Source organism: Yersinia thracica, from assembly GCF_902170565.1.
GTDB classification, from domain to species: domain Bacteria; phylum Pseudomonadota; class Gammaproteobacteria; order Enterobacterales; family Enterobacteriaceae; genus Yersinia; species Yersinia thracica.
Map to the genome: position 1 here is coordinate 1 of NZ_CABHXX010000098.1, position 57,671 is coordinate 57,671.

Sequence of the window (57,671 nt, forward strand, 5' to 3'; positions counted from 1 at the left end):
ATAATAACCCTTGTGAATTTAGCTTAATACCTGAAAGACATTTCATTTTAAATAACATTTATTTTACAACTCATTATTTATACTTATAGTCTCACGTTAATTTATTATTTGTTTATTAGAATTTCATCTTGGGAAAACATCACTCTGACACCAGTAAAAGCATTCTGCCTTTAGTGCCAAATATTCCTCATTTGAGTGAATGTATTAAATAAGTAACCCCGCATTGCTGATGCCAGTACAATGTCCGCATCTTGAAGTCCCCCACAGGAGCTACACCGTGCACCATTACCCAGCCAGCTATACCCATGATGAAGCCAGCGGCGAATACCATATTCATTATCGCGACTTTCCAGAATCAGGTTCAGTGACTTACTCGGTCGACGACATAGAGTTAGAAGCTCAAGACGGCATTAAAAACGGCATTGCCGCACAGATAGAAGAACAGCGCCCTGTCCCTGCCCCGTCAGCGTTGCAATCGGGTGATATTGCTATTCACGTGCCTATTTTAGTGCGCCTGAAAGCGGAATTGCACAATGCTATGCTCACCACCCAAACCCGCAAAGCCGATATGGCGCGCAAACTGAGCCTAAATGCTGCTCAGATGGATCGCCTGCTGGATGTGTATTACGCCTCAAAGGTTGAAGCTCTGGAACAAGCCCTTTATTTACTGGGCTTTGAAGCGGATGTGGCAGTCAGAAAAATCTAAAAATAACGCTGACGTCCCCGTTATCGCTTAAATTTGAGTCAAGAGAGTAACAAATTGTTATTAGGCGATAATTTAAAAAAACGTTAATAGCTTCACACTTCAATACATTGACTAACATTAATTACTGTTTTTGTACAAAAACGTGATCTGATGCATAAAATTACAGTATTGAAAATCGCTCTCCATTGGGATTACATTAGCGCCATCGACTCGCAGAAGTGGCTGAGTGATTCAGTCTGGCGAGGTAGCTCCAAGGGGGAGTGGTTAAATGAAATATTTCTTTATGGGTATCTCAATTATGTTGGTGGTTTGGGTGGGCACCTTCATGATAATGGTCGAATAATCATCGGCTGAGATATTCACTACCTGATATCGTATAAAGGGCGCATTTGCGCCCTTCAGACTGCTGACAAACCCCGACGACTCGATCTATGGTGGTGAGGACGGGCAGAAGAGTAAAGCGTCCGCGCCAGGGATGGCGCGGCTCGAGCCTACAAGGATGTATTTACGGCGTCTTTACGATCTGCCTGTTTTCACCGCTGCGGGCACTTTGTCAATAACCTCAAGGGCGCATTTGCGCCCTTTATCTTTTTTAACGGCTATACCCGCCATACTTCAAGCCGTATGTGCGTTGGCTGTTTTCCTGCAACTCACATCACTTAGGGAATACATCACTTACCCGGCATCATTCTGCGCAAAGTATCATCCCGGCGGATATAATGATGATAAAGCGCCGCCAACGCATGCGCCCCAATCACAAAGTATCCTAAATTAGCAATTAACTCATGGGTTTGCTTGAGATAAACCCGCGCATCATCATTGGGTGTCACCCACTGTGGCACTTGCCAGCCGAGCAAGAACCAGGTTTTTCCTCCATAGGCCTGCGCCAAAACCCCCAATATTGGCAATGATAAAAACATCAGATACAGACACCAATGTAAAATATGCGCCCCTAATAACTGCCAATCCGGTAATTTGGGCGTGATTGCCGGTGTCACATTTCGATGACGCAGCCAGAGCCGCACCAGCATGAGCAACCAGACAGAAATACCAAAATTGAAATGCAGGTTTTTCACCAAGGTTCTATCTTCATCAGGTACCGAGTCACTGAGTAGCATCGCTGCATAGGTCAAAATGATCATCAATAACGTTAGCCAATGTAAGGTTATCTGGGGTAATGAATAGCGATTTCTCATAGCCGCACGCTCCACTGAAATAACTCAATTAATCATAAGTATGGTGTAAACAGATGAAGAGAACATGAAGAATGGATGGGTAATGGAGTGAAGCAGTATTTTATTCTGACTGAAGGTCTAAACCACCAGCCAGAGTAAGTGTATACAGCGCTAAAAATCGCTAACAGGTTAAACCGTTTCGCCTGAAGTGGATTTCCCCGGTTTCAGCAAACCATCAGCACGGAACATACTTTTAATCCCGCGCACCGCCTGGCGGATCCTGTCCTGATTTTCAATCAGAGCGAAACGGACATGGGTATCACCATAATCTCCGAATCCAATCCCCGGCGAAACACAGACTTTCGCATCAGATAGTAAGCGTTTAGCGAATTCCAGTGATCCTAAATGGGCGTAAGGTTCGGGAATTTTAGCCCAAACATACATTGATGCTTTTGGATTCTCGACCATCCAACCCGCTTCGTGCAGCCCACGAACCAAGGCGTTACGGCGCTGGCGATATTGTTCGGCGATATCATGCACGCACTGTTGATCACCCTCCAGCGCAGCAATGGCGGCTACCTGCAATGGGGTAAAGGTGCCGTAGTCGTGATAGCTCTTAATTCGTGCCAATGCATTGACCAGCTCGGGGTTACCGACCATAAAACCAATGCGCCAACCCGCCATATTGTAGCTTTTAGATAAGGTAAAGAATTCGACCGCAATATCTTTCGCCCCCGGCACTTGCATGATTGATGGCGCTTTCCAGCCATCATACACAATGTCGGCATAGGCCAAATCATGCACCACCAGCACATCATATTGCTTCGCCAACGCCACTACGCGCTCAAAAAAGTCCAGCTCCACACATTGCGCCGTCGGGTTAGACGGGAAACCCAGGATCATCATTTTTGGTTTTGGAATGGTTTCACGAATGGCTCGCTCCAGTTCACCAAAGAAATCAATGCCTTCAGTCAGCGGAACCGAACGGACTTGTGCGCCCGCAATCACCGCACCATAAATATGAATGGGATAGCTGGGATTGGGCACCAACACGGTATCACCGTGATCCAATGTGGCCAGCATCAAATGCGCCAGCCCCTCTTTCGAGCCGATGGTCACAATGGCTTCACTTTCCGGGTCAATATCCACCTGATAACGATCCGCATACCAGCGAGAAATCGCCCTACGCAAGCGAGGTATTCCGCGCGAGGTTGAGTAGCCGTGAGTATCTTCACGCTGTGCGACGCTGCACATTTTCTCAACAATATGCGGCGGCGTCGGGCCATCCGGATTCCCCATACTAAAATCAATAATGTCCTCACCACGGCGACGCGCGGCCATTTTCAACTCAGCAGTGATATTGAAAACATAAGGGGGAAGACGATCAATACGGGCAAAGCGACGTTTGGAAGGGGATTCAGCCATAATTTCCTCGAAGATACGTTAGCGCCCGGACCGTCCGAGCGACGCTGACCATCAAATGGTCTAACATGAAACATATCCTAGTGCTTTATAGCTGTCGATAGGCTGATAACAAATTTCCAACTCATCGGAGTTCAGCGCGATGGCGGACATTCACCGGCTAATAACCCCAATATCCAATCATCACACCACTGCCCATCAAGCTGAAAGTTATCACGCAAGGTGCCTTCCAATTGGAAACCACAGCTCTCCAGTGTTCGCCGCGAAGCATGATTTCCCACGGTGACAGTGGCTTTCATTTTATGGAATTGGCATTGTTGGAAGCCAAATGCCAGCACCGCCATCAGTGACTCTTTCGCAAAACCCTTACCATGATAAGAAGGCAAGATGGCATAGCCCACCTCGGCTTGCTGGAGCGGTAACCATTCCGCCAAAAAGCCCGTCAGCCCCATCGCCTGCCCACTTTCTTTTTCACGGATAACCAAACATAACCAGTGGTTAGAGGTTTTCTCCCACGGCATGACACGTGATTCAAAACGGGCGTGTATTTCGGCCATTTCCAGCGGATCCGCAATATAACGCTGGACGTCCGGGTTTTGATGTAGCTGCAAAAATAGCGGCCAATCTTGTTCATTAAGGCTATCCAGAACCAGCCTTGGCGTCCGCAAAGAAATGGGGGAGTGGCTAAACATCGGGATCACAGGCACTTTTTTTCCTTTAATTTGAAGCTGTTAATCGTAAAAATAACCGTGAAAATTAAAGAGGAAATTTTACCAAAACCTCATCCCTTTATTCTTCTCTATTTTACTTAAATAATGTCACCTCAAGATAACAAAAAATAAACAAATGCTCAGTAAAACGCAAACGCCTTACCGCGACCTCAACCTACAGCTATTGGAGAGTCAACATCATGGCTTCATTACAAATAGACGATATTCCCGCAGCCATCAAAGCGGTGAAGCAACAATTGCGCCAAGCGCTACCCAATTATCGGCAGGTTTTCCACGCCGTGGAAGAGAATATCCGCCAACAAGTGACTGAGATCCGCCGTAGCCTGGCTCAAGGCGAGAATCCGGTCCCTCGCATTCATGCCGATGATATTATCAATGGCAAAGTCACCGACGAACAGAAAGCACAAATCAAAAAACGGGGCTGCTGCGCTATTCTCGGTGTGTTCCCGACAGAGAAAGCCGCAGCATGGAACCGTGAGATCGGCAATTATCTGGATCGTAATAATTTTGTCGAGCGCCTGAAAAATGCCGCGGAAGATAACTACTTTGGCACTCTGGCGGCCAGCAAACCACAAATTTATGGCATTTACTGGTCAACACCGCAAGTCGAAGCCCGCCAAGATCCGCGCATGAATACAGTGCAGATATTCTTAAATAATCTGTGGCAAACCGAAAGCAATGGCAAGCAACACTTTGATGCTAATCAGGTTGTGACCTATGCTGACCGCACCCGTCGCCGCCCGCCAAAATCTTCATCTTTGGGCCTGTCGCCTCATGTGGATGGCGGCTCAATTGAGCGCTGGCTGGATGAAAATTTCCGCCATGTTTATCGCCACGTATTTTCCGGTGAATGGCAGCAATACGATCCCTTTGCGGCTGAAGGCCGCCCGGAAGTGCGAGAGTTCCCGTCACCGGCGGTGTGTTCTATGTTCCGAACATTCCAAGGGTGGACGGCGCTGACACCACAGCGTACCCACGCCGGGACGCTAAATGTGATCCCGATTGCCAATGCCATGGCCTATATCCTGTTACGTGCTTTGCAAGACGATGTGCCCGATGATGACTTGTGTGGTGCGGCACCGGGCCGGGCTTTATCGGCTTCTGAACAGTGGCATCCTCTTTTAATGGAAGCTATTTCCCCTATTCCAGATCTGGAAGCTGGTGACACTGTATTTTGGCACTGTGATGTCATTCATTCAGTGGAAAACGAACATCACGGCGAGTTTGACAGCAATGTGATGTATATCGCCGCCGCTCCGGGATGTGAAAAAAATGCCGCTTACTTGCCGCGCCAGTTAGCCAGCTTTATGGATGGCCGTTCACCGCCAGACTTTGCTGCCGATGATTTCGAAGTTGATTTCACCGGCCGGGCCACAATCGATAATTTGACAGATATCGGCCGACAACAACTGGGGATGACAAAGTAGCCATATTCCGCTTGATACTCTGCCGGAGTTTATTTCTCCGGCAGCCTACCCCAGCTATTCGGCTCGATAGCACGGATAAAGTAGCAGTCGGCCACTATATTCCTTATAGTTAGCCGCTTACCCGCCTCAAGATCTGATATTTAGAACCTAAGATCCCCCGGTTGTTGTCAACAATCAAACGTTGCCAACAGAAAATGTTGCCAAGAGAAAATAGAGTGCACCAGATATTTGAAATGCTACTGGCGGTATTTGATCGCGCCGCACTGATGTTAATTTGCTTGTTCTTCCTGACCCGCACCCGCCTATTTCGTCAGTTACTACAAAAAGAGAAACACACGCCGCTGGAATTAGCCGCCGTCACCGCGATCTTTTCGCTGTTTGCTATTTTCGGCACCTATTCCGGCATTAATGTTGAAGGTTCTCTGGTTAATGTACGGGTCATTGCCGTCATGTCCGGCGGTATTTTATTTGGCCCATGGGTCGGGATTATTACCGGGCTTATCGCGGGCTCTCATCGTTATTTAATTGATATTGATGGTATTAGCTCGGTTCCCTGCTTAATTACCAGCATTATTGCGGGCTTGATGTCGGGTTATATCAACCTGAAAGTCAAAAAAGAGCGCCAATGGAGTATTGGCATTTTGGCCGGTATGATTTGTGAATCGCTGACGATGCTCTTGGTGGTGATATGGGCCAAACCGACGGCACTGGGTATCGATATTGTGTCTAAAATCGCGATTCCGATGATTTTAGGGGCGGTCTGTATTGGGTTAATTGTGCTGCTGGTGCAGAGTGTCGAGGATGAAAAAGAAGTCATTGCTGCGCGACAAGCAAAATTGGCGTTGGATATTGCCAATAAAACTTTGCCCTATTTTCGCAATATCAATGGCGAATCATTGCGCAGTGTCTGTGAAATTATTCGCAATGATATCAAGGCTGATGCAGTCGCCATTACCGACACTCAACATATTTTGGCCTATGTCGGCGTTGGGGTGGAAACCTATAATATTGGTCATGAAATAATCAGTGATATCACCAAAGAAAGTATCCTGCGCGGTAAAATTACTATCCGCAATAATGATGAAGTCCACCGGACTCCCCAAATTCATTCCCTGATTATTATCCCGCTATGGGAAAAAGGTGAAGTCACGGGTTCGCTGAAAATCTATTATTGCCATGCCCACAAAATCACTTACTCACTCAAAGTCATGGCGGTAGGATTATCGCAAATCATTTCAACCCAGATTGAGGTTTCGCGTATTGAACACCTGCGCGAAATGGCCAATAAAGCGGAATTGCGCGCGCTGCAAAGTAAAATTAATCCGCACTTTTTATTTAATGCTTTAAATGCTATTTCCTCGTCAATTCGTATTAATCCAGATACCGCGCGCCAATTGATCATTAATTTGTCTCGCTATTTGCGCTATAACCTTGAATTAAATGATGAACAAATTGATATCCGTAAAGAACTGCATCAAATTCAAGACTATATCGCCATCGAACAGGCGCGTTTTGGCAGCAAATTGACTGTCATTTATGATATTGATGATGATATTGCGCTAAAGATCCCCAGCTTGTTGATCCAGCCGCTGGTGGAGAATGCTATCGTCCATGGTATTCAGCCGTGCCGCGGTAAAGGTGTGGTGGTGATTGCGGTTAAAGACAGTGGCGACCAGATAAAAATTTCAGTGAAAGACACTGGCAATGGAATTAATCAGGAGACCATTGCGCGCGTGACTAATAATGAAATGCCAGGCAATAAAATTGGTTTACTGAATGTCCATCATCGAGTGAAATTACTCTATGGCGAGGGTTTGCAGATACGCCGAATGGAACCGGGCACCGAGATTTCTTTTTATATCAGCAAAAATGGTGGCAAAGTCCATGCAGAACCCAGTATTTCAGCCGGAGTTTAACCCGTGAAAGCAATTATTGTCGAAGATGAGTTTCTGGCTCAGGAAGAATTAAGTTATCTTATCCGCCAACACAGTAATATTACCATCGAAGCCACCTTTGAAGATGGGCTGGACGTGCTTAAATACCTGCAAAACCATCAGGTTGACGCTATCTTCCTCGACATTAATATTCCGTCGTTAGATGGGGTTTTGCTGGCGCAAAATATCAGCAAATTTGCCCATAAACCCTACATTATCTTTATTACGGCTTATAAAGAACATGCGGTAGAGGCCTTTGAAATTGAAGCTTTTGACTATATTTTAAAGCCTTACCATGAATCACGTATTGTCACTATGCTGCAAAAATTGGAAGCCCTGCATAAGCGTGATCACCTAAATAAAGAGCAAAACAACAGCCCCAGTCACCGCCCTGCCGCCCATACCATCAATCTGATGAAAGATGAGCGCATAATCGTCACGGATATCAATGATATTTATTATGCGGCGGCGCAGGAAAAAGTCACTTTGGTTTACACCCGGCGCGCAGAATTCATTATGCCGATGAATATCACCGAGTTTTGCAATCGTCTGCCTGAAGAATACTTTTTCCGCTGTCACCGCTCTTATTGTGTGAATTTAGCCAAAATCCGCGAAATTGTGCCCTGGTTTAATAACACTTATATCCTGCGACTCAGTGATTTGGACTTTGAAGTCCCGGTTAGCCGCAGCAAGATAAAGGAATTTAGGCAACTGATGCGCCTTTAAATGCATTTCATTCCTCTCTGAATGCAGCTCATTCCCCTTTCGATCTATAGCTATTAGCCCGCCCGTATACTGGTTTCATTCGGCGGGCTGATAACACCTCAATACCAGATTTCCGGTGCTCCATCAGCGCGTAATTTTTAGGCTCCGACGCCATTGCTTACCACTATCACGTCAGCAATAGCCATATTCGGGCCGTATGCATTGATGTTTAAGGAGTCCGGCATGAGCAGTAAACCGGTAAATCGTTGGCTAATTGTTGTTGGTACCATCATCGTTCAGATGGGGTTAGGCACTATCTATACTTGGAGCTTATTTAATCAGCCACTGGGAGAGAAATTCAGTTGGTCATTGGGCGCGGTGGCGACCACTTTCTCTATCACCAGTTTCTCTCTGGCTATCGCCACGTTATTTGCGGGCCGCCTGCAAGAGCGTATTGGTATCCGCAAACTGACACTGATTTCCGGCATCATCCTCGGTTTGGGGTTGATTGCCAGCTCTTTTGCCACTTCACTCGGGATGATTTATCTGCTGGCGGGTATTGTGGTGGGCTTTGCTGACGGCACCGCCTACATCACCACTTTGTCGAATCTGATTAAGTGGTTCCCAGAACGTAAAGGTTTGATTTCAGGTATTTCTGTGGGCGCATTTGGCACCGGCAGCCTGTTGTTCAAATACGTGAATGCCAGTTTGATTGCTAACCAAGGTGTGTCACTGGCTTTCTTCTACTGGGGCATTATCGTGATGGTCTTGGTTGGAGCCGGTTCTTTCTTGTTGCGGGAAAAAATTGTCGCGCCACAAGCAGCTGCCAACTTGCAATCTGCCCACACCGGCCGTGATTTCAGTGTTAAAGAGATGCTGGCGGTTAAAGAATCTTACTTCCTGTTTATCATCTTCTTCACCGCCTGTATGAGTGGTTTATATCTGATTGGTATCGTGAAAGATTTAGGCGTGCAACTGGCAGGAATGGATTTAGCCACCGCCGCCAATACGGTGTCAGCCATCGCCATCTTTAATACTGCCGGACGTATTATTTTGGGGGCACTGTCCGATAAAGTGGGCCAATTGCGGGTTATCAGCTTTACCTTGCTGGTCACCACCTTAGCGGTATCTGTGCTGAGTTTTGTCCCACTGACTCACGCCCTGTTCTTCTTGTGTGTCGGTGCTATTGCTTTCTGTTTCGGTGGCAATATCACGGTGTTCCCGGCGATTGTTGGCGACTTTTTCGGTTTGAAAAATCACAGCAAAAACTACGGGATTATTTATCAAGGGTTTGGTTTAGGCGCACTGGCGGGGTCATTTATTGCGGCACGTCTGGGTGGGTATCACTCGACCTTTATCGTCATTGCGGTGATGTCTGTGGTTTCCTTGCTGTTAACCCTGATTATCAAGCCGCCAAAAGGGGCGACAGCCGTGACAGAAAACATCTCAACAGCCCCAGCAGGGGTCACTGCCAACAGTCACGCGTAATCATTCTCCGCCATAGAAAAGCAGAGCCTTGGCTCTGCTCAAACTGCTGACAAAGTCAAATAAAGGGAAAACGTGCCGTTGGGGCCGTAACGGTGTAAACCGTCGGAGCGCCCCTAGGTGCGGTCAACCCTTTACTCACTAAGCTCTAAGTCACTTTATCATTAACCTCAGCAGAGCCTTGGCTCTGTTTTCTGCTTTCATTGCAATCAGGTAATAGATGCAGTTTCAAGAGCGAAGGGTATGCCCTAATTTCTGACGCAAATAAGCCCCCGCCCCCAGCAAACCGGGTTGCTGATGAGTAATCATATAGACCGGAATATCCTGCAAGAAATCTTTGAAACGGCCTTTATCTTCAAAAGCACCGCGAAAACCTGAAGCTTTAAAGAACTCCATAAAGCGCGGCACGATGCCGCCTGCGATATATACACCGCCAAAGGTGCTGAGATTTAAGGCTAGGTTGCCGCCAAAGCGCCCCATAATCACGCAAAATAGGGATAATGCGCGGCGACAGTCAGTGCAACTGTCAGCCAGAGCGCGTTCGGTCACATCTTTCGGGGCCAAATTCTCGGGCTGGCGACCATCAGAAATCACAATGGCGCGGTATAAATTGACCAGCCCCGGCCCGGAAAGCACCCGCTCAGCGGAAACATGGCCCAGTTCCTGACGTAATACCGCCAGAATCCGGTCTTCTTCTTCGCTATTGGGCGCAAAATCTACATGCCCGCCCTCACCCGGCAAGCTTATCCAGCGGCTATCCACATTCACTAAATGCGCCACCCCAAGCCCGGTCCCTGCACCATATACCGCAACCGGTTTGCCCGGCTGTGGCGATGTGCCGCCAAATTGCAGTACATCCTGCGGCGACAACATCGGGATCGCCATTGATACCGCGGTGAAATCATTGATAATTTCTAAGTGCTTTAGTCCCAGATTTTGCTGCATTGCGGCGATAGAAAATGCCCAAGTGTGATTGGTCATTGCTACCCAATCGCCAGTAATCGGGCAGGCAATCGCAATACAGCCGTGCTCTACAGTGACCTTATGTTCTGATAAATATTGCTTAATGACAGCTTCCAGACTGTCGTAATCTAAACCTGAATATGTTTTTGCTTGTGATATTTCGCCCGTCGCCACAGCGCAAAGCGCCAAACGGGCATTAGTGCCGCCAACGTCACCCACCAGGGCATAGCTCGTCATCAGAAACTTCTCCGTTACAGATATTCTTAACTTCAATTATGCTCACTGTAAAATCAGGCTGGGGAAACAACAATCTCAATACTGGAAACCGTTTCGCTTTGGGATAAAGATCACATAAAAACGTTTCAGCAGCGGCTAATTGCCACTGCTGACGGTAAAAAAACGCTGGGTAATGAGTCAAAAATCAGTTTGAACCGCGCCCTTCATCAGAAGCGGGCTTGAGTGCTACGGGCTGACGTGAGCGAATAATTCGCGCCCGCAAACTGTCATAGACCCAGTTGTAAAACATGGTGTAAGGCAGGAAGAACAGGAAGAAACCGATCTCCAGTATAAATGCCTGTAACAGAGAAACCCCCAATACACCGGCCGCAATCGGCAAGCCAATCAAGATAAACCCACTTTCAAAACCCAATGCATGGAATGCCCGCACACGGAGGGTTTTGGCAACACGGCTAACCGGCCAGAAGTGGTCGAATAAGCTGTTGTAAATAATATTCCACAGCATCGCCACTGAAGAGAGCAGCACGGTTAAGGTGCCCATTTGTAATATTGAACGATCCAACAGCCATGCACCAACTGGCGCACAAATCGAGATAGCAATGACCTCAAAACCCACGGCATGGATAATTCGTTCAAATAAAGATTTGCGATGAACTTGCATAAGATACTCACTTAATTAATCAATAACAGATTGTCGAAGGTGATTATCATCGCTTTTTAAGATAGATTAAAAATAGAATCCATCGATAAAATAGATATTTTATGTATTATTCTCCCGAAGCACTGATTGCGTTTGTCGAAGCCGCTGCCCTCGGCTCTTTCTCAGCGGCAGCCCGTAAGCTGCGCAAAAGCCAGTCGACCATCAGCACCGCTATCGCCAATTTAGAGGCGGATTTGGGTTTGACATTGTTTGACCGGCAAGCCCGTCTGCCCGTATTGACTGACCATGGACGCCGTGTGCTCTCCCATGCGCTGGAAATTTTGGCCGCCAGTGAGCGGCTGGATAATCTTTCCATCCGTTTGGCGGGCCAGGTTGAGACCCGGCTGACGTTTGTATTGTCTGATACCTATCAACCTACCCATCATGAAAGTCTGTTGCGCCGTTTTGAACAGCGTTATCCTGATATCGAGTTTGAGTGTTTAATTGCCGAAGATTTCGATGTGATTGATTTGCTGCAAATTAAGCGAGCGCATATCGGCGTGGTGGAAGTTCAGCAGCATTACCCGCCTGATATCGCGGCTAACCGGTTACCCGCACAGACTGAAATGGCAATATTTGTCAAACCCGACCATCCGCTGGCACAGTTACCCCATGTCCACCCTGAACAATTAGCCACCACCCGACAACTTCGCCTGAATACTTATAACCGCACCGAGCGCAATCAGTCGCAAGGATTAATGTGGTCAGCACCGAGTTATTTGATGTTGCTGGAAATGGCAGAGCAAGGCTTCGGTTGGGCTATTTTACCGCGCTGGTTAGTTGAGCAATACAGTCATAAAAAACTGGTCGCCTTATCGACCATTGGCTGGCCCAAAACTATCTCAATTGATGCCGTTTGGTCGAAAAAAAACCCGCCGGGGCCAGCAGGTTATTGGTTGTTGGATCAATTGACCGGTAAGACGAATAACGGCCAATGAGGTCAGACCGCCGTATTACGGGCCTGAAGAGATTTGGCTATGTTGACCAATAATTCAGGCGCATCCATTTGCGGCAATACCACCTCGATAAAAGCCAATTGTTGGCAATTTTCGAGTTTTGCCAGCACCTGTTGCAATTCATCGACCTGAGTCACTCGACGTGTAAAGCTTTGTTTATCCAAAGTCAGCGCCTGCGGCAATTGTGTCCAATCCCATTGGGCAATATCGTTATAGCGCTGCTGCGGTCCATGAATGGCGCGCTCTACCGTATATCCTTGGTTGTTAAGCAGAAAAATAATCGGTGTTAATCCGTCGCGCAACATTGACCCCAACTCTTGGATGGTCAGTTGAGCAGCGCCATCGCCCACCAGCAATATCACCCGCCGCTGTGGCTGTGCCACCTGAGCACCATAGGCCGCTGGCAAACTAAAGCCAATTGATCCCCATAATGATTGAGCTATAAACGTACATCCGGACGGTAACTTTAATGATGCCGCGCCAAAACATGAAGTGCCCTGATCCGTCACCACGATATCGCCAGCCCGTAAAAATGGCTGGATGTGAGACCAAAATATCTGCTGATTCAGCCAACCCTGCGGCACAACTTCCGAGATTGGGTGAGTGATAGAGGGGTGAATGATAACGGGCTGCAGCCATTCATTCTGCAATGATTGGCACAATTTATGTAACGCCTCCACCGCAGTCACCATCGGGATTTGGCTGAAAACTTCTCGCCCGATACGCACCTGTTCCGGCTGAATATCAATACAATTATCTTGAATTATATGCTGGCTGAATCCGGCGGTAATGGTATCGACAAACCATACCCCGACCATCACCAAAACATCAGCATTTTCAATGCACTCTCTGACTTTAATATCACTGACCGCACCGGCATAAGTCCCCAGAAACAGCGGATGTGTCTCATCCAATAGCCCTTTGCCCATCAGTAATGTCGAATGTGGCAGATTCACGTCTGCCAGCCAGCTATTCAATGATTGTCGGGCACCAAATCGGTCGGCCAGAAAATCGGCTAATAGCGCCACCCGGTGCGCTGACTGTAACTTCTCACGGGCCGCAGCAATAAACGCCTGCAAAGATGAGGGGGAGAAAATAGGTTCAGAGAGAGCCAACCCCCTAGGTGAGTTACCACATCAGCCTGTGCCACATCACTGGGGAGTTGGAGATAAACCGGTCGTCTCTGATAGAGCGCAGCCACCAGCAGGCGATCAATTTCGGTCACCGCATTTTCAGCTGTTAAACTGGTTTGTGCGCAGCTAACTTCTTTCGCCATGCGCGAAAAATGGCTAAAATCGCCGTCGCCGAATGAGTGATGTAGTAATTCTCCGGCCTTTTGTGCACGTAGCGCCTGAGTGCCAACAATATGAATAACTGGAAGATATTCAGCATAACTACCAGCAATACTATTGATAGCACTTAATTCACCGACCCCAACGGTCGTGAGTAATGCAGCGGCAGGCATGACACGGGCATATCCATCCGCCGCATAAGCCGCATTAAGCTCATTAGCGCAGCCCATCCATCGAATGACGGGATGGCTAATGACATGGTCCAAAAAGTGAAGAGTAAAATCACCAGGAACACCAAACAGGTGTCGGATACCTACTTGTGCCAACCGATCCAGTAAATAATCTGCGACTTTATAATTGTTTGACATAACAATAATAATCCCAATACTTATAGTGTTAAATAAGTATTAGACAAAACATAAATAAATCTAATGTTTTTTAAATTATTAATTAGTTTGACAAGTGTAACCATTTCCTGACCTTGCCTCTGATCTGCTTCCGATTCTGTTACCCATCGTCGACTCTGTGATCTTGCCAACTTACGCAATCAGTGGAAACGCATACATTAAGGCGTCGTTTACTCTCATCAATAAGGGGCATCATGGTCTACCAAGCAGCTTCCTCCCGCTATCAGGAAATGGAATATCACCGTTGTGGCCGTAGTGGATTAATGCTGCCGGCTATTTCTCTCGGCCTGTGGCATAACTTTGGCGATAGCACTTTGTATGAAAATAGCCGTAATCTGATTCATCGGGCATTTGATCATGGTATTACCCACTTTGATTTAGCCAATAACTATGGCCCGCCCCCTGGGTCAGCCGAGCTGAACTTTGGCCGAATTTTGCAACAAGATTTGCGCCCTTACCGTGATGAACTGATTATCTCGTCCAAAGCCGGCTACACCATGTGGCCCGGCCCTTATGGGGATTGGGGCTCAAAAAAATATCTGGTCGCGAGCATCAATCAAAGCTTGCAGCGCATGGGGTTGGATTATGTTGATATTTTCTATCATCACCGGCCAGACCCTAATACTCCGTTGGAAGAAACTATGGCGGCGCTGGATTTACTGGTGCGCCAAGGCAAAGCATTGTATATCGGCTTGTCCAATTACCCTGCGGCACAAGCGCGCCAAGCCTGTGAAATTCTCGTACAGCTCGGCACCCCCTGCCTGATTCACCAACCTAAATACTCTATGTTTGAGCGCTGGATTGAAGCCGGACTGCAAGATACACTGGATGAATATGGCGTCGGCTCTATTGCTTTCTCGCCACTGGCGGGCGGCTTATTAACTGACCGTTATCTGGCAGGAATTCCATTGGATTCACGGGCTGCCAGTGACAGTAAGTTCCTGAATCCCGAGCAACTTTCAGCAGAAAAACTGGTCAAGGTTCGTCAATTAAATGAACTGGCGCTTGATCGCGGACAGAAACTGTCGCAAATGTCGTTAGCTTGGGTATTACGTGGTGGGCGGGTGACGTCAGCCCTGATTGGGGCCAGTAAAATCAGTCAAATTGATGATGCCGTTGGCATGTTGGCAAATACCGAATTCAGTGACGCAGAAATAAAAGCTATTGAAGATATTTTAGTGTAAACGTTCTCTTTTCAATCACTAAACAGGGGGGGTTATGCCCCCTGTGCCCCTCTTAATTCCCCCCACAGATAAATCCTAAATCCATATTTTACAGTTTTATCCGAATCTCAGCGGCTGACTTTCTGTTTAAGATAACGCCATAGCCTATAAGGCAAGAAAAGGATAAATAATGTTTAAATCGACAATGTTAAAGCTGAGTGTCGTGAGGCCAAGAAGAATAAGGCCCCTGTTGCTGATAACCATATTAGCCTGGTTCCCGCTAATCCCCATGGCGAATGCTGAGAGTATTGAGTTGCTGCCCAGTATTTCTTTACAGATTGGCGAACAGGATCGCAGTGGTAATTATTGGGATGGTTATGACTGGCGCGACCGCCAATGGTGGCAAAACCATCAAGGGCGAGATTTAGGCGAGCGCAATCGTCATGGTCATTACTGGGATGGTCACCGCTGGCAAGATAGAGGTTGGTGGAAAAAAAATTATTATTATCGCGAAGGGCGCTACTGGAAATATGACAAGCATCATGACAACCGTGGCAAAAAACATCACCGTGGCCAAGGGCGAGATCATCACCATCACGACTAACTCTCATGCAGTCCCTCAGACGGGTTTATAGCTTTAATCCGTCTGACTGATAAACTTAAATTAGGCTCGCCAGCAGATAGCCATTTAAGCCAATGACGCACAAGACAACAAACTTACCCAGAATCTGAGTCAATTTGTTATCAACCAACTCCCCCATCAATTCTTTATTGCCGGTGAATACCAATAACGGCACCAGCGCCAATGCGATGCCAAAGCTCAGTAAAACTTGGCTCATCACCAGTATTTTAGTTGCGTCCATGCCGATCATAATGACAATAAAGGACGGCAACATAGTGATCGCGCGGCGTAGCCACATTGGAATATAAAAGTGCACAAACCCCTGCATCACCACTTGCCCAGCCATGGTGCCCACCACTGTCGATGACAGGCCGGCGGCAACCAAACTCAAGCCAAAAACGATGGCGGCAGCATTGCCCAGCAGGGGTTGTAAGGTCAAATAGGCTTCTTCGATTTCAGCAACATGTTGATAACCATTGAAATGGAAAGCCGCAGCAGCGGTTGCCATCATAGCCAAATTCACAAAGCCAGCAATCGTCATGGCAATCGCCACATCAAACTTGGTTGAGGCGTAGCGCTCAGTTTTGGATTCTTTGCTTTCCGTTTGTGTTAATGCTGAATGCAGGTAAATGACGTGCGGCATAATTGTCGCCCCCAAGACCCCGGCGGCTAAAAACACCGCGTTACTGTTAGGTAAGCTCGGAATAATCATCCCGCGCCCCAGGGCCGCCAGCTCGGGCTGAGAGAAAATCAGTTCAACAATATAAGATGCCGCAACGAACAATAGCAGCCCACCAATCACCATTTCGATTGGCTTTTGCCCACGGTTTTGCAGCATAAGAATAAGGAAAGTGGCGATGCCGGTCAGTACCGCGCCTTGTAGCAGTGTGACACCCAGCAGCAATTTGAAGCCGATAGCGGCGCCGATAAACTCGGCTAAATCTGTCGCCATCACGATAATCTCGGCCTGCACCCAGTAAGCCCATACCACTGGGCGTGGGAAACGATCACGGATATGCTCCGCCAGATTTTTACCGGTCGCGATCCCAAGTTTTGCTGACAGCAATTGGACTAACATCGCCATGACATTAGCCCACACCACCACCCACAAAAGGGTATAGCCAAAGGTAGCTCCGGCTTGAATGTTAGTCGCAAAGTTACCGGGGTCGATATAGGCAATGGCGGCAATAAAGGCAGGCCCCATCAGGGAGAGTTTTATCCTCCTTGAGTTACGGCGGGGTGTATCGACAGCACGGCTATTCAACATTCAGTATTACCCTTGGAAATTTACGGCTACTTTCTTCTCACCCATAATATCTAAATGATAATAATTATCAAGCGCATTTAGAGTGATAAAACTTATCTCTTTGATAGCTAATACCGCATAATCTGCCGTGCAGTAAGGAGGCGCTCTTGGTTTCTGAAAAATTGTGTTAAATACTGCATCGCAATTTCCGAGCTCGCTCACTACAATTGTTCAAACTAGCATATTTACACTATCTCTGTAGCATATTATTAACATCCTATTTTTTGTGATCAACCCCACTAATTTGTTTGCGTTTATGAAAGTGAATTTCTATATTTGCGGTCTATATCTCGTTTTTAATGTAGCCGTTACATAAAATGTCCACCAAAACCTAGCCTGCCTCTAATTTGGAGCACATATGTCCCATATTCTACAGTTTGCGTTGGCCTTAGTCGTAGTGGCCATATTGGCTCTCGTGATCTGCAAGGATCGCAAAAGCATCCGCATTCGGTTTGTTGTTCAATTATTGGTTATTGAAGTGTTGCTGGCGTACTTCTTCCTCCATTCAGAAGTTGGATTAGGTTTTGTGAAAGGATTCGCGGGCTTTTTCGACAAATTACTGGGGTTCGCTGCTACCGGTACTGATTTTGTCTTCGGCAACATGGGGGATAAAGGCCTCGCGTTCTTCTTCCTGAGAGTGTTGTGCCCTATCGTCTTTATTTCTGCTCTGATTGGTATTTTGCAGTACATTAAAGTTCTGCCCGTCGTTATTCGTATTATTGGGACTTTATTGTCCAAAGTTAACGGCATGGGTAAGCTGGAATCATTCAACGCAGTCAGTTCACTGATTCTGGGCCAGTCTGAAAACTTCATCGCCTATAAAGATATTTTAGGCAAAATGTCTGAAAAACGCATGTACACCATGGCAGCAACGGCAATGTCGACAGTTTCGATGTCTATAGTCGGTGCTTATATGTCAATGCTGGACGCGAAATTCGTGGTCGCAGCGCTGGTGCTTAACATGTTCAGCACCTTTATCGTGTTGTCGCTAATCAACCCGTATAAAGCTGAGGATGAAGAAGAGTTACAACTGAGCAACTTGCATGAAGGCCAAAGCTTCTTTGAAATGCTGGGTGAATACATCCTGGCCGGTTTCAAAGTTGCCATTATCGTGGCAGCAATGCTGATTGGTTTCATTGCATTGATTGCTGCGATGAATGCTCTGTTTAGCCTGCTGTTTGGTATTAGCTTCCAGGGTATTTTGGGCTATGTCTTCTTCCCGTTTGCTTGGGTTATGGGCATTCCTGCTCATGAAGCCTTGCAAGTCGGCGGTATAATGGCAACCAAACTGGTTTCTAACGAATTTGTAGCCATGATGGACTTGCAGAAAGTTGCATCAGAATTATCACCACGCAGTGTGGGTATTCTGTCCGTATTCCTGGTTTCATTCGCTAACTTCTCTTCCATCGGCATCGTCGCCGGTGCGATTAAAGGCCTGAATGAGCATCAAGGTAATGTAGTTTCTCGTTTTGGCTTGAAGCTGCTGTACGGCTCTACACTGGTCAGTGTACTGTCTGCGTCTATCGCGGGCCTGGTACTCTAAGTATCAGAAAATAATCTCTAAAGAGGCGCTACGGCGCCTTTTTTTATGCCTGTGATTCAAGGGCATGCTATTTGATGCAGTGATATTTATTGGCATGTTAAAAAACTAAAGATATAAGTCGGTAAGAAGAAATGGGGGAAATTGCTATTTGGGAGTTTGGGGGATTTACTAAGGTACTGGATATAATGGTGGGTCGTGCGGGATAACTCGGCCGCTGGCCTCGCCCTTCGGGTCAACGCTTGCGCGTTGCTGTCTCGCTTCGCTCGGCTCGAACCTGAACGCAGGTTACTCGTATCATTCTGATACTCGCCCTTCGGGCCAACGCAAGCGTTGTTCAAAACTGACATGCAGTTTTGTCTCACCCACACGGTGCTGTGCAGTATGGTATTTCTGAGTTTGGGGGAGTAACTGAGATACTGGATATAATGGTGGGTCGTGCGGGATTCGAACCTGCGACCAATTGATTAAAAGTCAACTGCTCTACCAACTGAGCTAACGACCCATTATATAATGCTGAGAGTAAAGAAGTGGTGGGCGATACCAGATTCGAACTGATGACCCCCTCCGTGTAAAGGAGATGCTCTACCAACTGAGCTAATCGCCCCGCCGTGTTGTTGGAGTCGCATTATAGGGATAGTTCGAAGTGAGTCAACGGTTTTTAAAACGAAAACAATCGTTCGCCGCAAATTTAAACAGGATGCGATATTTATCGCCACTCTGAACGTTTCTTTAGCCATATCTATTATTGCATACCGGTAACATCGTTGAGGAATTGTCTCAGGGTGGTAGAATGTCGCCTACTTTTTCGAATTTCGAGCAACAGCCAGCTTTCGCTGGTCGGCGTAGCGTAATAAGGCATCGAACCCAATGAAAATCAAAACCCGTTTTGCACCCAGCCCTACCGGCTATCTTCACGTCGGTGGCGCACGTACCGCGTTGTATTCCTGGTTATTCACTCGCCACTTTGGTGGTGAATTTGTTTTGCGTATTGAAGATACCGATCTTGAGCGCTCAACTCAGGAAGCTATTGACGCCATTATGGACGGTATGAACTGGCTAAATCTGGATTGGGATGAGGGCCCGTATTTCCAAACCAAACGTTTCGATCGCTACAATGCGGTCATTGACCAAATGTTGGAAAACGGCACTGCATATAGATGCTATTGCTCCAGAGAGCGTCTGGATGAATTGCGCGAAGCCCAAATGGCCAATGGTGAAAAACCTCGCTACGATGGCCGCTGCCGCGATAGCCAGTGTACCCATGGTGCTGATGAGCCTTCTGTCGTGCGTTTTCGTAACCCACAGGAAGGCTCCGTTATTTTTAATGATAAAATCCGTGGCCCAATCGAATTCAGTAACCAAGAGCTGGATGATTTAATTATCCGCCGTACAGATGGTTCGCCGACTTATAACTTCTGCGTGGTAGTTGATGACTGGGATATGGAAATCACCCATGTTATCCGTGGTGAAGACCATATCAATAATACCCCGCGCCAGATTAATATCTTGAAAGCACTGGGTGCGCCGGTTCCTGAATATGCCCACGTTTCAATGATTCTGGGTGATGACGGCAAAAAACTGTCTAAGCGCCATGGCGCGGTCGGTGTAATGCAATACCGCGATGACGGCTATCTGCCAGAAGCGCTGTTGAACTATCTGGTCCGCCTGGGCTGGTCTCATGGTGATCAGGAAATTTTCTCTGTTGCCGAGATGACCGAGTTATTTACACTGGATGCGGTCAGCAAATCTGCCAGTGCTTTCAATACTGAAAAACTACAATGGCTGAATCATCACTATATCAATAGCTTGCCGCCAGAACAGGTTGCAGTTCACTTGTCATGGCAGGTTGAGCAGCTGGGTATTGATACTCGCAATGGCCCAGAACTCGTTGAAATTGTTAAACTTCTCGGTGAGCGCTGTAAGACATTGAAAGAAATGGCCGAATCTTGCCGCTACTTCTATGAAGAGTTTGATGAGTTCGATGCAGACGCGGCGAAAAAACATTTGCGCCCTGTGGCTCGTCAGCCGCTGGAAGCAGTTAAAGCCAAACTGGCGGCTATCACCGAATGGACGACTGAAAACGTTCACAATGTCATTCAGGGCACCGCTGATGAGCTGGGTGTAGGTATGGGCAAAGTGGGCATGCCGCTGCGCGTTGCTGTCACTGGCGCAGGCCAATCACCGGGTATGGATGTCACTGTTCATGCCATCGGGCAGGCGCGCTCGCTAGCACGTATTGATAAAGCTCTGGCTTTTATTAGTGAACGTGAAGCGCAGCAATAAAATCGAGTGTATTTATCAGGCGGCTGACTAAAGTCGCCTTTTTTATGCTGTTTGCTCACTGATTTGGCGGCTTTTTCAGCGCTTAACCTGAGAAATTGAATTAGCCGTTGACACTGTTTCAGGGGTTTCATATCATGCGCCCCGTTCACACAATTTATTATGTGCGCGTTGGGGCTATAGCTCAGCTGGGAGAGCGCTTGCATGGCATGCAAGAGGTCGACGGTTCGATCCCGTCTAGCTCCACCAAATTTCTTGTTTGGTAAAGTTTTCAAACTCGATAAGTGGATGGCATATAATTCAATACGAACAACCACATTTGTGGGGCTATAGCTCAGCTGGGAGAGCGCTTGCATGGCATGCAAGAGGTCGACGGTTCGATCCCGTCTAGCTCCACCACTCTTTAAAAGACCGGCCTATGGCCGGTTTTTTGCTTTTTAAACTTTGCTCTCCGTTATTCTCCAATTTATTATTCCGCACTGTTATTCTGTTTTTCTTCAAACCTGTTTTTTCTTCAAACACATTGATTACAGAGGAAATAGCCGATGAACCAATGGCAGCAAGTCATTGAATGGTTACGTGCCGACCCCTATCGGATGCAAGCTTTATCTTTTGCCCGTGAACTTCGGTTAAACCAGTGGTGCCTGGCCGCAGGATTTGTCCGTAATCTGGTGTGGGATAAGCTGCATGGGCACCCTTCCTCGACGCCGCTAAATGATATTGATTTAGTCTATTTCGATGAGCAAAACACCCGCGAGCAATATGATTCACAGCTTGAAAAGCAACTTAATGACTCGACCTCCGCCCGACATCAATCATTCCCGTGGTCAGTCAAAAATCAGGCCAGAATGCACCTGCGCACTGGTCGCCAACCTTATACCAGCACCGAAGATGCCATCAGCTATTGGGTTGAAGTGGAAACGGCCATTGGTGCCAGCCTTAAAGAGAATGGCGATATTGAGCTGGTCACCCCGTTCGGTTTGGATGCTTTGTTTAGTAAAACTATTACGCTGAACAGCAAAAATGGTGAAATCGATACTTACTATCAGCGGGTCAATAGCAAAGGTTGGCAACAACATTGGCCTGAATTGCGCTTAGTGGTTTAGCCACACAGAATTCACATGGGCGTTCAAAAAAACGCCAAGTGATAAGATGGTGTAAAACCGCCCTTAGAAGTTAAAGGTTAATATCCCCTCGTCGATAAGCATTACTCCACTCACGTTATTTCAAGGAATAATGATGTCGAACACAATCTCTACAGCATCAATCTCTGTGAGCAGCAGTAGCTCGTCGGACAACAGTAGCGCGGCGCAGATTAAATCTATTAATCAAGAGATCCAAAAACTGACCGAGAAGTTAAGCACTTTAAAAGATTCTGGTTTGACTGCTGATGAGTTGCAAAAGCAGCAACAGCAAATTCAGAATCAGATTGCCGCACTACAAGCTGAAGTTGCGCGTATTCAAGCCAAAGAGTCGGAGAAAACCAAAGAAGGGGACAACAATACGGTCAGCGCACCGGCCGGTGATGGCGTCAACCGCCCTTCGGCACAGAACCAGATTGACGTTTATATTTAATAAAATTGATATTCAGCTAATAATGACAGGGCGCTGGTAACGCCCTGTTTTAGCAGGAAAAATCAACCGCGCTTGAGGGGTTTGACCAAACTATCCAGCCCTTCAATCTTGATGGCCAGAGTCATCTCCATCAGCATACCCAGCTTGCCTTGTGGAAACTCACCTTTGCGCGCAAACCAAAGCAGGTACTCCTCGGGAAGATCGATCAATACCCGGCCCTGATATTTACCGAAAGGCATACGGGTATTGGCTAACTCAACTAAATTTTCTTTTTCCACATGCCCCTCCGAACGCCCCTTCGTGAGTAAGATTATTCACCGAGCAAGCGGATCATTTCAGCCTCATCGATGACTGTGACCCCCAACTCCTGCGCTTTCACCAATTTTGAACCGGCAGCTTCACCCGCAATCACCAGATCCGTTTTCTTGGAAACACTGCCACTCACTTTTGCCCCTTTTGCAGTCAGACGATCTTTCGCTTCGTCCCGTGAAAGAATGCTCAGCGAGCCAGTCAGCACCACGGTTTTTCCGGCAAATGGGCTGTCGATCTCTTCGGCAATAATTGGTTGAGGCTCCGGCCAACTGATCACTTTTTCCAGCGCTTCGATCACTTTCTGATTGTGTTCTTCACCGAGGAAATTCAGCACATGTTTGGCCACTATTTCACCCACATCCGGCACACTTTTTAATGCTTCAATATCTGCCGCACGTAGATTCGCCAGATTACGGAAGTGAGCCGCTAAGTTAGCCGCTGTCGCCTCCCCCACCTCACGAATGCCCAACGCATACAAAAAGCGGGCAAAAGTGGTTTGTTTCGCTTTTTCTAGCGCCGCTATCAGATTTTGTGCGGACTTCGGCCCCATCCGATCCAGCCCGGTCAGCTTGCCCGCGGTCAGTGTGAATAAATCAGCAGGATTCTTAACATACTGTTTTTCCACCAGTTGCTCGATAATCTTGTCCCCCATACCTTCGACATCCAGCGCCCGGCGCGAAACAAAATGCTTCAAAGCCTCTTTGCGTTGCGCCGCGCAGAATAACCCCCCCGTACAGCGAGCGACCGCTTCGCCCTCAACCCGCTCAATATCAGAGCCGCACACCGGGCAGTGCTCAGGGAAAGTGATCTCTTTAGCATCCTGCGGGCGCTGCTCCATCACTACGCCCACCACCTGCGGAATAACATCTCCGGCACGGCGGACAATCACGGTATCGCCAATGCGTAAACCCAAGCGCTCGATTTCATCGGCATTATGCAGAGTGGCATTGCTGACAATCACGCCCGCCACTTGTACTGGCTCCAGACGGGCGACCGGGGTAATCGCACCGGTGCGCCCCACCTGAAATTCGACTTCACGGACTTGGGTTATCTGTTCTTGTGCCGGGAATTTAAATGCCGTCGCCCAGCGCGGTGCGCGCGCCACAAAACCCAGTTGCTCTTGCAAATCGAGTGAATCAACTTTGATGACCACACCATCAATATCAAAACCTAGACCCGCGCGGTCTTGCTCAACCTGGCGATAGAAAGCAATCACCTGCTCACTGCCGGTGCATAGTTTGACTCGGTCACTGACCGGTAAGCCCCAGTTTTTAAATTGTATCAGGCGCTGAATATGGCTGCGGGGAAGTTCACCGCCCTCCAATAAACCCACGCCATAGCAGAAGAAGGTTAATGGCCGTTTAGCGGTAATACGTGGGTCAAGCTGGCGCAGTGAGCCAGCAGCAGCATTACGCGGGTTAGCAAAAATTTTGCCCCCTTTGCGGCGCGCCTCGTCATTCAGTTGCTCGAAACCGGCCTGTGGCATAAAGACTTCGCCACGAACTTCAACCCGACGCGGGATATTATCCCCTTGTAAACGCAGCGGAATAGCACGGATAGTGCGCACATTGGCGGTGATGTTTTCACCGGTGGTGCCATCACCACGGGTTGCTGCCTGCACCAGTTCACCCTCTTCATACAATAAACTCACCGCTAAACCATCAAGTTTCAATTCACAGCAGAATGTCAGCGGCTCCGCGCTTTTCAGGCGGTCATGCACCCTTTTGTCAAAGGCCAAATAACTTTCTTCATCAAAGACATTATCGAGAGACAGCATCGGGACTTCATGTTTAACCTGCTCGAATGCATCAAGAGGTGCTGACCCCACCCGTTGAGTCGGTGAGTCATTGGTAATCAGTTCGGGATGTTGTGCTTCCAAATCGCGCAATTGCTGCATCAGGCGGTCGTATTCAGCATCAGGGATCTCTGGCGCATCCAGCACATGGTATTGATGCTCGTGATGGCGCAATGAGGTTCTTAGTTGATTAATTTGCTGAATTATCGATTCCATGGCTCACCATCAAAGATAAAAAACCCCCGGCATGCGGGGGTTAGGGTTAATTCGATTCATTGCGAGGCAACGTTATCAGGCGGTTGCGTTTGCATCCAACACTTCGCGGATGCGGGCCTTGTACGTTTCCAGTTTTTGCGGAGTCATCATGCGGCGCTCATCATCCAACACCACTCCGCCGACATCATCGGCGATACGTTGGGCTGATTGCAGCATCAACTTAAAGTTTTGATGCGCATCGCCATAAGACGGCACCATCATAAACATTGAGACACCCGGCGTTAAGAAGTCAGACATGGTGTCAGGGTCAAAAGAACCCGGTTTCACCATATTTGCCAAGCTGAATAATACTGGGCCACTGCCGGCTGGGCTAAGATGGCGATGGAAAATCCCCATTTCACCAAACTGGAAACCAGACTGAAGCACACTTTGTAGTAGCACTTCACCACCCAGAGCCCCGCCATGATGGGCCGCAACATGCAGCACCAAAACGGTTTCTTTCAGCTTTTGCGGTTTCACTTCGGGAGCAGGAGCAACAGGCTCTGATTGTGATTCCACCCGAGCGGCATGTGTAGCCACAGGTTGTGGTTCTGCGTGACGCGGTTGTGAGTCATGTTCCTCAACCGAGCCAAACAAAGGATCACGCTGTGATTCATGCGGTGGTTGCTCAGCAGATAGCCCACCCAAAAGAGGGTCATCGTTATCTATTTCCACTGAACCTGTTTGCACTGAAGCAAAAGGTTTCTGGCGAGCTTCCGCCTTAACCTGAGCCGGTTTGGTTTCAGTATGCTGAATCACCGGCAGTTCATCGTCGTCTTCATCAAGATGATTAAACGAAGGCTTCTCTTGTGGATGAGCAGTGCGGACGCGCACTTCTCCCACCCCTTCATCGAGACTCTCGATCGGGGTTTCAACACGTTCTTGTTTCGGACGTTTAACTGGGCGATCGCGAAAAATTGATGAGCGCTCTTTACGGCTGGTCCATAAACCATGCAATAACAACGCTATTATGGCGATCGCGCCAACAACGATTAATATCAGACGCAAATCCTGCATCATTACTATCTCTGTTGTTCCAATACATTGCCACCGCGGCAAACATTCACCCTTTAACTCTATTTCCCAACGTACACAAGTGCAAGTCCGTGCTCAATTTTCTTCAAAGAAAGATGATTATGCTAGATGTTTTGCTTATTTTTCGCACAATATGTGACTATGCAGTGTGAAATCATACCGATATGATACACCGGTCAACAAGCTTATAGAGAACTGAATGGTATGGCGTATACGCAAAAAGCAGTAAAAAAGGTCAGTGGCATCCATTATTTTGCCCAAGGATGGCAGTTAATTTCCCGTCCGGGTATCCGGCGATTCGTAATTTTGCCCTTATTGGTGAATATTCTGCTGATGGGAGGGGCTTTTTGGTGGTTATTCAACCGGATAGGTGATTGGGTTCCCCAGTTAATGAGCTATGTCCCTGAGTGGTTGCAGTGGCTCAGTTATTTATTGTGGCCTGTGATGGTGATTTCAGTGCTACTGGTGTTCAGTTATCTATTTAGTACCCTCGCCAATTTTATTGCGGCCCCCTTTAATGGTTTGCTGGCCGAACAGTTAGAAGCCAGCCTGACTGGTAAGCCGCTGCCGGACTCGGGTATTATGGGTATCATGAAGGATTTGCCACGGATTATGGCGCGTGAATGGCGTAAATTAGCCTATTACTTGCCACGGGCTTTGGTGCTATTGCTGCTGTACTTTATTCCCGGCATTGGCCAAACCCTCGCCCCGGTTCTGTGGTTCCTGTTTAGCGCCTGGATGCTGTCTATACAATATTGTGATTATCCGTTTGATAACCATAAAGTGAGTTTTCAGCATATGCGCAGTGCTTTACGTCAAAATAAGGTCGATAACCTGCAATTTGGCGCTTTGGTAAGTTTATTCACTATGATTCCTTTCCTTAACCTAGTGATTATGCCAGTCGCGGTCTGTGGTGCCACAGCAATGTGGGTTGAGCGCTACCGCGACCAGTTTGTTCAACCATCACGATAATTTTGCAGGGGCGTGCTGGCCGCGCCCCTATTACCGAGAATAAAAGTGATTTACCGAGATTAAAAGTGATTGGGATGAAAACTTATTTCCTAATCACATATCGATATACCAATTCCTTACTTCCATAGCCATACTGTTAGCGTATGCTTTGAACGATTCCTACATTTTCATAGAGTTAAAGGACGGGCTATGAGCAAGATATATGAAGACAACTCTTTAACAATCGGCCATACGCCGCTGGTTCGTCTGAACCGTATCGGTAACGGGCGCATTTTGGCGAAGGTTGAGTCACGCAATCCAAGTTTCAGTGTTAAATGCCGTATCGGTGCCAATATGATTTGGGACGCCGAAAATCGTGGCATTCTGACCAAAGACAAAGAACTGGTAGAACCTACTAGTGGTAATACCGGTATCGCATTGGCATTTGTTGCCGCCGCACGCGGTTATAAATTAACGCTGACCATGCCCGAAACCATGAGCATTGAGCGCCGTAAACTGCTCAAAGCACTGGGCGCTAACTTGGTGCTAACCGAAGGCGCCAAAGGGATGAAAGGGGCCATTGCCAAAGCAGAAGAAATTCAAGCAACCGATCCAGACCGCTATCTTATTTTGCAGCAATTCAGTAATCCTGCGAACCCAGAAATTCACGAAAAAACCACTGGCCCAGAAATCTGGGAAGATACTGATGGCGAAGTTGATGTCTTTATCGCGGGTGTCGGTACCGGTGGTACCCTGACCGGCGTCAGCCGCTACATTAAAAATACCAAAGGTAAGGCGATTATCACGGTGGCGGTTGAACCCACTGATTCTCCGGTAATTACTCAAGCATTGGCGGGTCAGGAAATCAAACCCGGCCCACACAAAATTCAGGGTATCGGCGCTGGCTTCATTCCCGGCAACCTCGACCTGAGTCTGGTTGACCGTGTGGCATTGGTCACCAATGACGAAGCTATCTCTATGGCTCGCCGTTTGATGGACGAAGAAGGCATTTTAGCCGGTATTTCTTCCGGTGCAGCCGTTGCGGCAGCGGTCAAGCTTTCTGAAGAAGATGGCTTTACTGACAAAACAATTGTGGTTATTCTTCCGTCCTCGGGTGAGCGCTATTTAAGCACGGCGTTGTTCGCAGATTTGTTCACTGAACAAGAACTGCAACAGTAGTCAGGTCGTCGCACTAAATGCTAAAAAAGCACCCTCACGGGTGCTTTTTTTGTGGCGCGCTTCAAAGTTTTTACTACATAAAGATTGATTTTACCCTCTGGGTTTAGTATTTAACCGGTCAATTATTTCGATACGCGAAATTAATCGCGTATTGAGCGTTTCTCTGGCTGAATCGATTTATCAATTATGCAACACAACAAAAAATGTCATCACTGAACGCTGATTGAAGACATAACGCAAAGAGAGCATTATTCTTAGAGTTGATAGTGATGATTTTAGACCTGAATTCGGGTTGCATCAGAAACTGTCTTTGTGACTTGTCACTGGTTGAGGCATAGTCATGCGCGAGTTGAATGATGAGTTATGCGCGCACTAATACAGGCTAAAGTTTGGCTTTTACACTAAACTTTAGCTCCACAACATAAATCCAATAAGTTGGGGAAATACAATGTTCCAGCAAGAAGTTACTATTACAGCACCAAACGGTCTGCATACCCGCCCTGCTGCCCAGTTCGTAAAAGAAGCAAAAGGCTTTGCAAGTGAAATTACCGTGCTTTCTAACGGTAAAAGCGCTAGCGCTAAGAGCCTGTTCAAACTACAAACTCTGGGCCTGACCCAAGGGACTGTTGTTACGATCTCGGCTGAAGGCGAAGATGAGAAGAAAGCTGTTGAGCATCTGGTAAAACTGATGGCAGAGCTTGAGTAATCACGCGCGCTTCTTTAGTTAACACCAGTCAAGAGTAAGGTAGGGTTATGATTTCAGGCATTTTAGTATCACCGGGTATCGCTTTTGGTAAAGCACTTTTACTGAAAGAAGATGAGATTGTCATCAACCGGAAAAAGATCTCTGCTGACCAAGTGGAGCAAGAAGTCGAGCGTTTCAAAACTGGGCGGGCTAAAGCTGCTGAACAGTTGGAAGCGATCAAGACCAAAGCTGAAGCCAGTCTCGGCGAAGAGAAAGCGGCCATCTTCGAAGGGCATATCATGCTATTGGAAGACGAAGAGCTTGAGCAGGAAATCATAGCCCTCATCAAAGATGATAAGCAGTCTGCGGATGCCGCGGCTTATTCCGTCATTGAAGGCCAGGCGAAAGCACTGGAAGAACTGGATGACGAATACCTGAAAGAACGTGCGGCTGACGTACGTGATATCGGTAAACGCCTTCTGAAGAACATTCTCGGCCTGACCATTGTTGATTTGAGCGCAATTCCGGATGAAGTGATTCTGGTTGCAGCCGATTTGACCCCGTCAGAAACCGCGCAGCTTAATCTGGATAAAGTGTTAGGGTTCATCACCGATTTAGGTGGCCGCACCTCTCACACCTCGATTATGGCTCGTTCACTGGAGTTACCGGCTATCGTCGGCACCAGTCATGCGACCAAAGAAATCCAGAATGATGATTATTTGATCCTCGATGCGGTCAATAACAAAATCTATTTAAACCCAACTGCTGAAGTGATTGAGCAGCTGAAAGCGGTGAAAACTCAGTACATCACCGAAAGAAATGATCTGGCCAAACTGAAAGACTTACCTGCAATTACCCTTGATGGTCATCAGGTTGAAGTAGTTGCCAACATAGGCACTGTGCGTGATATCGCCGGTGCTGAACGTAATGGCGCTGAAGGTGTAGGTCTGTATCGTACCGAATTCCTGTTCATGGACCGCGACTCTCTGCCAACTGAAGAAGAGCAGTTCCAGGCTTATAAAGCCGTTGCGGAAGCCATGGGCTCTCAGGCAGTTATCGTCCGTACTATGGACATCGGCGGTGATAAAGACCTGCCGTACATGAACTTGCCAAAAGAAGAAAACCCATTCCTGGGCTGGCGTGCCATCCGTATTGCTATGGATCGCAAAGAAATTCTGCATGCACAACTGCGCGCCATCTTGCGTGCATCAGCATTTGGTAAATTGCGTATCATGTTCCCGATGATTATTTCGGTTGAAGAAGTACGCGAACTGAAAGCAGAACTTGAACTGCTGAAAAGCCAATTACGTGAAGAAAATAAGGCCTTTGATGAAACTATCGAGGTCGGTGTTATGGTTGAAACACCAGCGGCGGCGGTCATCGCTCGCCACTTAGCTAAAGAAGTTGACTTCTTTAGTATTGGGACAAACGATCTAACTCAGTATACTCTGGCAGTAGATCGTGGCAATGAGCTGATTTCTCATCTCTATAATCCAATGTCGCCATCGGTATTGGGCCTGATCAAACAGGTAATTGATGCGTCTCACGCTGAAGGTAAGTGGACCGGTATGTGCGGTGAACTTGCTGGCGACGAACGTGCTACACTGTTGCTATTGGGCATGGGGCTGGATGAGTTCAGCATGAGTGCGATTTCGATCCCACGCATCAAGAAAATTATCCGTAATACGAATTTCGAAGATGTGAAGGTGTTGGCGGAGCAAGCACTAGCTCAACCAACAGCGAAGGAATTGATGGATTTGGTTACCACATTCATCGAAGAAAAAACGCTCTGCTAATTCCACGATACTGGACTGCTGCCCAATATAAACTCTAAATAATTCGAGTTGCGGGAAGGCGGCAAGTGAGAGAGTCCCGATGAGCTTACTGTGTTGTAAGTGATTCGGGTGATTGAGCGCAGCCAACGCACATGCAGCTTGAAGTATGACGAGTATAAATACTTAGGAGAAGATCATGGGTTTGTTCGATAAACTGAAATCACTGGTTTCAGATGATAAAAAAGACAGTGGCACTATTGAAATCGTCGCGCCGTTGTCTGGTGAGATCGTCAACATCGAAGATGTTCCTGATGTTGTGTTTGCAGAGAAAATCGTTGGTGATGGGATTGCCATCAAGCCTTCAGGCAATAAAATGGTTGCTCCTGTTGACGGCACCATCGGTAAAATCTTCGAAACTAACCATGCTTTTTCTATCGAATCAGACAGCGGCATTGAGCTGTTCGTCCACTTCGGTATTGATACTGTTGAACTGAAAGGCGAAGGCTTCAAACGCATCGCTGAAGAAGGTCAGCGCGTCAAGAAAGGCGATGTAGTTATTGAGTTCAATCTGGCCCTGCTGGAAGAGAAAGCCAAGTCTACTTTGACGCCGGTGGTTATCTCCAACATGGACGAGATTAAAGAAATGATTAAATTGTCCGGTAGTGTCACCGTGGGTGAGACGCCGATTATTCGTATCAAAAAATAATTTCATACGAATATGGAAAACGGCGCCTTTGTGCGCCGTTTTTGTTTGATAATTTACTCTACCGCACTCCAACGCGGCACCCGTAAGATAATCACCAACCCACCCTGCTCGCCGTTTCTTGCTTCAACCTGCCCACCATGCGCCAAAATCACCTTGCGGGTAATGGCCAGCCCCAAACCATAGCCTTTACCGGAGAGAGCTGATTGGACTCGGACGAAGGGATCAAAAATACTGGAGAGTTTACTTTCTTCAACGCCCGGTCCTTGGTCAGAAACCTGAATCTGGTAACTCTTATCAATCAATGAAAGCACCACTTTGACCTGTTGACCCTGGGCAGAGAATCGCAGCGCATTACGGACAATATTATCCATCGCCCGCCGCATCAGCTCGGCATTTCCCTTGACGGTATAGTCAACTTGCGGTGAGACCTGTAGCAGTATTTCAACCCCCGGTACTTGTGCTTCATAGCGAGCATCATTGACCACCACGGCCACTAACTGGTGCAAATCGAAATACTCGTCATCATCGGCGATATTGTGGTTTTCGGCGCGAGATAACGCCAATAACTCGCCAATCATCTTATCCAGCCGTTCGGATTCATGTTCAATGCGCTGCAATGAATTTGCGACATTTTGGGGGTTCTGACGTGCTAATCCAATCGCCAATTGCAAGCGAGCCAGTGGAGAACGTAATTCATGAGAAACGTCGTGCAATAACTGTTCACGGGCACTAACCAACTCTTTCAGCCGCTCAGCCATTGAATCAAAATCACGCGCCACTTCGGTCAGTTCGTCATGACGACGGCGCATAACAGGCAACAGCCGCACCGACAAATCGCCCTGCGCCACCCGTTCAAAACCGGCCCGCAGTTGGCGCATTGGCCGCGTCAGGTTCCAGGCCAGCAAGGTGCTGAAGAACAAGCCGCCCAGCACTCCCATCCAAATCATAGGGATCGGAATATTCAATATTTCATGGCGGCCCTCACTGGCTCTTCCCTGCTGATTGACTTCCCGCAACCCATCAATGTCGTAACTGATACGATAATTCTGACCATCCGATCCTTTGACCCAAGCTGTAACGTCTCTGCTGTAAAACTCTGGCCCTCGGCCTTTGGCTGGCAACGCCTTATCCGGTGATTCTGTCGTCACTTGGGGGATTTCTGTCGCCGGTAAGACCGAAAAATGATTTTTATCTGTTTCTGACCAGTTCGCCGTCATGGCATTTAGGGCTGGCAGGCCACCACTTTGTAGCACCGAGGCCGCAGAAGCGACCTGTAACTTAGCCATCTGCCGTACCATTTCGCGCTCAAGCGGTTCATGCCGATTGCCGTAAAAGGAAAATACCACCCAGAGCATCTGGGTCATTAAAATAAAAGTCAGCCAAAAACCCAGTAGGATTTTCCAGAATAACCGTCCACGCATACTTAACTTACTCCACCAATAGCAATTATCTGATGCGGTAGCCAATGCTACGAACCGTTTCAATATTTAACCTATTCCCCGGCAATGCCGCGAGTTTCTGTCTGATATTGCTGATATGCACATCGACACTGCGGTCATAGGCTTCCCGCGGCCGGCCTAACCCTTTGTCGGATAACTCATCTTTGGTGACCACCCGCTCTGGTGAGCGCAATAACAATTCCAGTAAATTAAACTCAGAAGCCGTCAAATCAAAGGGCAAGCCCCGCCATTCACTGCTACGGGTCGACGGATTGAGCGTCAAGTCGCTATGCGTAATGACACTGTCATCCGCCGAGGGCGCAGCGGGGTGCTCGTCAAAACGGCGTAATACTGCGCGCAGCCGGGCCACCAATTCACGGGGATAACACGGCTTCGGCATATAATCATCAGCGCCCATTTCCAGGCCGATAACACGGTCAATATTGTCGCCTTTGGCCGTCAGCATAATAATGGGTAAACGGCTTTTTTTACGCACTTGGCGCAAAACATCGATGCCACTCATGTCAGGCAACATAATGTCGAGAATCAAGGCGGTATAGTCCCCAGACAAAGCCGCGGCAATGCCCGCTTTACCGGTGACGACCAATTCGGCATTAAAACCTTCGCCGCTTAGGTATTCCCTCAGCATATTGCCCAGCTCAACATCATCATCGACTAACAAAATTTTCATCTCTTCGCTCTCCAGCCTGATTTCGGCTATTTTCATGCCTATTTGACTCGCGCGCAGCCGGTTTTACTCAATCCTTACATATTATTGAGTTTTGCTTGGGTTTGGGATTTAGTAGAGTTTGGGATTTAGTAGAGTTTGGAATTGAATAGGATTTGAAATTGTTGAAATTAGCTGTCGAGCAGGGCGCGATTCAAACCCGGCTCGAGTCGCCATGATTCATCAAGATAAGTGCCAACCTATAATTACTGAAAAACGCCAGTTGATAAATAGCGGTCTCCGCGATCGCAGATAATCGCCACAATCACCGCGCCTGGGTTTTCGGCTGCTACGCGCAATGCCCCTGCTACCGCGCCACCGGAGCTAACACCGCAGAAAATCCCCTCTTCTGTGGCCAGGCGGCGCATAGTCTGTTCGGCTGAGATCTGCGTGATATCCAATACTTGATCCACTAATTCGGGGCGGAATATCCCCGGCATATATTCCGCTGGCCAACGGCGAATTCCCGGAATACTGCTGCCCTCGGCGGGTTGCAAACCGATAATAGTTATCTCCGGATTTTGACTTTTCAGATATTGGCTAACCCCGGTAATAGTGCCGGTCGTCCCCATGCTGGAGACAAAATGGCTGACTTTCCCGGCGGTTTGTTGCCAAATTTCCGGCCCGGTGCCGGTAAAATGCGCATACGGATTATCAGTATTATTAAACTGATCCAGCACCTTACCCTGCCCCTGTGCTTGCATCGCCAGCGCTTGATCGCGCGCGCCTTCCATACCCTGCTCACGGCTGACCAAAATCAGCTCGGCCCCATAGGCGCGCATGGCGGCCTGCCGCTCTTGGCTCATGTTCTCCGGCATCAGTAATTTCAGCTTGTAGCCCTTGATGGCGGCAATCATCGCCAGCGCAATGCCGGTATTGCCACTGGTGGCTTCAATCAATACATCGCCCGGAGAGATTTCCCCGCGCAATTCCGCTTGCTGGATCATGGCCAGTGCCGCCCTGTCCTTCACCGAACCGGCCGGATTATTGCCCTCCAGTTTGACCCAAATCTGTGCATTCAGCCCTTGGCTCATGCGTTGCAGTTTGACCAGAGGGGTGTTGCCGATGCAGTGTTCGAGGGTCGTCACATTCATTACCTTTGGATTTGGGTACGTGTCTATATTGGCAAATAAAGAAAAGAGTGGCTATTAGGCCACCTCAGACCACTAGCTAAGTTGATAAGCGGGGAAATGTGCCGAATGGGTCGTAACGGCGTAAGCCGTCGGAGCGCCCATCGGTGCAGTCGCCCCGCCAGTCTCGGTGTGACAAAATAGGTTTGTCAGCCACCGTTCTTCGCCATATACAGAAAAACTTATCAGGCGCTTTGGGCTAAAGCAATGGGTTGCAGCAATTGATCGCCAGAATATAAGCGCGCATTTAATCCGCCCACATAATAGCGATTGCCGCGTACCGGGGCGTCAATGTTACCTTCCGGCAAGACCACGCTGATAGGATCCTGATGCCAACCAATAGGTTGCACGGTTAATTGCCAGAAGTGGCCGCGCGGGCTAACTTCAAGCACCTGAACCGGCAGCGGGCAGCGGGCACTTGATTGAATGTTGACTTCCATCTCCCAAGGGCGCAGGAAGAGATCCACACTGCCTTGGTGCATTGGGGCTAAATCCAGCGGCCAATGATGGGCACCAATAAACAGCTGTGATCCGCGAATTTCACCGCTCAGGCGGTTAACTTCACCGAGGAACTCCAACACAAAGCGAGTTGCGGGGTCGCGCCACACTTCATCGGGTGTCCCGACCTGTTCAATATTGCCCTGACTCATCACCACCACCCGATCAGCCACTTCCATGGCTTCTTCTTGATCGTGCGTGACAAAGACGCTGGTAAATTTCAATTCATCATGTAACTGGCGCAACCAGCGGCGTAGCTCTTTGCGCACTTGCGCGTCCAGGGCACCAAACGGCTCGTCCAGCAACAGAATTTGTGGTTCAACCGCCAGCGCGCGCGCCAAAGCCACCCGCTGCTTTTGGCCGCCAGAAAGTTGTGATGGATAGCGGCTAGCCAGATGGCCTAATTGCACCATTTCCAGCAATTGCGACACTTTCTGCTTGATAGCCGCCGCATTAGGCCGCTCACGGCGAGGTAACACCGTCAAACCAAAAGCAATGTTATCGAACACCGTCATGTGGCGGAACAGCGCGTAATGCTGGAACACAAAGCCAACACGGCGGTCACGGGCATGCAGGCGGCTCACATCAGTGCCGTGGAAACTTAAACGCCCGGCGTTCTGATTTTCCAACCCGGCAATGATACGCAATAAAGTGGTTTTTCCCGAACCAGAAGGGCCAAGCAACGCCACCATTTGGCCTGAAGGAATATCAAGTGTGATGTTATTCAGCACTTTGGTGCGGCCAAAATACTTACTGATATTATCAATCTCAATGCTCATGCTTTTGCTCCTGTTCGAGACGAACAACCTGACGCGCTAAGCGCCATTGCAGGCCGCTTTTCAGAAAAAGGGTCACTATTGCCATCAGGGTCAGCAACGCGGCGGCGGTAAAGGCCCCGGCGGTGTTGTAATCCTGATGCAATAATTCAACTTGCAGCGGCAAGGTGTAGGTCTCGCCACGAATAGAACCGGAAACCACCGAAACCGCGCCAAACTCACCAATAGCGCGGGCGTTGGTCAACACCACGCCATACAGCAATGCCCAGCGAATGTTCGGCAGGGTCACACGGCGGAACATTTGCCAGCCAGAGGCCCCCAACAACACGGCGGCCTCATCTTCCTGACTGCCCTGACTCATCATCACCGGCACCAGTTCACGCACCACAAATGGGCAGGTGACGAAGATGGTGACCAGCACCATTCCGGGCCAGGAGAACATCAATTGGATATCGTGAGAATCCAGCCAACCGCCCACCACGCCGTTGGAGCCGTAAAACAGCAGATACATCAGACCGGCAACCACCGGTGAAACGGCAAACGGAATATCAATTAATGTCATCAATAACTGGCGGCCGGGGAAAACAAACCGTGTCACCAGCCAGGCCAGCACCACACCGAAGACCAGATTCACCGGCACGGTAATCAGCGCCACCAACACCGTCAACCAAATGGCGTGCAGCATATCGGGGTCAGATAAGTTCTGCCCGACCACCTCGATCCCTTTAGAGAAAGCGGTGATAAAGATCCACACCATCGGGATCACCAGCAGTAAAACCGAGAACAGTGCGCCGATGGCGATCAGGGTCCATTTGCCCCAGTTGATGGGCGGGCGGGCCACACCATTAAATTCTGTGATATCAGCCATCAATGCCCCCCTATCCGCCGACCAAAGCGACTTTGTAACGTGTTAATCCCGAACAACAGCGCCAGTGAAACCGCCAGAATGACTGACGCAATGGCGCTGGCCGCCGGGTAATCAAACTCTTGCAAACGGATGAAAATCATCAGCGAGGTCACTTCCGTCTTCCAGGCGATGTTACCAGCGATAAAAATCACCGCGCCGAATTCGCCCAAACTGCGGGTAAAGGATAATGCGGTTCCCGCCAGCAAGGCCGGAGCCAGCTCTGGCATCACCACCAGACGGAAACTCTGCCAGCGGCTGGCCCCTAACGTTTCCGCCGCTTCTTCATATTCTGGCCCTAACTCCTCCAATACCGGCTGCACGGTGCGCACCACAAACGGCAAGCTGGTAAAGGCCATGGCGACCGCAATCCCTAACCAGGTAAAGGAAACTTTGATGCCCAAAACATCGTATAACCAGGCACCGTACCAACCGGTGGTGGAAAACAAAGTTGCCAGTGTCAAACCCGCCACCGCTGTGGGTAAGGCGAAGGGTAAATCCATCAAACCATCAAGTAAACTGCGGCCGGGGAATTGATAACGCGTCAAAATCCAGGCCATCAACATGCCAAATACTGCATTGAAAATACTGGCGACACCGGCGGCCAGTAAGGTCACTTTATAAGCGGCGACCACCTGAGGGTTGGTTATCACCTCCCAGTACTGCGCCCAACTCATCTGAGCAACTTGCATCACTAACGCGCTGAGTGGTAATAACAAGATCAGGCAGGTGTAAAGCAGGCTGCTCCCAAGACTGAGGGTAAATCCGGGCAGAACCCGTTTACTGGATGCCGACATCATTACTGATGACCTTCTGCTAACAATTTATCCAGCACGCCGCCAGTGGCGAAGTGGATGTTCATCACCTGTGGCCAGCTACCGAATTGCTCTTCAACACGGAATAATTTGGTATCAGGGAATTGAGATTTAGCCGCTTCCATCGCCGCTTTATCATAAACACGGTAGTTAAAGCTGGTGATCACCTGCTGTGCTGGTGGGCTGTAGAGGTAATTGAGGTAAGCTTTGGCGGCTTTTTCAGTGCCATTTTTCTCGACATTTTTATCCACCCAAGCCACTGGGAATTCCGCCAGAATATCGACCGGCGGGACAATGACTTCATATTTGTCGCTGCCATACTCTTTACGAATATTGTTCACTTCAGATTCGAAACTGATCAGCACATCACCCAAGCCTCGCTCAACAAAAGTGGTGGTTGCCCCGCGACCGCCGGTGTCAAAAACCACCACGTTTTTCAGGAAACGTTTCATCCAATCACGGGTTTGGGCCTCGTCTTTGCCATTGGCTTGTTCAGTTGCCCCCCAGGCAGCCAGATAGGTATAGCGGCCATTACCGGAGGTTTTTGGATTCGGGAATACCAGCTTGACGTCTTCGCGCACCAAATCATCCCAGCTATGGATGTTCTTTGGATTGCCCTTGCGCACCAGGAAAGCCATGGTGGAGTAGAACGGCGAGCTGTTGTTAGGTAAACGCGCTTGCCAGTCAGCCGGGATGAGATTGCCGCGGTCATGCAAGATTTGCACATCAGTGACTTGGTTATAGGTCACCACATCTGCTTTAAGCCCTTGCAAAATTGCCAACGCCTGTTTGGAGGAACCGGCATGAGATTGTTTGATGGTCAGCTTGTCACCAGGATTTTTCTGTTCCCACTGTTTTTCAAAGCCGGGATTTAAGGCGCTGAATAACTCGCGGGACACATCATAAGAGCTATTCAGCAGCTCGGTGGCACTGGCGGTTGCACTGCCGAAGATTAGCGCGCTAAATAAGGCAACTCGGGTCCAGCCATTTTTCTTTATTGAAATCTGTTTCATTTGGCACCTTATTCACTGAGTTCATTCGGCAGCAAGCTTCTTCATTGAGAATGTTGCGCCTTTAAATTATGTCCAGTGTATTTATAACTAGGTGCATACCTATAACGCTTTTATATACCGTTTAGTGATGTTCAAGTATCAAATGCTCTAAGCCAGTCACGATGCTGGTCGCCAGCCACCTACTTTCACTTATGTTTGGTCAATAAAAAGCCCGGCCAACCTGCACCGGGCAATAAAAAGTCATTATTTTACTTCTGTGTCACCACACTGGCATGATTTGGGCCAACAGCACCACTGAATGGCTTGCCGTCAATGGCATCCACCATCCGTAACCCCGCTGGGCGCACCCAGCGCTGTACACGGGATGGCATATCAAAACCAATGAGTAGAATCACGACGAATGTCAGGCTAAATGAGAGTGAACCCAATGCCGTACCGAGACTAAGATGCTGAGCAATTGAAGCCCCCAGAATAGGTGCTAGTGCCCCGCCCAGTGCGCCAACGTTATAGGTAAAGCCCAGCCCCGCAGCACGTTGTTCAGTGTCAAAGTAGCCGCCCAGAAGTTTTGGTAATAACCCGGCAATCCCCTGGCCCAACATCTGTTGCAGGAACAATAAACCGCCGAGGAACAGGATGCTGCTGCCCTGAATGGCAAACAGTGGAATTATCAGTAATTGTGAAATCAGCAAACTGGTGACATAAGCTTTACGCGTCCCCAACCAATCCCCTAGGAAGCCCCCGACACAGCAGCCCACGGCGGCACCAAAACCACTGAAGAACAACACGTTGCCCACGGTGTGCGGGTCATAGCCCAAATCCATTTTCAGATAAGTGGGCAATAATGCCTGAATCGGCCATGAGTAGAGGAAGGCACAGAACACCACCACCATCAGCATCACACCGGTCGGCCAGCGATCGCCACTGGTTTGTACCATAAAGTAGATAAATACTGCTGCACAAAGAATACCAAGGAGCACCACGACAGGGGTGGATACCATGCCGGTGAAACAAGCATAAAGGGCGGCGGCGGCAAAGAGGGTCAGCGCAATATTCAGGTAGCTCAAGTTGCTGCGATACAGAATATCCACCATGTTGCGGTCTTTAGCCTGCTTCGACTGCTGTTGTTTACTTTGCGCTTTTTCCCAATCTTCTGCTTCCGGCAGATTTTTACGCAACCACAAAGCAAAGATAATCGGCAGTAAACCAATATAGAAAAGCATACGCCAGCCGAATGCCGGGACCACATAGCTATAAGCCTGCGCGGCTAATACGGCACCGATAGAGAAGCCAGAAATCAGAAAACCACTGGCTTTGTTACGCATATTCTTCGGCCAGCTCTCCATCACGTAGGTAGAACTGGAGCCATACTCCCCCGCCATCCCGATACCAATAATCAGTCGGGCAATAAACAGCGTGGTGTAACCCGGTGCCAAACCACAGGCCAGGGTACCAAAGGAGAACAGCACAATACTGGTGATCATGGCTAATTTACGGCCATAACGATCACCCATAGCACCCAGCACCAAGCCCCCGAACCAGCGCGAGATAAAGGCCGCTGAAATCAGACTGGTTGCTTGAATCAGCGTCAAACCGAATTCTTGTTTAATATCAGTCAGAACCAGAGTAATAAGAACAAAATCAAAGCCGTCCAGGGCATAACCGATCCAGGCGGCAATAAATGCCTTCCATTGTGCAGAGGTGAGTTGCTTGTACCAGCGCAATGGTTTCTCTCCACGAGGAGGTTTGTCCGTTTGTGGTTGTACTGAAGTGCTCATAGCGTCGCTCTCTCTCCACCACCAGCTAAGTTCACTGGCAGAAACTGTTTTCCTCGCGGCAGATAAACCCTGGCAACTGATTGTTTAAAATCACTTAATCTGTCACTACCCGAAGGTTCTCGCCACATTTATATTTATGTGGTTTTACTCCAAGAAAGTAAATTAAAAGGAGTAAAACTCCATTTGAGTGTATAAGATCAGCCCGCTATTTCAATCACAATGTGTCTAAAACGTGACAAAGATAGCGAAATGCCAGAGTGAGTAAGATAAGCAACAGAATGATGGGGTATTTACCACTGCGGGCGAAAGATCTCCGCAGCAGCGGCTAGATATGGCAGCAGAAACAGATTACCGGTCATCCATTTTGACTGACCGCTTGGGTGGTTTTACGTTTAATGCTTTCTGCCTGGGCAGGATCCGCTTTGACCAACAGGGCATAAATCAGATCTAAAACAAACAATTGCGCAATTTTGGTGCCGATGGAATCCCCTTGCAACTGCCCCTGACGGTTGCCGTTAATCAGCACATAATCCGCCAATTCTGTAATGGTGGAGCCCATATTGTGCGTCAGCGCCACTGTGGTCGCACCGGCCTGCTTCGCCAGTTTTAATGCCTGCACGGTTTCAGCTGAGGTACCCGAATGGCTGATACCCATTGCCACATCACCGGGGCGCATCAAAGAAGCCTGCATATACATAAAATGATTATTTGTGGCCGCATCGACCCGCAATCCAATACGCATCAATTTACCTTTGGCATCTTCCGCAGTGATACCGGATGAGCCAACACCAAAAATGCAGATGCGATCAGCCGGGCGCAATAGCTTAACCACCTGTTCAACACTCTCAAAAGACAACAGATTCAGCGTTTCAGACAGCACATTATTAATCGCCGATTGCAATTTATTGCCAATCGCCAATGCATCATCGCCCTCTTGCACATCAGCATCTAACAGGCTGTTTTCATTGTGATGGCGGGTTGCTACCTCAATGGCCAAATCCATTTTGAAATCTTGGAATCCTTTATAACCCAGCGTGCGGCAAAAACGGATGATAGTGGCTTCACCGGCCTGTGTGAGGGAGGAAAGGTCGGCAATGGAAAGCTGGGTCACTTTGGCGGGTTCCGCCAAAATATAGGCAGCAATACGCTGCGCTGAGCGGGTCAGACTATTTTGCATCGCACCCAAGGCATCAAGAATTTTACCTGGCTTAAAACGGGGGGCACCAGTATTCACGCGGACACCTCAAGGAAAAGAGAATTGACGGATAGGGACGCTTCTGCCGCGCATCATGACATAATTGGCCCATTTCGTGAAGACAAATGGCGCTATTGTGCGGGGTGAGATCAATAAAAAAACCCCGGGGGGCCGGGGAAGATGTCAAAGATAACGTGCTTTCTTATTATTTAAAAATCATAGAGATAATCTGTTATGCAATAAACTATGATGAACTTTCACCACCACTTTCTTGATAGTGCCCGACCCCGCAATCTGGCAACCAGGCTTATGAGGTTCGCCCGGTAGAAATACCGCAAACATCCCCGGTAGCATGCGTAATTGGCTTTTATCTGGAATCTCGGCAATCAGTTGATAGTCATCGTCAGCATGATAGGGTTCGAGATGCTCAGTGGGTGTCAGAGTCGAGTATTCAATGCCTTCAATGCCACTTATCAGCAATTGAACATCAGCGTAAGTCCGGTGCATTTCAGCTTTTTTATTGTCAGCCGGTTGGGTCTCAAACTCCATCACATTCATGAAAACAAGCTCGCCGTCTATTTCATGACGCCCGCAACTTAGCTCCGCCAAGGGCGTCTTAGCCAAATAGGCTAAAACCCATTGCAGACGTTCTGGTAACCCACTGAAAAAAGCTGTTTGTGTTAATGATCCACTGATCATATTAGCCTCAATATTCAATCATAAAATATATACTCAAAGTCATTGGTGTCGCAGCAAGGCAGCAAACGAGAGACAAATCGGTCGGGAACCGATTTGAACTACATTTATGCTAGCCCGCAGGGTGAGCCTCAAGGATGAGGCTCATTAATCCCGATGAGCTTACTCAAGTAAGTGATTCGGGTGAGCGAGAGCCGCTGCGGCTTCAATGACAAAGAGTATTTTTGGCCCACAGTGCCGCGCCCAACAACCCACTATCTTGCTGGTGATGAGCAGCCTGAACTGGCACCCGATAGATTTCCGGCAATACCTTTTGTGCGCCAATGACCCGCTCCAAATACCCCGCCGCCAGCCCAACACTGCCGCCCAAAATGACTATTTCCAGATCCAATGCCATTTTCATATCGGCCAGCATTTGAGCAATCGCAGTCGCGGAACGGTTAATAATATTTTCTGCCTGAACATTGCCAAGTTGCGCCAATTCAAACACTTTGGCGGCAGAAAGCGGCTGTTTCCAACCCAGCGTTTCTGCGCCAATTGCCGTCCCGGAGGCGACACTTTCAACACATCCTCGACGGCCACAGCCACATAACAGGCCGTGGGGATCGGCTAATGTGTGGCCAATGTGACCAGCCAAACCGTGATGACCAACCAGCAGTTTTTTATCCAACACAATGCCGCCGCCCACACCGGTGGAAACCGTCACGAACATCATATTGTCGTAATTATCACTGAGTGCTTGATACTCAGCCCAGGCGGCCGCCTGCCCATCATTGAGCAACACACAAGGCAAATCAGCGATCGACTGAATACAATCTTGTAACGGAAAATCCGCTAAGCCGCCCAAATTAACAGGATTAAGTGCCGTCAAACCCCCACCCCTGATAATGCCAGTTGAAGCAACCGCAATAAAATCAACCAGATGCCGATAAGGTGTAATCAGCGTTTCCAGCGCTATCGCCAGCTGTGCAGCCCCGCCATGGGGTGTCGCTATCTGCTGACGGCCAACTAACATGCCGCTCTCAGTCACCACCGCCGCAGCAATCTTTGTTCCACCGATATCCAGTGCCAACACTTTTCCCATCTGGCGCAACCCTCTATATCTGTAATGATGTTAATAAGATGACTATGACAATTTTTCCGTCACAACTCCATTATTATTTTCATGTTGGAGTTACACTCCACAATAAATACTTTTTGACCCGATTAATGAAAGGTTGACCATTGCACCCTACGGATAAAAGATCTAACATAATGGAGTAAAACTTCACTTAAATAACACAATCGGAGCTAAAGACCGTGGGCAATCTGAACCTAAGTAAAACAAGTCGTCTCCGCCACCAGCTCCAAAATGGCCTTATCGCCTCATGCCAACCTGTCCCCGGCAGCGCCATGGATACACCAGAAATTGTGGCGGCAATGGCATTGGCATCACTGGCCGGTGGTGCGGTGGGTCTGCGTGTTGAGGGCATTAGGAATATTGAAGCGGTGCGCCGGGTTACCGATGCTCCAATTATCGGCATTATTAAACGCGATTTGCCTGACTCAGAAGTCAGGATCACCCCGTGGCTGGAAGATATAGATGCATTAAGTGCTGCCGGTGCCGATATTATCGCTTTTGACGTCACCTGCCGCCCTCGCCCGGTTTCAGTAAAAGATTTATTCCAGCGGGCGCAGGCAACCGGCTGCCTGACGATGGCAGATGCCTCTAATATTGAAGATGCTCTATTAGCGCACCGGTTAGGTATCGATTTTATCGGCACCACATTGTCGGGCTATACCCAAACATCAATTCCCACCGAACCGGACTTAGAACTGGTAAAACAGTTATCCCAAGCGGGCTGTAGAGTGATTGCCGAAGGCCGTTATAACTCGCCAGCATTAGCCGCAGCGGCAATATCAGCAGGCGCTTATGCCGTCACCGTCGGTTCCGCCATTACGCGCATTGAACATATTTGTAGTTGGTTTTGTGAAGCTATTCAACAATATGTACCACAAGAACACGAAGCACCACAAAAACACGAAGCAGCAAAACTGACGGGAAATTGATCACACCAGATGTCACTTGTACCCAAAACTATTTTGGCTAACCATGCCCCCCACTCTCTCTGATTTATTAAGGATGCGTATGAAAAAGTTAACCGGCCTGATCGCAGCTCCGCACACTCCCTTTGATGAGCAGGGTGAAGTTAATTATCCCGTCATCGACCAAATTGCCGAGCATCTGGTCAATGATGGTGTGAAAGGGGTCTATGTATGTGGCACCACGGGTGAAGGTATTCATTGCTCAGTAGAAGAGCGCAAAAAAATTGCCGAGCGCTGGGTAAAAGCGGCGCAAGGTAAACTGAGTATTACCTTACATACTGGCGCATTGAGCATTAAAGATGCCGTCGACCTTTCTCGCCATGCCGAAACACTGGATATTTTCGCAACCTCGGCCATCGGCCCTTGCTTCTTCAAACCGGGTAATGTTGACGAGCTAATTGCTTATTGTCAGGCCATCGCGGCAGCGGCCCCTTCGAAAGGCTTTTATTACTATCATTCCGGAATGTCCGGTGTGAATTTGGATATGGAACAATTCCTCATCAAAGCCGAATCAAAAATCCCAAACCTGTCAGGGATTAAATTCAATAATGCGGATTTGTATGAATTCCAGCGCTGTCTACGTGTCAGCGGCGGTAAATTTGATATTCCATTTGGGGTTGATGAGCATTTACCGGGTGGCCTGGCAGTGGGCGCTATTGGCGCAGTTGGCAGCACTTATAATTATGCAGCGCCGCTGTTCCATAAAATCATTGCTGATTTTAATGCGGGTAACCAAGTTGCCGTGCAACGCGGTATGGATCAGGTTATTGCACTTATTCGCATCTTGGTTGAATTTGGTGGCGTTGCCGCCGGTAAAGCAGCAATGCAATTACACGGCATTGATGCCGGTAATCCGCGCTTACCCTTGCGCGCACTGACCAAAGAACAGAAACAGACCGTCGTAAACAGAATGCGCGACGCTATAGCGCTTTAATAACAATACTTAATGAGTCACCAAAAGATAAAGGCCGGGAAACCGGCCTTTTGTCATTCAGAATAAAAGCAATTATAAAGACAATAATTTAGTTAGCGACGGCGCAAAGTAATAACTGCCGGTCACTGGCTTACTAAAGCCTAATAACAGATCGTGCTTGCCGTCTATTGAGCCGAACATGCTCAATAATTGCTGCTCGATATTGTGTAAGCGCGCACAATAGGCAATGAAATACAAGCCGTGTTTGCCGCTGGCGGTGCCGTAAGGCAAGCTTTGACGTAGAATTTTCAGCCCCTTGCCATTCTCTTTAAGGTCAACCCGACTAACATGGGAAGTATCAGGACGCTGGTCCGATGGCAACTCTTCGCTATCATGCTTGGTCCGCCCCACAATTTGTTCTTGTTTGTGTTCCGGGATACGCTGCCATTTTTTCAGGTCATGCTCATAGCGCTGAACTAATACATAACTGCCGCCGGCATCCTCTTCGCCCTCAGCAATGACAGCAACTTCTGGCCGACTTTCACCTTGCGGATTTTCTGTACCGTCAATAAAACCCGTAAAATCCCTCTCTTCCACCCAGCGGAAACCATGAGTCTCTTCTTCAACCGCAATAGCATCACCAAAAGCGGCAACAGCGGCTTGTGCTAAAGTAAAGTTAATGTCTTGACGTAATGACTGAATATGAATCAATAAATCGCGTTGGGTGGCAGGGGCAATCATCGGCGCTTTGCCCAAGGCAACAAAAGGCTTTAATTCTGGTGCACCTTGACCATTGGATAGGTCATGCCAAATATCTGAACCAAACGCGATAACTGCGCCTAAATGCTCATTAGGAAATTTTTGTTGTAACTCTTGCAATGAAAGGCAGAATTTTTTACACCCTTGGCGAATGGTATCAAATTCGCCCTGTACTCTTGCTTCCATAAAAATGGCAAAACGGCAATGCTCCAGCAAAATGCCACTCTGAACTTGAGTCATTTTTTTTCCTCACTAAAAACCCGTATCGATTATGCCAAATATCATAACTGAAGCGATTAAAATAACCTTGCGTCAACGCAAAATAAAACTGGGCGAAAGGAAATGGGCGTTTAGTGGGGTGAGATTATTATTAAGGCGTCAGACATAAGCCGCGCCCTAATAGGAGAATAATATTTACTCGCTTTTAGCGCGCCATATAATCTTGCTAACTTTCCAGCTTTGCAAAGTATCGTCAGATGGCATTAAGTCCTCTGGGCCATGCCAGTCGCCCGCAAATAAATAGCTAACATGCTTGCTATCGGGTGCTACACATTCTATTTGTCCACTATCATCGCCAGTGCCTTTCTGACAAACACCAAAGGCTTTTTTATATAACTGACTGAATGGCGCACCAATACTCACGCCCCATTGACTCGGAATATCTTTATCCATGACATCAATGCGTTCTACCGTGCCTTTGGGCTGACCAGAGAAAACCAACTTAACCTGGTTTTCTTTCATGGCTTGGTAGAAAGAAACCAGCTTGCCATCATTGGTTGCCATACCGCTGCGTAGCCGATAATCACCTTTCAGCCCTTCTTTAATCTCATTTTCGCTCAAAGGGGTACTGGCCGTGATACCACCGACACCATTATCAGTCACTTGCATACTGCTGTTGCCACTAAACCAATTCAGCGGAGACAAACTTGACCAAGAAAACCCGGACGTGGCTGAACACCCGGCCAATAACAGAGGGACCCCCAGTAATAACAAGCGCACCCCTGACAACCGTAGGCGAATATTCATCTAAAGCTCCTTAAAAAAACCACTGCATCCAATCAGCTTGTCTGCAAAGAACATTTTCTACAAAGAACCTTTTTGCAGAGAACCCTGCACAGAAGCAAAAGCATGGCAGTTGAAAAATGATAACCAGAGATTGGAGTCCAGCTCGCTGAAAAAGTGCCATAACACAATCAGCTTTCATCATTCTTTCTTATTATCGGCATAATCAAACGAATAGTGCCGCCAAAGAAAAAACACTCAATCAGGTTGATTAAATAGACTTTATCCCCATTTGTATTCATCAAACAGCCCTTTTCGGCATGGGTTGCTTTCTTATTAGGCAAATTCTAATGTGATTTTGGTCTAGTATTGGGTAGCGAGGCCGAAAAGGTCTCTGGTTTCATATGCAATAATTCATTCATTGAAGGAGCAATAAAATGAAGAAACTGACCTTAGTTGCCACCTTGGCCATGTTATGCAGCACACCATTCCTGGCGCAAAGTGCGACAAACACCGCGCAAGGGGGTTTTGACGGCCCGGCAACAACACAGACTCAGCCAGCAACACAAGGCGGCTTCTCTGGCCCGAGTGCGACAAATACCACGGTGGATAAAGTGAAAAGCATGCGTGATGATGCCCGCGTCACTTTAGAGGGGAATATCGTAGAGCGGCTCGGCCATGATACTTATACTTTCCGCGATAACACTGGCACCATTACGGTGGATATCGACAGTAAGCGCTGGAAAGGCCAAACCATTACGCCACAAGATAAAGTCCAAATTGAAGGGAAAGTGGATAAAGACTGGAACTCTGTGGAAGTCGATGTGAAAAACATCACAAAGATTAAATAGTCAATCTGATCGCTAACACTAGGGGAGTCGCAGCTCTTTGGCTTGCGACTCCAGATAGTAATATCACACCGCACCATCATTGGAATCGCAAGTAAGCAGCAAGCGAGCAAATCCCGATGAGTCTATTTATTTTAAGGTCAACGGGCAGTCAGTGATTCAGGTGCGCAAGCGCCGCTAACACCGCCGCAGCGTCAAGAGCGAAGAGTATCCTCAAAGCTATTGGTGTTGCGGCAAGGCAGCAAGCGAGTAAATCCCGATGAGTCTATTTATTTTAAGGTCAACGGGCAGTCAGTGATTCGGGTGCGCAAGCGCCGCTAACACCGCCGCAGCGTCAAGAGCGAAGAGGATCGGGATTAACCCATGAAGAACCTGACAACACCCCCCCATCAATGGTAATTGCTTGCCCGGTCAAATAAGCCGAAGCTGCTGAGCTTAAAAAGAGCACTGCGCCAATTAAATCATCTGGGTTACCTAAACGGCCTTGCGGAATAAAGTTCTGGAACCATTTTGAGCGATATTCGTCATCCCACAGCGGGCGGGTAAATTCGGTTTTGATAAAGCCCGGTTCAATAGCATTCACTTGAATATTATCGCCCACCCATTCACGCGCCATCGCCTTAGTTAATTGGCTGACGGCGGCTTTTGACGCGGCATAGACAGAAATGGTGTTAAAAGCATGCTTCGCGCTCAGTGAACTGATATTAACGATTTTACCGCCCCCTTGTTTCGTCATATAGGGTTGGACGGCTTGCGCCAAAAAGTAAACGCTACGCAAATTAATATCAATAATGGCATCAAAGTCTTCGGCGCTGACATCTTTAATCGGCTTCCTGCGATTGACACCGGCACTGGTGAGCAGGATATCTATACGCCCGAGTTGGTCATACACGGTATCGACCAACTGTCGGCAAGCTGCGACATCACTTAAGTCCGCGGTAATCGACAAAGCTTTACCGCCTTCGGCTTCAATGGCGTCTTGAATCGGTTTGATACGCGCCAGATCAATATCGTGCAATGCCACGGTTGCACCGGCATTCGCCAGCGCCTTACTCAGCACACTGCCAATTGCCCCGCCCGCCCCCGAAACCAGCACCACTTTGCCCTGTAAAGAAAATAACTTTTCAATAATATTACTCATAGATACCTTCAAATAGTCACCCGCCGACATCACCGCCAGCATTGAGATAAAATGTTAAAATCGGTTTTTTGCTGAAAAATATACCCAACTTTATTGGCGTTGCAGGGTCTATAATTCGACTGGCCGCGCGGGGTCGATAATCCATTCACTCCAGGAACCGACATAGTGTTTGGCATCCCCCAGCCCCGCATGGGCCACCGCCAAAAGATTCTGGGCCGCCGTCACGCCGGAACCACAGTAAAAAACGGTGCGCTCAATCGGCACGTCCCCCAATAGACGGGTGTAATGCTGGCGTAATTGTTGCGGTGAAAAAAACAGCCCGTAGCTGTCAAGGGTGTTGGCGCGGTCAGCCAACCTGGCACCAAGAATGTGCCCGCGAACCGGGTCATGGTAGACACCGCCACCATGGAAACCGGCCTCTGAGCGGGAATCAAACACCGCCCACTCTGGGTTCTGACGAACACTATCCACCAGCGCCACGTCCGCGAGATAATCAGGGCGCTCTTTGGCAACAAATACAGCAGGAGTTGGGCTTTCAACCTCGGTGGAGGTGGGATAGCCGGCCTGTGTCCATTGGGGCCAGCCGCCATCTAATGCCGCCACTGCATCGTGCCCTAACCAACGCAACATCCACCAGGTGCGGGCTGCCGCCATCAATCCGCCACTGGCGTCATACACAATGACTTGGGTGTCAGGGCCAATGCCCCATTGAGAAAGCCGGTTTGCAAACACTTCAATCTGCGGCAATGGGCGGCGTCCGGTATGCCCAGGAATAATGGTGCCGGATAAATCCGTGGCTAAATTGGCGTAGTGAGCACCGGGAATGTGCCTCACCAAATACTGATTTTGTCCCCAGTTTTCATCATCTAACGTGAAGCGCGCATCCAAAATGACCCAATTTGTATCGTGCAGATGGTCAGCCAACTCATTGGCCGAGATTATTGTTTTATATGTCATAGAACCCCCTGGTAGAAATAATCGCTTGGTGCTTAGTCGGGTATCGGTACTTAGTCAGGTAATGGAATATGTTCGGCAATCAACCCCTGCGCCCTTAAGGCGAGCCAAAACTCTGCGGGGATAGGATATTGAAAATTCACTGAATTCTGTGTGACTTCAGCCGGTCGGGATGGGCCATACAGCACACTGGCAACCGCGCTGAATCCTCGTGGGAATTGCAAGGCGGCGGCGGCGAGTGGGACGGAAAAATCAGCCGCGACGGCTTGCAGTTTTCGAACTCGGGCGGCGATTGAAGCTGGCAATTTGCCATAGTCATAACGCGCGGCATCCTGGATGCCAGTGGCCAATACCCCGGAATTAAACACGCCACCAATGACAATACCCACCCCCTGTTGTTGCGCCCGCAGCAGCTCATCAGCATAGATATCTTGCTCAAGTAAGGTGTAGCGAGAGGCCACCAAAAACACATCTAATGGGTAGCGGTCCAGAAAACGATTAATCATGCCCGGCTCATTAATTCCGGCACCGAACGCGGCAATCTCCCCGGCGGCTTTCAATTCTTCCAGCGCCCTAAAACCGCCAGATTCCAACTCTTTTAATTTTCCGAGCAAATCTTGTTCATCGGGGAAATAGCCCGTATCCAAGTCATGGATATATAAAATATCCACCTTATTGATACCTAGCCGCTGTAGGCTGTCTTCATAGGAGCGCAAAATGCCGTCATAGCTATAATCATGGACACTTTCAAAGGCCAGCCCACCTTGCCAGGGCGCAGTTTGGAATGTTTTGCGCGAACGCGGTGCGAGCAAGCGGCGGCCGACTTTGGTTGACAGCACATAGTCATCGCGGTTCTTGCGATACAAAAATCGCCCAGTTCGGTGCTCCCCTTGACCGCGCCCATACCAAGGCGCGGTGTCATATAATCGGATTCCGTTATCCCATGCAGTTTCCAGTGTTGTCTGGGCATCCTGCTCCGCAATTTCTTCGAATAATTCACCTAATGGGCAGGTTCCCACCCCAACTGTCGGTATCTGAAACCCTGTTTTCCCCAATGGCTGGGTGTTTTTTAACTCTATGTTTTTTAAATCTATGTTTTTTAAATCTATGTTTTTTAAGCCCATAATGTCTCCTCGCGAGTGTTAATCTCTCTCGGGCTGAACTTGCTGCGCGGTTGACGCCGACAAATAAGCCGCCTCGAGCAAGCCGTAGGTCAATAAACTGTCCCGCCCCGATGTTTCCGGTTCGCGATTCTGGCGCAAACACGCAATAAAGTGGCGCTGGGTATGCACTACACTGTCCTGAATTTGCGTCCAGGGTTCACTGGCCCATGAGCGTGCGTCATGCTCGATTTTTTCCTGTCTGGATTGGCCATTGGCGTGGACAGTGAGCACCTGATTTGGCCCAATCAATAATGTGCCGGCGGTGCCTTCAATCTCGACCAATGTTTGTGGGAAAGGGTCGGGGTGACGTCGCGATGCATAGCTGAAATCAAGCACCGTGGTCGCGCCATTGTCATGTGAGAGCAAAATAGTGGCGGCATCTTCACCGGCAATACCCGCTTTGATTTGCTGGGTGCGACAAAACACGCCCTGTGCATCACCGAATAAAAACCGCGCCAGATCCAGTAAGTGGATGCCGACGTCCATTATCATGAAACGCTTAACTTTTATCAGATAAGGTTGGTTGGAATAGACGTCAATGGCGGTTCGCCACGACAGCCGACCAAAGGTTAATTCCCCTAACTCGCCACTGTCGATAATCTTTCTCGCGGCTCTGAAAACATTCTGAAAACGAAAATCCTCATGCACCATCAGCGGCACATTCGCCGCCTGTGCCATGGCCACCATCCGGCGGCAACCTGCAAGATCGGGCGCAAATGGCTTTTGCACAATCACCGGGATCTGGTGCGCCACCGCCGCGATCACCAGTGCTTCATGGGTTTCCATGGTGGTCGGAAGATCAACAAAATCCAACGTTTGTGATGCGAACAGCGCGTTTACATCGTCGGTGTAATACGCAATGCCGAATTTCTCTGCCGCCGCTTTGGCTTTCTTAATATCCAAATCACAGACCGCGACAATCTCGACATCGTCAATATCTTGCCAAGCCGCCAGATGATTTTGGGCAAAAAATCCACAGCCAATAACAGCGCCTTTTAATTTTGCAATCATGAGGTTAATTTCTCTGATAACTGATTCTTGCCACCGCGTAGGCATCCAGACTGATTCCCTGCCCGATATCCCGCTCGTCACTTTCCTGACGGACTTCATTTTTATGACGGACTTCATTTTTATGACGAACTTCATTTTTATGACGAACTTCACTTTTATAACGAACTTCACTTTTATAACGAAATAGTGCGGGAGATAACGCCGCCAGTTCACTGTGTGCCACATCCAGAATGCGCACCCGAGCCACGCCCACATCTGCTAGCGTGACACTCACTGGCTCACTGGAAAGGTTGGCAATCAGCAGGATATTTTCGTGGCTCTCTTGCCAGCCAATAATCGCCAGCTTTTCATGGCTTGACCTGGCCTCGATACGCGGTTTTCCACTGCCAGAGGCTAAATCAGCGACGATATGGAATAGCGGATACACATGGCCCTCGCCCTGCTCATCCCACCACTCGCGGGCATAGTTTTGTTGAGTGGAAATCACCCCAAATGGCCCGGTCGGCGCGCCCAGCACCAAGGTATCGACCCCGTGTTTGGCGGCCTCGGCGGCGTAGCCGACATGCCAGGCCGCAGCAAACAAACCGCGCTGGCGCGGGTCATTCGCCGCTAATCCCACGCGGGCTGAATCCGGATTCGCCAACGGGCCGCTGCCATAGGGATTTAATCGCGCTCCAATGCCAATCGGGCCGATGCGGTAAGGCACATTGCTGGCAATAGTTTTTTCAGAATCAATAATCTGTCTGGCAGAGCCAATGATATGGGGCAGTGATTGCAAGGTTTCGATAACCGACGCATCGTCCGCCGCGTGCACCGTGGGCGCTGTCGCGTGGGTGATAAAATCAAATGCCCCCGCCGAGGGGCGTTTGCGGTTGAATTCAGTAAAGAATGCCGGGCTGCCGCCGCCGATTGGAATATCAGGGAAAACTTGTTTAGCCGCGCTATAGATATCGATATCAGAGGGTGATGGCGGGCGAGTTTCACCGGGTTGGAATGAGCGCTCATCAATTTTGGGGAAGATCGCCACTGACACGGGTGAAATACCGACATCTTTTAGCCATTGCGCCGCCTGCAAGATTTCTGGTTTTGGGTCATGACTGGCGATGAGCAGCAATTCAAACGCCACCGGCAAATTTGTGCGGGAAGCCAGTTGGCTGGCGGCAACAAGATGTTCAATATGATGCTGAGCGGCGGGATCATAGCGCAGCAAAAAATGGACTGGGCCAAGATTTGCCAGTTGTGGCGCGTAGGCGATGGCCGCCGCACTCTCATCCGCAGATAATCCCAGACCAATAGCGGGAATGAGCTGTTGGGTCACTGCGCCCACCACCACGCGAGCTTCGGCGCTGATACTGGCTGGTTCATCAGGCTGCGGTATTCGACTGTCACTAATATCAATAATAATTGATTGATTCGAGTTCTCGCCCGGCAGCAAATGATATGGATAAGGCAAACCGATTGGGCGACTGTATATTTTGAAAGAGGCATCCGACCAATTGCGATGGTCTTCAGCTTCAAAAATATCGCCATCAAATCGGGTAGTGACTGACAGATTTTCAACTGGCCGATGGGTAATCGCGCGAATATTGAAGATAGGCTGCCCGGGGCTGATAGCTGCTGGAATGGTTAACTCGGTGTTTTTCCCATCAGCATCTTCAACATGGACGGTGGTGCCCGCAAATCCATCCAGAGGATACAACACCACAAACCCGGTGCGGTTGGTTGCAAAAGGCGTATCGGCAGCAATATGGGCGCTGGCTGATAATGCCCCATCACTGCGCCCGGCAAAACGAATATTCACCGTAACCTGTTCGCCGCCATTGACATAATGCGCCTGATAGTTCACTGCAAATGAATCATCATTCTGCTGAATATCTAACCCGCTAATCTGCGGTTCAGGAGTTCCCCATCCCGGCGTGCGCACCAAGAATGTCAATGCGCGCAACACTTCAACCCCGCGCCAGCGAATCCAGCGCAAAGCACCATTATCAAATTCAGCGGATAAAGACGTTGCCAATAAGGTTTGTTTCGGCGCCTCAATGGCAGAGGTGCCGGTAAGGAAGACGGCTCTGCTCATCTTTTTTGCCTTTTGATAAAGATATCGAATGTCACGGCGGCAACAATAATGACGCCAATTAACAACTGCTGGATGTACGGAGAAATATTCAGAATGACCAGCCCATTGAGCAACACGCCAATCAGCAGTGTGCCAATCACGGTGCCCCAAATACTGCCAGTGCCGCCATACAAACTGGTGCCACCAATCACCACCGCCGCGATGACATATAATTCATACTGATTCCCTGCTACCGCCTCCGCAGAATTCAGCCGCGCGGTGAGCAAAAAGCCCCCCAATCCGGCTAATAGTCCGGTGAGTACATAAACACTGGTCACCACGCCTTTTACATTCAGGCCGCATAACCGTGCTGCTTCAGGATTTGAGCCGATGGCATAAATCGAGCGACCATAACGGGTAAAATGCAGGGTTATTGAGGCGATAATCACCACTACCGCGAAAACAATCACCGGCAGCGGAACCGGCCCCACCATGCCACGCCCCCACCAGCCTAAAGCATCATCAAACCCACTGATCGGGCTGCCGTTGCTTATCATCAATGTCAGGCCACGAAACACCGTCAACCCGCCCAAAGTCACGACAAATGCCGGTACCGCCAGGCGCGCGATAATCAACCCTTGCAATGCTCCTGCCAGCCCGCCGGTGATAATGGCGGCCAATGCGGCCCATTGCCAGGCTATCTCCCGCCCATCGGAGAACAGCATAAACTGGCCTTCAATACCGCCTTTCGCGACCACCGCAGCGACCACACCCGATAAAGCGGCAATGGCACCGACAGATAAATCAATGCCACGGGTCAAAACAATGAAAGTCATCCCCACGGCGATAATGCCGTAGATCGAAACTTGTCTGACAATATTAAAAAGATTGATTGAAGAGAGAAAACGCGGCGCTAATAACGTAAATAGCGCCATTAACAGCACCAGAAAGATAAGCGGGGCATAACGCGCCAAAATAGCTTTCTTCTTATTGCTGTTTTTATTTCCCGTCAGGATTGTCGAACTCATAGTCATCTCTCTAATCCAATAAATTCATTCACACTGGCTTAATAGGCCGCGTCATCAATTGCATCACGTTTTCTTCATTAGCCTCATGCGCCGATAACTCGCCGGTCAATTGCCCCGAGCGCATGGTGAGAATACGGTCACTGACGGCAAGCACTTCCGGTAAATCTGAGGAAATCAGAATGATCGCAACGCCCTTTGCCGCCATATCACGCAACAACCGGTGGACATCCGCTTTTGCGGCAATATCGACTCCGCGCGTCGGTTCATCGACAATCAAGAGTGCCGGGTTCTGGGCCATCCAACGCGCCAGTACCACCTTTTGCTGATTGCCACCCGACAACGTGGCAATGTCGGCCCCTAAACTGACGGCACGCAGGTTTAGCTGTTGTTTATAATCAAGAAAAGAAGCCCGCTCACGTTGCCTTTCAATAAAGTGGCGGGCGGCGCGGAAAGGTGAATAGATAATCGCGAAATTTTCTTCTACCGATAGCGACATAAACAAAGCTTGCTGCTTACGGTCTTCCGGCACCAGGCCGATACCGGCGGCAATGGCATCGCGCGGGGAAGAGGGATGGTAAGCTTTCCCCTGAACACGTAATGTCCCGCTACCTATTGGATCTGCACCAAATAACAGCCGGGCAATTTCCGTTCTTCCCGCCCCCACCAGCCCGGCAAAACCGACAATTTCGCCTGCTTTCACGGTAAAACTGACCTGACGGACAGAGACGCGATCGGCTCCAGCAGATGCACTCGACAGGTTTTCAACTTCCAGAATATTGTCGCCAGTCACGCCGCGTACAGAGCGGTCAAACTCGGCTAAATCGCGCCCCACCATCAGCCGGACAAGATTATCAACTGAGACATCTTTAACTTCGCCCTGCCCGACCAGTTGGCCGTCTCTTAATACGCTGTAGGTCTGGCATAGTGCGGTAATTTCTTCAAGGCGGTGGCTGACATAAATAACAGCAACCCCGCTTTCAGAAATGGTACGCACCACCTGTTTTAATTTTTCGACTTCAGCTGGACTTAATGCTGCGGTCGGCTCATCCATGATAATTAATTGAGGTTTGGATGTGAGCGCCCGGGCTATTTCCACCAACTGCTGTTCAGCAATACTTAATTCAGCAATTTTGCGTAACGGATTGATAGACACGCCAAGCAGTGCCAAGACCTGGCGCGCGTCATTCACGATGGCTTTCCAGCGGACAAAACCAAATCGATTTACCGGCAAATGTCCGGCGAAAATAGTTTCGGCTACGGTTAAATCCGGGAACAGACTAAATTCCTAATGGATAGTGGTAATACCGGCTTTCCAGGCATCAAGTGGTTTATTAAATGAGGTTGTCCGGCCCTGTAAAATAATACTGCCGCCATCCGGTTGATGTACCCCACTTAATATATTAATTAGCGTCGATTTCCCCGCACCGTTTTCGCCTAATAGCGCTCTTATTTCCCCTGCTCGCAGAGAAAAAGAGACGTTATTCAGCACGGTCTGACCAAAAAATAACTTGGTCAGATTCCGAATGCTAATATATTCATCGCTATCCCGACTCACTGCTGGAGAATCGGGGTGTGAATATAATAATAAAGTCTCGAGCGACATTATTTTACAAGTCCAATACGTTCTGCATCATTCAGATTTTTGCTGGTAATAGCGACAGGGCTAACTAAAACGTCTGCTGTTGCCGGGCGTGCACCGGTGCGGATGTAATCGGTCAAGATTTTTACCGCTTCACGGCCTTGCTTTCCTGGGTACTGATCAACTGTCCCCGTTAATACACCATCCCGCACCGCTTTCAGGGCATCGGTTGAACCATCGTAACCAAAGATAGCAATTTTGCCTTTCAAGCCGCGTGCTTCAACCGCCTGAGCAGCACCCAATGCGCTATCATCATTGCCTGCAACAATCACTGTTGGGGGATTTGCCAAACCGGTTAATAGATTTTCTGTCACAGATAAGCCCTGGTCGCGGTTAAAGCGCGCAGTTTGCTCGGCAACAAATTTGTAAAGCTCAGGGTGCTTATCTAATGTGTCGTGCACGCCCTTACTACGGTCATTTGCTGTTTTATCGCCTGGGATTCCCTGCAAGTTAATAATCGTGGCTCCCTGAGGGAATAATTTTTCGACTGCCTCGCCTTGGCGCTGTGCGCCGATTAAATTATCTGCTGCCACATTGGCAATAACTTCGGGTACTCCATTGACCGGGCGGTCAATGGTCACAACTGAAATACCTTCTTTAATTGCCGTACGCAATACGGGTGCCAGAGCAGTTGCATCAGCGGGGGCGATAATAATGCCGTCAACCCCTTGAACAATTGCTGCTTCAATATCAGCAATTTGTTTAGGCGCACTTAATTGACCATCAGAGCGAATAATTTTTACATTACCCAATGTGTTAGCTTCAGCTTCAAGTTGTTCTTG

Annotated in this window: 51 protein-coding genes, 4 tRNA genes, 1 other RNA gene and 3 pseudogenes (1 of these 59 running past the window's edge); 24 read left to right on the forward strand and 35 right to left on the reverse strand. The window is 48.7% G+C overall.

Features of this window, described 5'->3' with window-relative positions; translation table 11 throughout:
• Positions 1–277: 277 nt before the first annotated feature.
• From FTA91_RS14470 to FTA91_RS14480, 3 genes and pseudogenes are all read left to right on the forward strand, one after another.
• Entirely contained in the window at positions 278–706 is a 429-nt protein-coding gene (locus FTA91_RS14470) for a type II toxin-antitoxin system HicB family antitoxin (protein WP_050112578.1), read from the forward strand.
• Positions 707–974: 268 nt separating this feature from the next.
• Positions 975–1,049 (forward strand): membrane protein YpdK, encoded by a 75-nt coding sequence (ypdK, locus tag FTA91_RS14475; RefSeq protein ID WP_086017141.1) that lies wholly within the window; start codon positions 975–977, stop codon positions 1,047–1,049.
• A gap of 155 nt (positions 1,050–1,204) precedes the next feature.
• Positions 1,205–1,270 (forward strand): annotated as a pseudogene (locus FTA91_RS14480) (gluconate 5-dehydrogenase); the annotation flags it as partial.
• 107 nt (positions 1,271–1,377) lie between these two features.
• Here FTA91_RS14480 and FTA91_RS14485 read toward each other — a convergent pair.
• From FTA91_RS14485 to FTA91_RS14495, 3 genes are all read right to left on the reverse strand, one after another.
• Positions 1,378–1,902, reverse strand: a complete 525-nt coding sequence (locus FTA91_RS14485) for a cytochrome b (RefSeq protein WP_050112577.1) — start codon at positions 1,900–1,902, stop codon at positions 1,378–1,380.
• Positions 1,903–2,070: 168 nt separating this feature from the next.
• Positions 2,071–3,306, reverse strand: coding sequence for an alanine transaminase (alaC, locus tag FTA91_RS14490; RefSeq protein ID WP_050112576.1), 1,236 nt, complete (start codon positions 3,304–3,306; stop codon positions 2,071–2,073).
• A gap of 131 nt (positions 3,307–3,437) precedes the next feature.
• Positions 3,438–3,995, reverse strand: a complete 558-nt coding sequence (locus tag FTA91_RS14495; protein WP_186366599.1) for a GNAT family N-acetyltransferase — start codon at positions 3,993–3,995, stop codon at positions 3,438–3,440.
• 218 nt (positions 3,996–4,213) lie between these two features.
• Here FTA91_RS14495 and FTA91_RS14500 point away from each other — a divergent pair, with 218 nt between their 5' ends.
• The 4 genes from FTA91_RS14500 to FTA91_RS14515 all read left to right on the forward strand — a co-directional run bounded on the left by FTA91_RS14500 (position 4,214) and on the right by FTA91_RS14515 (position 9,588).
• Positions 4,214–5,461 (forward strand): DUF1479 domain-containing protein, encoded by a 1,248-nt coding sequence (locus FTA91_RS14500; protein WP_145535239.1) that lies wholly within the window; start codon positions 4,214–4,216, stop codon positions 5,459–5,461.
• Between the two features lie 215 nt (positions 5,462–5,676).
• Positions 5,677–7,377 (forward strand): sensor histidine kinase, encoded by a 1,701-nt coding sequence (locus FTA91_RS14505; protein WP_050112574.1) that lies wholly within the window; start codon positions 5,677–5,679, stop codon positions 7,375–7,377.
• 3 nt (positions 7,378–7,380) lie between these two features.
• The gene (locus FTA91_RS14510; protein ID WP_050112573.1) at positions 7,381–8,121 is read left to right on the forward strand and encodes a LytR/AlgR family response regulator transcription factor; all 741 of its coding nucleotides are present in this window, start codon (positions 7,381–7,383) and stop codon (positions 8,119–8,121) included.
• 222 nt (positions 8,122–8,343) lie between these two features.
• Complete coding sequence (locus tag FTA91_RS14515; RefSeq protein WP_050112572.1) at positions 8,344–9,588, forward strand: L-lactate MFS transporter; 1,245 nt, start codon at positions 8,344–8,346, stop codon at positions 9,586–9,588.
• A 225-nt stretch (positions 9,589–9,813) separates the two neighbouring features.
• On the opposite strand, the gene glk is transcribed toward FTA91_RS14515, so the two are convergent.
• Complete coding sequence (glk, locus tag FTA91_RS14520; RefSeq protein WP_050112571.1) at positions 9,814–10,785, reverse strand: glucokinase; 972 nt, start codon at positions 10,783–10,785, stop codon at positions 9,814–9,816.
• 184 nt (positions 10,786–10,969) lie between these two features.
• The gene (locus FTA91_RS14525) at positions 10,970–11,446 is read right to left on the reverse strand and encodes a multidrug/biocide efflux PACE transporter (protein ID WP_145535245.1); all 477 of its coding nucleotides are present in this window, start codon (positions 11,444–11,446) and stop codon (positions 10,970–10,972) included.
• Positions 11,447–11,547: 101 nt separating this feature from the next.
• On the opposite strand from FTA91_RS14525, the gene FTA91_RS14530 reads away from it, so the two are divergent.
• The gene (locus FTA91_RS14530; RefSeq protein ID WP_050112569.1) at positions 11,548–12,423 is read left to right on the forward strand and encodes a LysR family transcriptional regulator; all 876 of its coding nucleotides are present in this window, start codon (positions 11,548–11,550) and stop codon (positions 12,421–12,423) included.
• A 2-nt stretch (positions 12,424–12,425) separates the two neighbouring features.
• On the opposite strand, the pseudogene FTA91_RS14535 reads toward FTA91_RS14530, so the two are convergent.
• Positions 12,426–14,101 (reverse strand): annotated as a pseudogene (locus FTA91_RS14535) (alpha-keto acid decarboxylase family protein).
• 233 nt (positions 14,102–14,334) lie between these two features.
• On the opposite strand from FTA91_RS14535, the gene FTA91_RS14540 reads away from it, so the two are divergent.
• Positions 14,335–15,324 (forward strand): aldo/keto reductase, encoded by a 990-nt coding sequence (locus FTA91_RS14540; protein ID WP_145583532.1) that lies wholly within the window; start codon positions 14,335–14,337, stop codon positions 15,322–15,324.
• Positions 15,325–15,493: 169 nt separating this feature from the next.
• Positions 15,494–15,907 carry a DUF2502 domain-containing protein gene (locus tag FTA91_RS14545; RefSeq protein WP_145535251.1) on the forward strand — a complete coding sequence of 138 codons (414 nt, stop codon included), beginning with the start codon at positions 15,494–15,496 and terminating at the stop codon, positions 15,905–15,907.
• A gap of 55 nt (positions 15,908–15,962) precedes the next feature.
• Here the strand turns inward: FTA91_RS14545 and FTA91_RS14550 are convergent, their stop codons facing one another.
• A complete protein-coding gene (locus FTA91_RS14550) occupies positions 15,963–17,192 on the reverse strand; it encodes an Nramp family divalent metal transporter (RefSeq protein ID WP_050112566.1) in 1,230 nt (409 codons plus the stop codon).
• Between the two features lie 397 nt (positions 17,193–17,589).
• On the opposite strand from FTA91_RS14550, the gene FTA91_RS14555 reads away from it, so the two are divergent.
• Complete coding sequence (locus tag FTA91_RS14555) at positions 17,590–18,774, forward strand: NupC/NupG family nucleoside CNT transporter (protein ID WP_032820482.1); 1,185 nt, start codon at positions 17,590–17,592, stop codon at positions 18,772–18,774.
• Between the two features lie 186 nt (positions 18,775–18,960).
• Here the strand turns inward: FTA91_RS14555 and FTA91_RS14560 are convergent.
• The 3 genes from FTA91_RS14560 to FTA91_RS14570 all read right to left on the reverse strand — a co-directional run bounded on the left by FTA91_RS14560 (position 18,961) and on the right by FTA91_RS14570 (position 19,378).
• Positions 18,961–19,083: non-coding RNA, RtT sRNA (locus tag FTA91_RS14560), on the reverse strand.
• A 117-nt stretch (positions 19,084–19,200) separates the two neighbouring features.
• Positions 19,201–19,276 (reverse strand) — tRNA-Lys (locus tag FTA91_RS14565).
• Between the two features lie 26 nt (positions 19,277–19,302).
• Positions 19,303–19,378 (reverse strand) — tRNA-Val (locus FTA91_RS14570).
• Positions 19,379–19,641: 263 nt separating this feature from the next.
• Between FTA91_RS14570 and gltX the strand changes: the two genes are divergently transcribed.
• The 5 genes from gltX to FTA91_RS14600 all read left to right on the forward strand — a co-directional run bounded on the left by gltX (position 19,642) and on the right by FTA91_RS14600 (position 22,629).
• A complete protein-coding gene (gene gltX / locus FTA91_RS14575; RefSeq protein WP_145535253.1) occupies positions 19,642–21,057 on the forward strand; it encodes a glutamate--tRNA ligase in 1,416 nt (471 codons plus the stop codon).
• 170 nt (positions 21,058–21,227) lie between these two features.
• Positions 21,228–21,303: transfer RNA gene (locus tag FTA91_RS14585), tRNA-Ala, on the forward strand.
• Positions 21,304–21,377: 74 nt separating this feature from the next.
• Positions 21,378–21,453, forward strand: a tRNA-Ala gene (locus FTA91_RS14590).
• A gap of 146 nt (positions 21,454–21,599) precedes the next feature.
• Positions 21,600–22,160: a nucleotidyltransferase family protein gene (locus FTA91_RS14595; protein WP_050112564.1), complete on the forward strand. Its 561-nt coding sequence runs from the start codon at positions 21,600–21,602 to the stop codon at positions 22,158–22,160.
• 133 nt (positions 22,161–22,293) lie between these two features.
• Complete coding sequence (locus tag FTA91_RS14600; protein WP_050112563.1) at positions 22,294–22,629, forward strand: FlxA-like family protein; 336 nt, start codon at positions 22,294–22,296, stop codon at positions 22,627–22,629.
• A gap of 62 nt (positions 22,630–22,691) precedes the next feature.
• On the opposite strand, the gene FTA91_RS14605 is transcribed toward FTA91_RS14600, so the two are convergent.
• The 3 genes from FTA91_RS14605 to zipA form a co-directional block, all read right to left on the reverse strand.
• On the reverse strand, positions 22,692–22,907 hold the full coding sequence (locus FTA91_RS14605; protein ID WP_050112562.1) for a DUF3820 family protein: 216 nt from the start codon (positions 22,905–22,907) through the stop codon (positions 22,692–22,694).
• A gap of 32 nt (positions 22,908–22,939) precedes the next feature.
• Positions 22,940–24,952 (reverse strand): NAD-dependent DNA ligase LigA, encoded by a 2,013-nt coding sequence (ligA, locus tag FTA91_RS14610; protein ID WP_050112561.1) that lies wholly within the window; start codon positions 24,950–24,952, stop codon positions 22,940–22,942.
• 75 nt (positions 24,953–25,027) lie between these two features.
• Positions 25,028–26,011 (reverse strand): cell division protein ZipA, encoded by a 984-nt coding sequence (zipA, locus tag FTA91_RS14615; protein WP_050112560.1) that lies wholly within the window; start codon positions 26,009–26,011, stop codon positions 25,028–25,030.
• Positions 26,012–26,230: 219 nt separating this feature from the next.
• On the opposite strand from zipA, the gene cysZ reads away from it, so the two are divergent.
• The 5 genes from cysZ to crr all read left to right on the forward strand — a co-directional run bounded on the left by cysZ (position 26,231) and on the right by crr (position 31,322).
• Positions 26,231–26,998, forward strand: a complete 768-nt coding sequence (cysZ, locus tag FTA91_RS14620) for a sulfate transporter CysZ (RefSeq protein ID WP_050112559.1) — start codon at positions 26,231–26,233, stop codon at positions 26,996–26,998.
• A 189-nt stretch (positions 26,999–27,187) separates the two neighbouring features.
• Complete coding sequence (cysK, locus tag FTA91_RS14625) at positions 27,188–28,156, forward strand: cysteine synthase A (RefSeq protein ID WP_050112558.1); 969 nt, start codon at positions 27,188–27,190, stop codon at positions 28,154–28,156.
• A gap of 448 nt (positions 28,157–28,604) precedes the next feature.
• Positions 28,605–28,862 (forward strand): phosphocarrier protein Hpr, encoded by a 258-nt coding sequence (ptsH, locus tag FTA91_RS14630; RefSeq protein ID WP_050112557.1) that lies wholly within the window; start codon positions 28,605–28,607, stop codon positions 28,860–28,862.
• Between the two features lie 47 nt (positions 28,863–28,909).
• The gene (gene ptsI, locus FTA91_RS14635) at positions 28,910–30,637 is read left to right on the forward strand and encodes a phosphoenolpyruvate-protein phosphotransferase PtsI (RefSeq protein ID WP_145535256.1); all 1,728 of its coding nucleotides are present in this window, start codon (positions 28,910–28,912) and stop codon (positions 30,635–30,637) included.
• 175 nt (positions 30,638–30,812) lie between these two features.
• On the forward strand, positions 30,813–31,322 hold the full coding sequence (gene crr, locus FTA91_RS14640) for a PTS glucose transporter subunit IIA (protein WP_050112556.1): 510 nt from the start codon (positions 30,813–30,815) through the stop codon (positions 31,320–31,322).
• Positions 31,323–31,375: 53 nt separating this feature from the next.
• On the opposite strand, the gene FTA91_RS14645 is transcribed toward crr, so the two are convergent.
• The 11 genes from FTA91_RS14645 to FTA91_RS14700 all read right to left on the reverse strand — a co-directional run bounded on the left by FTA91_RS14645 (position 31,376) and on the right by FTA91_RS14700 (position 43,374).
• The gene (locus FTA91_RS14645) at positions 31,376–32,743 is read right to left on the reverse strand and encodes an ATP-binding protein (RefSeq protein ID WP_050112555.1); all 1,368 of its coding nucleotides are present in this window, start codon (positions 32,741–32,743) and stop codon (positions 31,376–31,378) included.
• Between the two features lie 25 nt (positions 32,744–32,768).
• Positions 32,769–33,452 carry a response regulator transcription factor gene (locus tag FTA91_RS14650; protein WP_050112880.1) on the reverse strand — a complete coding sequence of 228 codons (684 nt, stop codon included), beginning with the start codon at positions 33,450–33,452 and terminating at the stop codon, positions 32,769–32,771.
• Between the two features lie 242 nt (positions 33,453–33,694).
• Positions 33,695–34,576 carry a cysteine synthase CysM gene (gene cysM, locus FTA91_RS14655; protein WP_050112879.1) on the reverse strand — a complete coding sequence of 294 codons (882 nt, stop codon included), beginning with the start codon at positions 34,574–34,576 and terminating at the stop codon, positions 33,695–33,697.
• Positions 34,577–34,803: 227 nt separating this feature from the next.
• Positions 34,804–35,895 (reverse strand): sulfate/thiosulfate ABC transporter ATP-binding protein CysA, encoded by a 1,092-nt coding sequence (gene cysA, locus FTA91_RS14660; RefSeq protein ID WP_050112554.1) that lies wholly within the window; start codon positions 35,893–35,895, stop codon positions 34,804–34,806.
• Positions 35,885–36,760 (reverse strand): sulfate/thiosulfate ABC transporter permease CysW, encoded by an 876-nt coding sequence (cysW, locus tag FTA91_RS14665; RefSeq protein ID WP_050112553.1) that lies wholly within the window; start codon positions 36,758–36,760, stop codon positions 35,885–35,887. Before cysW ends, cysA begins: the two co-directional genes overlap by 11 nt.
• Complete coding sequence (cysT, locus tag FTA91_RS14670) at positions 36,760–37,596, reverse strand: sulfate/thiosulfate ABC transporter permease CysT (RefSeq protein ID WP_032820850.1); 837 nt, start codon at positions 37,594–37,596, stop codon at positions 36,760–36,762. Before cysT ends, cysW begins: the two co-directional genes overlap by 1 nt.
• Positions 37,596–38,624: a sulfate ABC transporter substrate-binding protein gene (locus FTA91_RS14675; RefSeq protein WP_050112552.1), complete on the reverse strand. Its 1,029-nt coding sequence runs from the start codon at positions 38,622–38,624 to the stop codon at positions 37,596–37,598. Before FTA91_RS14675 ends, cysT begins: the two co-directional genes overlap by 1 nt.
• A 248-nt stretch (positions 38,625–38,872) precedes the next feature.
• Positions 38,873–40,399 carry an MFS transporter gene (locus FTA91_RS14680; RefSeq protein WP_050112551.1) on the reverse strand — a complete coding sequence of 509 codons (1,527 nt, stop codon included), beginning with the start codon at positions 40,397–40,399 and terminating at the stop codon, positions 38,873–38,875.
• 355 nt (positions 40,400–40,754) lie between these two features.
• A complete protein-coding gene (locus FTA91_RS14690) occupies positions 40,755–41,576 on the reverse strand; it encodes a MurR/RpiR family transcriptional regulator (protein ID WP_456294431.1) in 822 nt (273 codons plus the stop codon).
• Between the two features lie 234 nt (positions 41,577–41,810).
• Positions 41,811–42,293, reverse strand: coding sequence for an N-acetylneuraminate anomerase (gene nanQ, locus FTA91_RS14695; RefSeq protein WP_050112549.1), 483 nt, complete (start codon positions 42,291–42,293; stop codon positions 41,811–41,813).
• Positions 42,294–42,495: 202 nt separating this feature from the next.
• The gene (locus tag FTA91_RS14700) at positions 42,496–43,374 is read right to left on the reverse strand and encodes an N-acetylmannosamine kinase (protein ID WP_145535259.1); all 879 of its coding nucleotides are present in this window, start codon (positions 43,372–43,374) and stop codon (positions 42,496–42,498) included.
• A 224-nt stretch (positions 43,375–43,598) separates the two neighbouring features.
• Between FTA91_RS14700 and FTA91_RS14705 the strand changes: the two genes are divergently transcribed.
• Together FTA91_RS14705 and FTA91_RS14710 are read left to right on the forward strand one after the other, a co-directional pair.
• Positions 43,599–44,339, forward strand: coding sequence for an N-acetylmannosamine-6-phosphate 2-epimerase (locus tag FTA91_RS14705; RefSeq protein ID WP_072082456.1), 741 nt, complete (start codon positions 43,599–43,601; stop codon positions 44,337–44,339).
• 79 nt (positions 44,340–44,418) lie between these two features.
• Positions 44,419–45,309: a dihydrodipicolinate synthase family protein gene (locus FTA91_RS14710; RefSeq protein WP_050112546.1), complete on the forward strand. Its 891-nt coding sequence runs from the start codon at positions 44,419–44,421 to the stop codon at positions 45,307–45,309.
• Positions 45,310–45,381: 72 nt separating this feature from the next.
• Here FTA91_RS14710 and FTA91_RS14715 read toward each other — a convergent pair whose 3' ends face one another.
• Entirely contained in the window at positions 45,382–46,287 is a 906-nt protein-coding gene (locus FTA91_RS14715; RefSeq protein ID WP_050112545.1) for a Dyp-type peroxidase, read from the reverse strand.
• Positions 46,288–46,461: 174 nt separating this feature from the next.
• A complete protein-coding gene (locus FTA91_RS14720) occupies positions 46,462–47,073 on the reverse strand; it encodes an RpoE-regulated lipoprotein (protein WP_050112544.1) in 612 nt (203 codons plus the stop codon).
• 413 nt (positions 47,074–47,486) lie between these two features.
• Between FTA91_RS14720 and FTA91_RS14725 the strand changes: the two genes are divergently transcribed.
• The gene (locus FTA91_RS14725; protein WP_050112543.1) at positions 47,487–47,900 is read left to right on the forward strand and encodes a YgiW/YdeI family stress tolerance OB fold protein; all 414 of its coding nucleotides are present in this window, start codon (positions 47,487–47,489) and stop codon (positions 47,898–47,900) included.
• 331 nt (positions 47,901–48,231) lie between these two features.
• On the opposite strand, the gene FTA91_RS14730 is transcribed toward FTA91_RS14725, so the two are convergent.
• The 9 genes and pseudogenes from FTA91_RS14730 to FTA91_RS14770 form a co-directional block, all read right to left on the reverse strand.
• On the reverse strand, positions 48,232–49,038 hold the full coding sequence (locus tag FTA91_RS14730; RefSeq protein ID WP_235896860.1) for an SDR family NAD(P)-dependent oxidoreductase: 807 nt from the start codon (positions 49,036–49,038) through the stop codon (positions 48,232–48,234).
• Positions 49,039–49,146: 108 nt separating this feature from the next.
• Positions 49,147–49,995, reverse strand: a complete 849-nt coding sequence (locus FTA91_RS14735; protein WP_145583534.1) for a sulfurtransferase — start codon at positions 49,993–49,995, stop codon at positions 49,147–49,149.
• Positions 49,996–50,045: 50 nt separating this feature from the next.
• Positions 50,046–51,116: an aldo/keto reductase gene (locus FTA91_RS14740; RefSeq protein WP_072082435.1), complete on the reverse strand. Its 1,071-nt coding sequence runs from the start codon at positions 51,114–51,116 to the stop codon at positions 50,046–50,048.
• Between the two features lie 18 nt (positions 51,117–51,134).
• Positions 51,135–52,166, reverse strand: coding sequence for a Gfo/Idh/MocA family protein (locus tag FTA91_RS14745; protein WP_050112877.1), 1,032 nt, complete (start codon positions 52,164–52,166; stop codon positions 51,135–51,137).
• Positions 52,167–52,170: 4 nt separating this feature from the next.
• Positions 52,171–54,243 carry a hypothetical protein gene (locus FTA91_RS14750; protein WP_145583536.1) on the reverse strand — a complete coding sequence of 691 codons (2,073 nt, stop codon included), beginning with the start codon at positions 54,241–54,243 and terminating at the stop codon, positions 52,171–52,173.
• On the reverse strand, positions 54,240–55,250 hold the full coding sequence (locus tag FTA91_RS14755; protein WP_050112876.1) for an ABC transporter permease: 1,011 nt from the start codon (positions 55,248–55,250) through the stop codon (positions 54,240–54,242). Before FTA91_RS14755 ends, FTA91_RS14750 begins: the two co-directional genes overlap by 4 nt.
• 28 nt (positions 55,251–55,278) lie before the next feature.
• Positions 55,279–56,301 carry a sugar ABC transporter ATP-binding protein gene (locus FTA91_RS14760; RefSeq protein WP_328592896.1) on the reverse strand — a complete coding sequence of 341 codons (1,023 nt, stop codon included), beginning with the start codon at positions 56,299–56,301 and terminating at the stop codon, positions 55,279–55,281.
• A pseudogene (locus tag FTA91_RS20340) lies at positions 56,296–56,853 on the reverse strand (ATP-binding cassette domain-containing protein); the annotation flags it as partial. The gene FTA91_RS14760 and the pseudogene FTA91_RS20340, both read right to left, overlap by 6 nt.
• Positions 56,853–57,671, reverse strand: partial view of a substrate-binding domain-containing protein gene (locus FTA91_RS14770; protein WP_050112539.1) — the 3' portion only. It continues 150 nt past the right edge of the window; 819 of the gene's 969 nt are visible here — the last part of the coding sequence; its start codon lies beyond the right edge, outside the window — the gene reads right to left on this strand; its stop codon occupies positions 56,853–56,855. The gene FTA91_RS14770 and the pseudogene FTA91_RS20340, both read right to left, overlap by 1 nt.

What these genes read in the sequence shown, in the direction of transcription:
- FTA91_RS14485 (WP_050112577.1), bottom strand. Translation starts at nt 1,902, where the DNA reads ATGAGAAATCGCTATTCATTACCCCAGATAACCTTACATTGGCTAACG.
- alaC (WP_050112576.1), bottom strand. Translation starts at nt 3,306, where the DNA reads ATGGCTGAATCCCCTTCCAAACGTCGCTTTGCCCGTATTGATCGTCTT.
- FTA91_RS14495 (WP_186366599.1), bottom strand. Translation starts at nt 3,995, where the DNA reads ATGTTTAGCCACTCCCCCATTTCTTTGCGGACGCCAAGGCTGGTTCTG.
- FTA91_RS14500 (WP_145535239.1), top strand. Translation starts at nt 4,214, where the DNA reads ATGGCTTCATTACAAATAGACGATATTCCCGCAGCCATCAAAGCGGTG.
- FTA91_RS14515 (WP_050112572.1), top strand. Translation starts at nt 8,344, where the DNA reads ATGAGCAGTAAACCGGTAAATCGTTGGCTAATTGTTGTTGGTACCATC.
- glk (WP_050112571.1), bottom strand. Translation starts at nt 10,785, where the DNA reads ATGACGAGCTATGCCCTGGTGGGTGACGTTGGCGGCACTAATGCCCGT.
- FTA91_RS14525 (WP_145535245.1), bottom strand. Translation starts at nt 11,446, where the DNA reads ATGCAAGTTCATCGCAAATCTTTATTTGAACGAATTATCCATGCCGTG.
- FTA91_RS14530 (WP_050112569.1), top strand. Translation starts at nt 11,548, where the DNA reads ATGTATTATTCTCCCGAAGCACTGATTGCGTTTGTCGAAGCCGCTGCC.
- FTA91_RS14540 (WP_145583532.1), top strand. Translation starts at nt 14,335, where the DNA reads ATGGTCTACCAAGCAGCTTCCTCCCGCTATCAGGAAATGGAATATCAC.
- FTA91_RS14545 (WP_145535251.1), top strand. Translation starts at nt 15,494, where the DNA reads ATGTTTAAATCGACAATGTTAAAGCTGAGTGTCGTGAGGCCAAGAAGA.
- FTA91_RS14550 (WP_050112566.1), bottom strand. Translation starts at nt 17,192, where the DNA reads ATGTTGAATAGCCGTGCTGTCGATACACCCCGCCGTAACTCAAGGAGG.
- FTA91_RS14555 (WP_032820482.1), top strand. Translation starts at nt 17,590, where the DNA reads ATGTCCCATATTCTACAGTTTGCGTTGGCCTTAGTCGTAGTGGCCATA.
- gltX (WP_145535253.1), top strand. Translation starts at nt 19,642, where the DNA reads ATGAAAATCAAAACCCGTTTTGCACCCAGCCCTACCGGCTATCTTCAC.
- FTA91_RS14595 (WP_050112564.1), top strand. Translation starts at nt 21,600, where the DNA reads ATGAACCAATGGCAGCAAGTCATTGAATGGTTACGTGCCGACCCCTAT.
- FTA91_RS14600 (WP_050112563.1), top strand. Translation starts at nt 22,294, where the DNA reads ATGTCGAACACAATCTCTACAGCATCAATCTCTGTGAGCAGCAGTAGC.
- ligA (WP_050112561.1), bottom strand. Translation starts at nt 24,952, where the DNA reads ATGGAATCGATAATTCAGCAAATTAATCAACTAAGAACCTCATTGCGC.
- zipA (WP_050112560.1), bottom strand. Translation starts at nt 26,011, where the DNA reads ATGATGCAGGATTTGCGTCTGATATTAATCGTTGTTGGCGCGATCGCC.
- cysZ (WP_050112559.1), top strand. Translation starts at nt 26,231, where the DNA reads ATGGCGTATACGCAAAAAGCAGTAAAAAAGGTCAGTGGCATCCATTAT.
- cysK (WP_050112558.1), top strand. Translation starts at nt 27,188, where the DNA reads ATGAGCAAGATATATGAAGACAACTCTTTAACAATCGGCCATACGCCG.
- ptsH (WP_050112557.1), top strand. Translation starts at nt 28,605, where the DNA reads ATGTTCCAGCAAGAAGTTACTATTACAGCACCAAACGGTCTGCATACC.
- ptsI (WP_145535256.1), top strand. Translation starts at nt 28,910, where the DNA reads ATGATTTCAGGCATTTTAGTATCACCGGGTATCGCTTTTGGTAAAGCA.
- crr (WP_050112556.1), top strand. Translation starts at nt 30,813, where the DNA reads ATGGGTTTGTTCGATAAACTGAAATCACTGGTTTCAGATGATAAAAAA.
- FTA91_RS14645 (WP_050112555.1), bottom strand. Translation starts at nt 32,743, where the DNA reads ATGCGTGGACGGTTATTCTGGAAAATCCTACTGGGTTTTTGGCTGACT.
- FTA91_RS14650 (WP_050112880.1), bottom strand. Translation starts at nt 33,452, where the DNA reads ATGAAAATTTTGTTAGTCGATGATGATGTTGAGCTGGGCAATATGCTG.
- cysA (WP_050112554.1), bottom strand. Translation starts at nt 35,895, where the DNA reads ATGAGCATTGAGATTGATAATATCAGTAAGTATTTTGGCCGCACCAAA.
- cysW (WP_050112553.1), bottom strand. Translation starts at nt 36,760, where the DNA reads ATGGCTGATATCACAGAATTTAATGGTGTGGCCCGCCCGCCCATCAAC.
- cysT (WP_032820850.1), bottom strand. Translation starts at nt 37,596, where the DNA reads ATGATGTCGGCATCCAGTAAACGGGTTCTGCCCGGATTTACCCTCAGT.
- FTA91_RS14675 (WP_050112552.1), bottom strand. Translation starts at nt 38,624, where the DNA reads ATGAAACAGATTTCAATAAAGAAAAATGGCTGGACCCGAGTTGCCTTA.
- FTA91_RS14680 (WP_050112551.1), bottom strand. Translation starts at nt 40,399, where the DNA reads ATGAGCACTTCAGTACAACCACAAACGGACAAACCTCCTCGTGGAGAG.
- FTA91_RS14690 (WP_456294431.1), bottom strand. Translation starts at nt 41,576, where the DNA reads ATGCAAAATAGTCTGACCCGCTCAGCGCAGCGTATTGCTGCCTATATT.
- nanQ (WP_050112549.1), bottom strand. Translation starts at nt 42,293, where the DNA reads ATGATCAGTGGATCATTAACACAAACAGCTTTTTTCAGTGGGTTACCA.
- FTA91_RS14700 (WP_145535259.1), bottom strand. Translation starts at nt 43,374, where the DNA reads ATGGGAAAAGTGTTGGCACTGGATATCGGTGGAACAAAGATTGCTGCG.
- FTA91_RS14710 (WP_050112546.1), top strand. Translation starts at nt 44,419, where the DNA reads ATGAAAAAGTTAACCGGCCTGATCGCAGCTCCGCACACTCCCTTTGAT.
- FTA91_RS14715 (WP_050112545.1), bottom strand. Translation starts at nt 46,287, where the DNA reads ATGACTCAAGTTCAGAGTGGCATTTTGCTGGAGCATTGCCGTTTTGCC.
- FTA91_RS14720 (WP_050112544.1), bottom strand. Translation starts at nt 47,073, where the DNA reads ATGAATATTCGCCTACGGTTGTCAGGGGTGCGCTTGTTATTACTGGGG.
- FTA91_RS14725 (WP_050112543.1), top strand. Translation starts at nt 47,487, where the DNA reads ATGAAGAAACTGACCTTAGTTGCCACCTTGGCCATGTTATGCAGCACA.
- FTA91_RS14730 (WP_235896860.1), bottom strand. Translation starts at nt 49,038, where the DNA reads ATGAGTAATATTATTGAAAAGTTATTTTCTTTACAGGGCAAAGTGGTG.
- FTA91_RS14735 (WP_145583534.1), bottom strand. Translation starts at nt 49,995, where the DNA reads ATGACATATAAAACAATAATCTCGGCCAATGAGTTGGCTGACCATCTG.
- FTA91_RS14740 (WP_072082435.1), bottom strand. Translation starts at nt 51,116, where the DNA reads ATGGGCTTAAAAAACATAGATTTAAAAAACATAGATTTAAAAAACATA.
- FTA91_RS14745 (WP_050112877.1), bottom strand. Translation starts at nt 52,166, where the DNA reads ATGATTGCAAAATTAAAAGGCGCTGTTATTGGCTGTGGATTTTTTGCC.
- FTA91_RS14750 (WP_145583536.1), bottom strand. Translation starts at nt 54,243, where the DNA reads ATGAGCAGAGCCGTCTTCCTTACCGGCACCTCTGCCATTGAGGCGCCG.
- FTA91_RS14755 (WP_050112876.1), bottom strand. Translation starts at nt 55,250, where the DNA reads ATGAGTTCGACAATCCTGACGGGAAATAAAAACAGCAATAAGAAGAAA.
- FTA91_RS14760 (WP_328592896.1), bottom strand. Translation starts at nt 56,301, where the DNA reads ATGGATGAGCCGACCGCAGCATTAAGTCCAGCTGAAGTCGAAAAATTA.